Source organism: Rhizobium lentis, assembly GCF_014200175.1.
Taxonomy (GTDB): Bacteria; Pseudomonadota; Alphaproteobacteria; order Rhizobiales; family Rhizobiaceae; genus Rhizobium; species Rhizobium mulingense.
The window spans coordinates 1-53,924 of record NZ_JACHBD010000016.1 but is presented as its reverse complement, the minus strand read 5'-3'; the positions used below and the strand labels follow the sequence as shown (position 1 = coordinate 53,924).

The following is a 53,924-nucleotide window of genomic DNA, read 5'->3' as shown; positions in this document are numbered from 1 at the left end:
GGGTAAAGCCTCAGCCAGCGCCGCGCCGGCTCATCGCCTGTCGCGGCTTTTTTCTTCCCCTGACATCGTCTCCAACTGCGCTGGAAGCTGCCCATAAGCCACCAGGATCGATCGGATCAGCCCCGGGAAGCGTGCGTCGAGCTCCGCGCAACGGGTCTGGTTGCGCATCTCCACACCCTGGCGCTCGCTGCGGATCAGGCCGGATTCGCGCAGCACCTTGAAATGGTTGGAGAGCGACGATTTTGGAATGATGCGGTCGCCAAGGTCGGCAAGGGCCGAGCACGTGCCGCCGCAGCCGGCGGTGGCAAGCTTTGCGAAGATGGCAACGCGCTCGGGATCGGACAGCGCATAAAGGATCGCCTCCGGGCGTATATCCTCCAAGGCTGGGTGAAAGAGCGGTCTCATGAATTTTATATAGCGCCCCTTGACATCGAGATCAACAGTTCCGAATTTCTGAACTATGGAACAAGCTGCCAATCCCGGCAGCAGTCCGGATCAGAAGGAATTCAAAATGGCGAAGCTCACCGGAAAGGTCGCAGTGGTCACGGGGGCCTCCAAAGGCATCGGCGCGGCGATTGCCAAGGCGCTGGCGGCCGAAGGGGCAAAGGTGGTGGTGAATTACGCCTCGAGCAAGGCGGGAGCCGACGCCGTGGTCGAGGCGATCGGCGCCGCCGGCGGCAAGGCCATCGCGGTTCAGGGCGATGTTTCCAAGGCCGACCAGGCGCAGGGGCTGGTCGATGCCGCCGTCAAGGAATTCGGCAAGCTCGACGTCTTGGTCAACAACTCAGGCGTCTACGAATTCGCCCCGATCGAGGAAGTGACCGAGGACCATTATCGCCGCATCTTCGACGTCAACGTGCTCGGCGTTCTCCTGACCACCCAGGCGGCGGTCAAGCACCTCGGTGAGGGCGGCAGTGTCATCAACATCTCCTCGGTGGTCACCAGCATGGCGCCGCCGGCCTCTGCCGTCTACACCGGCACCAAGGGCGCCGTGGAGGGCATCAACAGCGTGCTCGCCAAGGAACTCGGCCCGCGCAAGATCCGCGTCAACGCCATCCTGCCGGGCATGGTCGAGACCGAGGGGACGCACACGGCCGGAGTCATCGGCTCGGATCTCGAGCAGACCGTCGTCGCCCAGACGCCGCTTGCCCGCATCGGCCAGCCGGACGATATAGCCGGCGTCGCCGTCTTCCTTGCGTCCGACGACGCCCGCTGGATGACCGGCGAACGGCTGGCCGCCAGCGGCGGCTTCCGTTGAGGGCATTTCCGCTCTCTTCGGATCACGGAGGTGGGTGTTTAGGCCGGGGCCGGCCTGAAATCTCGATCCTGATCTGAATAAAAGAGTAAGAGCATGATGCCGTCAGAAAGCGGCTCGCTTATCGGCATCATGCTCTCGCAGTGCTCGCGATTGTGCCCGTCCCGGCCATGACGATCGCATTGACGAGGCTTATAAAGTCAATGCCGGAGCTCGTCCATGCGCCGGCAAAGCGCGGCATCACCTGCCGATATAGGCGGCGAGTTCATCAGGCGTCCCGTTAGGGAACGCCTGTTTCAAAAAGTCCAGGAACGCCGACACGCGCGCGCTCAGCAGCCGCCGAGAGGGGTAGAGCGTCCAGAGAGCGATCTCCGGCCCGTCGATGTCCCCCCAACTGACCAATGTGCCATCCGCCAGGTCGTGGCTCACCAGCGATATGGGAAGACGTCCCGCACCGACGCCGGCGCGCACCGCATCCCGGATCGTGATGAGCGTTGACAAAGTGAGCACGGGTTCGATCCTGATCGTCGACTGGCCGCCGGCGGTCTTCACCCGCCATATTTGCGCTTCGCCTGCGCCACGCGCAACGCCGGGAGCCGCACGTCCGCCGGTCGGGCGGGGAAGGTTGGGGCTTGCCACCACCACCAGCCGGTCGCGCAGAAAGGCCCGTCCGACCAGGCTTTCGTCGGGATCGGGATTGACCCGGATGACCAGGTCGTAGCCTTCCTCGATCATATCGACGGACCGGTCCTCACTCGTCACCTCGAGCCTGACCTCCGGATATTCGAGGGCAAAGCCCGCGGCGATCCTGCCCATGGCGGTCTGGGAAAAGTGCAAGGGTGCGCTGATGCGCAATCTGCCCTTGGGTCTTTGACCGCCTGAGGCAATCGCTGCAGCCGTTTCGTCCAGTTCGGCAAGCAGCGCCCCCGTCCGCTCGAACAGCGCCCGCCCTTCCTCGGTGAGCTTCAGATTGCGCGCACCCCGTTCAAACAGTCGCAGAGTGAGGGCGCTTTCCAGCTCGGCGACCCGGCGCGACAATGTTGCCTTCGGTCGGCCCGTCGCCCGTGCCGCTTTGCCGAAGCCGCCATGGCGGGCGACAAGATTGAAATCGGCAAGCGCAAGAAGATCCATGTCCGTTCCATCAGCGAGACGGTTTGTCTAGAATTGCCGTCTATCGGACTGCCAGTGAACCACACATATTCGAGGTGTCAAGCAACCCAACGCGGAGAAAGACCATGACCATTCTCGTTACCGGCGCCACAGGCAATGTTGGCCGCCAAATCGTCGAACACCTCGTCAAGCGCGGCGTCGATGTCCGTGCCCTTGTCCGCGAACCGTCGAAAGCCCAATTCCCGGCGGAGGTCAGCGTCGTGAAGGGCGACTTCCTCAACGTCGACTCGCTGCGCAATGCCATGTCAGGCGTGTCGACCCTGTTCCTGCTTAGCGCCGTGGTGCCGGATGAATTCACCCAGGCTTTGATTGCGCTGAACGTCGCCCGATCGGCCGGCATCGAGCGGATCGTCTATCTCTCGGTGATCCACGCCGATGTCTATGTCAACGTGCCGCATTTCGCCGGCAAGTTCGGTGTCGAGCGAATGATCGAGCAGATGGGTTTCAACGCGACGATCCTGCGCCCGGCATATTTCATCCAGAACGATCTGATGGTCAAAGACGTGATCACCGGCTACGGCGCCTACCCGATGCCGATCGGCGCCAAGGGTCTCGCAATGATCGATATTCGTGACATCGCCGAGATCGCCACCCTTGAGCTGCTGCGCCGCGAACAGGCTGCAGAGCCGCTGGCGCTGGAGAGGATCAACCTGGTCGGTCCGCAGACGCTGACCGGAACCGATATCGCCGCCATCTGGTCGGCCGTGCTCGCCCGCCCGATCGCCTACGGCGGCGACAATACCGAGGGCTTCGAGCAGAATCTCAAGCAGTTCATGCCCGCCTGGATGGCCTACGACATGCGGTTGATGGGCGAACGCTTCCTGACCGACGGGATGCTGCCCGAGGCGGGCGACGTCGAGCGTCTGACGGCCCTGCTCGGACGCCCGCTCCGCTCATATCGCGCCTTCGCCTTGGAAACCGCTGCCTCCGCCTGAGGCAGCAACAGCGATCTGACCAAAAAGAGTATCATCATGATCTATTCCACAGCCACAGTTCCGGTGAACCCGGAAGGCGAAACCCCGCTGACACGCGCCGAGGCCTGGCTAGGGCTTGAACGCAAGGCACGCGACGCCCGGCTCTTTCTTCCCGCCGGTCTCTGCACCCGCTGCGATGTCGTGGAGGAAAACCCGGACTATTTCGTGCGCGAGGCGACGATTGCCGGGCTGGATTTGCGCGAGATCATCACCCTGGAACCGCAAAGCAAGGTCACCTTTTTTCAGGCGACGGGGCCCCGCGAGGGAGCGATCGTCAACGAGCTCTTCGAGGATGAAGACGGCCAGCTGCAGCTGCGCTTCTACTGCTATCTCGGCCTGCGCGGCCAACGGCCCAACGGCCCGGAAGAGCAGGCCGAGCAGGCACAGTTCGATAGCGAAACAGGCTACAAGGCCGCCCTGCTGTCGACGCTGAAGCGGACCCGCCAACTGCTGTCAGAGGGAAAGCTCTGAGTATCGCCGCGATCTAACAAAGAGCGGCCGACCGTGGGTTATAGCCGACCAGCTGCCTGAGATATCAGGGGATCCCTCAAGGGGAAGCGTTCGAAACGCTTCTGCGGGGCGGGGCCAGGGCGTCGGGTTTGTCCCGGCGCCCTCGGCTTCACCGCCAGGACTGTTGATCAGGCGGCCTTTGCCGCCGCGACGGCGCCGATCAGAATGCCGGCAGTCTCCACCGATGAACCGGGGTTCTGCCCGGTGATCAGCAGGCCGTCCTGGATGGCATAGGACGACCAGTCGTCGCCGCTGGAATAGACGCCACCATTCTCCCTCAACATGTCCTCGACCAGGAACGGCACCACCTGGGTGAGACCGACCCCATCTTCCTCGGAGTTCTTGAAGCCGGTGACTTGTCTGTCCTGAACCAGCGGCGTGCCGTCGGCAGCCTTGACGTGGCGCAGCACACCCGGTGCGTGGCAGACAAAGGCAACGGGCTTGCCGGCCTGATAGAGCGATTGGATAAGGGCGATCGAATCGCTGTCTTCCGCCAGATCCCAAAGCGGGCCATGGCCGCCCGGATAAAACACGGCGTCGTAATCGTCAGCGGAGACCGAGGCGAGTTTTACAGTCGAGGCGAGCACCGCCTGCGCAACCGGATCGGCATGGAAGCGGCGGGTCTGGTCGGTCTGGAAGCCGGGTTCGTCGCTCTTCGGGTCGAGGGGCGGCTGTCCGCCCTTCGGCGAGGCGACGGTGATCTCGGCGCCGGCCTCGAGGAAGGCGTAATAGGGGGCGGCGAACTCTTCGAGCCAGAAGCCGGTCTTCCGGCCGGTACTGCCCAGTTGGTCGTGCGAGGTGAGAACCATGAGGATTTTCATCTGGAGATCCTTTCGAGACAGATGTGATCGGTCGCTTTCGATGACGGGATCATGCCTCGCCGCTTCCTATTCCTGAAATTTATTTCTTTGATTTCAGATATGTGTTCAGCAATATATCTGGATGAAACATGATCTCAACCTCCTGCCTGTCTTCGTGGCGCTGATGGAAGAGCGCAATGTCACGCGCGCAGCCGAACGACTGGGCATGACGCAGCCGTCCGTCTCCAATGCCCTGAAACGCCTTCGCGAGACGTTGCGCGATCCGCTGTTCATCCGCGAGCGCTACGGCATGAAGCCGACGGAGATGGCGGAGGCACTTGCTCCGGTGATCCGCACCGCATTGGCGAGCCTCGATGACGCCATTCTCGGCCAGCAGGCGTTCGATCCGGCGCGGGCGACACGACAGTTCACCATCGCCCCCAATAGTTACGTCGAGTTCGTTCTGATGCCGGTGATCGTGGCACGGCTGCGGGAATGCGCGCCCGGGATCAGGCTGCGCCTGACGCCCTTCGGCAATGATCTGGCCGAGACCGGCGCGATATCAGGGGCGACGGAAATGGTGCTCGGCAGGATCGTCGAGCCTCCTGATAACATGGTCGTGCAGCATCTCATGGATGATGGGCTGGCCTGTGTCGTTCGCAAAGATCATCCCGAGATCACCGAAAGCATCTCCGAGGAACAGTATCAGCGGATGCGGCATGTCAACGTGCTTCCGCCCGGCCGGATGCGCGTCGGCCTGTTCCAGATGCTCCAGCAGGCCGGTCTCAGGCGCGATGTCTCGGTCTCCGTCACCCATTTCCTGGCAGTCCCGGAAATGGTGGCCGTGACCGACTACTGCGCCACACTGCCCCGGCTGATCTGTCAGCGCCTTGCCCGCGACCCGCGCCTTAAAATCCTCCCCGCGCCGGTCGATCTCGGCAGCTTCCCAGTCGAGCTGGCATGGCATGTCCGCTACCGAAACGATTCCGCCCATCGTTGGCTGAGATCATTGATCGCCGAGGTGGCAAAGGAAGTCTCCGACGCTGCGGCGGCAGAAGCCATGGCTGGAAATTGAGAGCGCGTGTTTGCCCTCGACGGTTGCGCGCGTGCCAGATCGGTTGCATATTCTGTTTCAGGATGAGGAGAATTCTATGCCAAAGGCCGTTGGAATCGGCGGTGTGTTCTTTAGGGCGGCGAACCCGGCCGGCCTGGCGGAATGGTATCAAAAGCATCTCGGTATTGACGACCTGCACAAGTCGGTATGGCAGCAGGAGGCCGGGATGACGATATTTGGCCCGTTTTCGAAGGACACCGATTATTTCGGTCGTGCGGAACAACAATGGATGGTCAATTTCCGCGTTGATGATCTCGATGGGCTGATGGCCAGCCTAACGGCAAGTGGGATCGCGGTGGAAACCCGGGATGAGTGGAACTCGGAGGTAGGCCGCTTTGCCCGCATTCACGATCCCGAGGGCAATCCGGTCGAGCTGTGGGAGCCGGCGCAGCGTTGACGGCGAATGGGTCGCTGCTCGTTGCCCGATCTCGATCGATTCACGCGCCTTCAGACTGAGAACGGGTTTCGCCACACATCCAGTTCTTCAAGCCGTCCGTAAATAAGCCGGAACTCGGCGGCGGTTGCATAAGGAAGTGCAGCGGCCTCCGTCATCCTCAGGCTTGACCCGAGGACCCACGCCGGCTCCTCGACAGCGGCCATGGATTCCAGGCTCAGGGCCTGGAATGACGGAGGTTGTGGAGGGCCATCGGCAGGAGGCCCAACGGAGGTTGCGGACGGCGACCTGCAAGAGGCGCAACGCTGCTGTTATTGCCTCTGTCGCGGAGCTCACCCCACCCTCCGTCGTCCTCGGGCTTGATCCGAGGACCCACGCCGGCCGCTCGGCTGTGGTCATGGATTCCAGGCTCAAGGCCTGGAATGACGGAGGTTGGGGAGGGCCATCAGCAGGAGGCCCAACGGAGGTTGCGGACGGCGACCTGCAAGAGGCGCAACGCTGCTGTTATTGCCTCACCATTTTGTCGCGGAGCTCACCCCACCCTCCGTCGTCCTCGGGCTTGACCCGAGGACCCATGCCGGCCCCTCGGCTGCGGCTATGGGTTCCAGGCTCAGGGCCTGGAATGACGGAGGTTGTGGAGGGCCATCGGCAAGAGGCGCAACGCTGCTGCTATTGCCTCACCATCGCTGGATTTGCCACGGAGCCCACCCCACCCTCCGTCGTCCTCGGGCTTGACCCGAGGACCCACGCCGGCCGCTCGGCTGTGGTCATGGATTCCAGGCTCAAGGCCTGGAATGACGGAGGTTGGGGAGGGCCATCGGCAGGAGGCCCAACGGAGGTTGCGGACGGCGACCTGCAAGAGGCGCAACGCCGCTGCTATTTCCTCACCACCGCTGGATTTGCCACGGAGCCCACCCCACCCTCCGTCGTCCTCGGGCTTGACCCGAGGACCCATGCTGGCCCCTCGGCGGTGGCCATGGATTCCAGGCCCAAGGTCTGGAATGACGAAGGTTGGGGAGGGCGATCTGCAAGTGGCGCAACCCGCTGCTATTCGCTCAACCACCGCTGGATTTGCCACGGAGCCCACCCAACCCTCCGTCATTCTCAGGCTTGACCCGAGGACCCACGCCGGCTCCTCGGCTGCGGCCATGGATTCCAGGCTCAAGGCCTGGGACGGAGGTTGTGGAGGGCCATCGGCAGGAGGCCCAACGGAGGTTGCGGACGGCGACCTGCAAGAGGCGCAACGCTGCTGTTATTGCCTCACCATCCCTGGATTTGTCGCGGAGCTCACCCCACTCCGTCGTCCTCGGGCTTGACCCGAGGACCCACGCCGGCCGCTCGGCTGTGGTCATGGATTCCAGGCTCAAGGCCTGGAATGACGGAGGTTGGGGAGGGTCATCGGCAGGAGGCCCAACGGAGGTTGCGGACGGCGACCTGCAAGAGGCGCAACGCTGCTGTTATTGCCTCACCATCCCTGGATTTGTCGCGGAGTTCACCCCACCCTCCGTCGTCCTCGGGCTTGACCCGAGGACCCACGCCGGCCCCTCGGCAGCGGCTATGGATTCCAGGCTCAGGGCCTGGAATGACGGAGGTTGTGGAGGGCCATCGGCAAGAGGCGCAAGGCTGCTGCTGCCTCACCATCGCTGGATTTGCCACGGAGTTCACCACACTTCCGTCGTCCTCGGGCTTGACCCGAGGACCCATGCTGGCCCCTCGGCGGTGGCCATGGATTCCAGGCTCGAGGCATGTAGTGACGGAGGTTAGAGAGCTGCGATTTCGCCGAACGCGCGGCCAGAGACGCGCATGGCGCAAGAGAGCTCATCCGTCTTGGCGCGCCCTTTCTCCGCTCTAACTCTGCAGCAGGCATGGAGGAAGACGAATGAAAATCCGGAAATCACCAAAGCCGACGTCGCGTTGGAGCGTTCCCCCCGGCAGGAGGCCGACATCTTCGTCGGCAATCTCATCGACGAGCGGCATGGCGGGCCGATCACCATCGGTTACGGGCGCTACGCCCGCGGCCAGAGCCTGACCGAAGCGATGGCGGTCGACGACGTCATGATCGTTCTGGAAGAGCGGCTTTCGGTTTCGACGGAGGCCGGGACGGTGAGTGCCGGGCCGGGTGAGATCGTCTACATGCCGAAGGGCGAGACCGTGACGATCCGCTCGCATGAGGAAGGCGCATTCACCGCCTATGTCACTTATCCCCCTGAACGGCCGGCCCATTTGTAAGACGCAGGGTGACGTGATGCTTCCCTCGGCTGGCCTGGTGGGTTTGACGTTGCGGGATTGACCGCACGGCGGATGGTTGCAAAGATCTTTGTCTGTCGGCAATGAGGGGTTGGCATGTCTATCGCGAGCTTACCTGCACCACCCTATTACGTCGTCTGCTTCTCATCGCATCGAACCGAGGTCGAACATGGCTATGGTGACGTCGGCGCTGCGATGGTGGAGCTGGCAAAACAGCAGCCCGGATTTCTGGGTTTCGAAAGCGCCCGCCGTGCCGACGGATTCGGCATCATCAACTCTTATTGGCGGGACGAGGAAAGCATCCGGGCATGGAAAGCGGTTGTCGATCACGTCGAAGCGCAACGCCGGGGCCGGGCCGACTGGTATACGCGTTATGAAATCCGTGTCGCGCTCGTTCAACGAGCTTACGGATTCGAAGCGGAACCCGTCGCACTGCGATGATCCTCGCCCTCGGATCGCGTTCCGTGCCGGATTCAAGGCCCGTTTGCTTTCACCGCTTCCACAAAACCGATCACGTCGCCGACCATGCCATCGTTGAAGATGTCGTTGTGACCGGCACGGTCATAGATCAACATCTGCTTGGGCTCGGGTGCGAGGTGGAACAAGGCCTGCCCTGAGGAAAGCGGGATGCTGTCATCGAGTCGGCCGTGGAGGAACAACTTCGGTTGTCTCACTTTGGCTATGTTGAGGTCCGAGCGGAAGGGATCCTTGAGGAGAAACTCGACCGGAAGGAACGGATAATGCATCTGCGCAACCGAGAGAACCGACAGGTACGGAGACACGAGAACGAGGCCCACGGCCGGCCTCTGCCCGGCCGTGTTCACCGCAACGCCGGTGCCAAGTGAGCGGCCGAGCACAACGATCCCGCTTTTGGTCTGTGCCGAAAGCCAGTCGAACGCGGCGATGCCGTCTGTCAGCAGCCCTTGCTCGCTGGGTGAGCCGGTCGATCCGGGATAGCCGCGATAGGAAATCGCCAGCAATCCAATCCCCCGCGCGGCCAGCGCCTGTGCGAGAAACGCGTAATTGTCAACGCGGTCACCGTTTCCGAAAAACAGCAGCACGCAGGGCTTGTCGCTGTCGCCCTGGCTGTAGAGTGCCTGCAGGATTTCCCCGTCGGGCGTCTTGATGTGGATCGTCTCGCCCCAGTTCGCGGGCTCCGGCAGAGGTGCGGCGCCGGCTCCGGGATAGAGCAGGGATCGCTGAGAAAAATAGATCAGGCCCACGAGCGCCATGTAGGCGATGACCGCCATCAGCGGCAAGATCAGCAGGTACCTTGTAGCGCTCACGACAGACTATCCCCGCTGGTTGGCAACGCCCAGAACGCTTTGCAGCAAACCCAACCCCGCGTGATGTGCTCAGCGTAGCGGCAATATAGGCATGTGCGTTCCTATTTGAAGAGGGTCGAGACGCGACAATCGTCCTCACGAGAGATCGGCCCTCCCCATACAAGGCGATGCCGTCCTGTTGATCGTCAGCACGGCCTGTGCGCCGCAGCTCAACCAGTCGGCGGCGAAGCGGTACCATCAGCTTCTCAAGCTGGGAAAGGGTTTCGCCACGCATCCAGTTCTTCAAGCCGTTCGTACCAGGTTCGGATATGCCGAAACTCGGCGAGTGGAATCTCGGCAGCGGCTGCATAAGGAAGTGCGGCGGCCAGTGCGAAGTCCGCCACGGTCAGTGTCTCCCCGACGGCGACGCTGTTGGTGGCCAGATGACCGTCGAGCACGCGAGCGTGGAGCCGAAAAGCCGCCTTTGCCTCTTCGATAACCGCCGCGTCCGGCTTCCCGCCGAACAATGGCTTGATCAGGGTTTCAAACCACAGCGTTGCCCCGTGCCGGGTAAAATAACTGGCATCCCAGCTCAACCAGCGCAGCACGTCGATCTGCCGGCGGTCATGCGGCCAGAAATCCGATGCGACGCTGTCGGACAGCCTGCACATGATGGCATTCGCTTCCCACAAGGTTCCGGCATCATCCTGCAGCACCGGGACTTTGCCGTTCGGGTTAAGCGCCAGGAATTCTGCGGTGCGTTGTTCACCGCTTGCCAGGTCAACCCGGAAGAACTCGACGTCTGCCTTCAGAAAGCGAGCCGCGGCGCAGGCCTTCCGGGGATTGAGCGTCTCGCAATAGTAAAGCTTCATCGCCGCCTTATGCATGGTTCGTCCCCTTGGATTCGGTTCGAAGAAAAAGGCTCAACCGCTCGAAGCTTTGCGACCAGCCGGCTTCATGTCCCTCAAGCGACGATGCGCTCTCAAACCCACTTTGGCGAAAGGTCATTTCCGTGCCGCCGTCACTTTCCCTGAAGGTGATGGTGACGATCGTTTCGGGACTGGTCTCACCGGTTCCGCGCTCCCAGGCATGGGTGAAGACAAGCCTGTGCGGCGGCTCGACCTCCAGATATTTTCCACCCACCCAATGCTCCTCTCCATCCGGCGCGATCAGGCAGGCGCGGTGTCTGCCGCCGGGCCAAGCTTCAAGTCTGTCGCCCACCGCCTTAAAACCGTGAGGACCGCACCATTGGGCCATGGCTTCCGGGTCGGTCCATGCCCTGAAAACGAGATCGCATGGGGCATCAAACCTCCGGACAATAACCAGGTCGCGGGTGTGGTCGGGGTCGGTCTCCGGATTAGTCATTTTCGTATCCTTGTACCTTGGACAGATAGTCATCGAGACGATCGAAGCTTTGGTCCCAGAAGCGTCTGTAATCGGCGATCCAATCCGCGATCGTCTTCAGCGCGGCCGGCTCGAGGACGCGCGGACGCGCATTCGCTTCCCGGCCGGAGCGGATCAACCCGGCCTGTTCCAGAACCTTGAGATGCTTTGAAATAGCGGGCTGAGACAACTCGAAGGGATCAGCGAGTTCGGCCACGGTCGCCTTGCCCGTCGCAAGCCGCGCAAGAATGGCTCGCCTCGTGGGGTCGGCGAGTGCGGAAAAAATGGCATCGAGCTTGTCATCCATATATCACCATTTGGCTATATAGCTATATGGATATATTCATCCCTGAGAAATGTCAAAGGCAATTTCCGCAGGGTAGCAACAGGCCCGCCCGCTTTGTCGCGGGCGCTGCCCGAGCCTCACATCGGCGGCATCTTTTCGAATTTCGCCACATCAGGGTCGAGCCGGTCCCAAGCCTGGCCGCGCATGGTGTAGGTCGCCATGTCAGGCCGGTAGCGCTCGGGCTCGTCGAGACTGGCGGCGTGGATGGTGAAGAAATCCGGCATATAGGAGAAGGTTAGATAGACAGGCGCGCCGCAGGCGGGGCAGAAGCCGCGTGTCTTGACGTTGCCGTTGTCGGCGACCATCTGCCAGTGGCTGGCCTCGCCTTCGAGCTTCACCGCCTGCCGGCTTGGAAAGGTCAGATAGGATCCGTGGCCGGTGCCGCTCGTCCGCTGGCAATCGCGGCACTGGCAGTCGTTCATCGCAATCGGCTCGGCCGAGATCTCGTAATGGATGGCGCCGCAGGCGCAGCCACCGGTATAGGGCTCGCTCATTGCTTTCTCCTGATGTTGTTGGGGAATACGGCTTTCAAGCCGGCTCAGTCCTCGCCGCTGGCGAGGGCGCCGATATTCTTCACGACCTTTTTCCAGCCTTCGCCCATCTTCTGGAAGGCGGTTTCGTTTTTCGGCAGCACGAAGCCGGAATGGACGAGGCGCAGCCGGGTGCCGTTTTCGGCTCTGGAAAGGATGAAAGTGACGACGGTATCGAGCGGCGAGCCGTAGCCGGTATTGTCCGCATGCCCGCCTTTCCAGGCATAGGAGAGACGCTCGTTCGGCTTCACCTCCAGCACCTCACAGTGAATGGTGCCATCCCAGCCGCCGGCCGGCGTCGTCTGATAGGTGAAGCGCTTGCCCTCGATCGGCTCGAATCCTTCAGGCATCATCAGCCAGCGGCCCATCAGCTCGGCCGTGGTTAGCGTTTTCCAGATCGTTTCCGGCTGATGCGGGAAAACCTCGTCGACGACGATCTCGTGCGTGTCGGGCTTCAATGCTGCGTCGTTCATGGATCGATTTCCTTCAGCAATGTTCTGAGATTGGTAAAGCGGTCGCGCCAGAAGAGGCCGTAATGGCTCATCCAATCGACAAGCGGCGCAAGTCCCTCGGGCTCGGCGCGGTAATAGACCTTGCGCCCTTCAGGGCGCTCCGTAACCAGGCCCGCCTGCTTCAGCGCCTTGAGATGCTGCGAGACGGCGCCCTGCGTCACGTGGCTCGCCCGCGTCAACTCGACGACGGTGATCTCATCGGAGTTGACGATCTGCTCGAACACGGCCCGCCGGGTGGGGTCGGCAAGGGCGCGCATGACGGCGTCGATGGAAGCGGTCTGGATCATGAGAAAATCAATAGCCTGCACTAATTGATGAGTCAAGACTAATTTGTATCTGTCTCCGGGGTTGAGTGAAAAGCGATGCCCGGTGTTTGAACAGCCCTATGACGGCACCTTGCGTCTGCGCTCGCCACCGCAGCTCGGTGCACCTTGCACGACGGCGACCACCGCCTGTTGCCGCTTTCCTTGTCCTCCGACGGATATCCGCGAATTCGCCGGCGGAGCCGACACCATGCCATCGCACAGATTTCGAGCCGGGCCGGAACCTCGTCAGACCTGCGAAGTTTGCGAAACGAGGAGAATTCCACATGCATTTGATACAGTTGTTTATTCCGGCAGCGCCGCGGGCGGCGGTCGACTTCGCAGACATTATCGCGACAATTCAGCGCGAGATGACGGAGCGCCATGGCGGAGTGACGGCATATCTGAATTCCCCCGCAAAGGGGCTTTGGTCCAATGATGAGGGCACCGAAGAAGATACCGTCATCGTGATCGAAGTGATGGTGAACAGTCTCGACCGGGCCTGGTGGCGCCAATACCGGCGCAAACTCGAAGAGTTGCTCCGGCAGGATGAACTGCTCGTGCGGGCACTTCCGGTCGAAACGCTCTGACCGCTGGAAGCCCCCATGGACACGCAATTCCGGCATCTTGAAATCTACCGCAGAGAGGGTGAGTTCGCAGCCTGGCCGGCAAATTATGGTCTCTGGTCCTGGGCTGACGAAATGGTCGTCGTCTTCGCGCGCGGCAAACTCGGAGCCAAGGGGGAGTTGCACGAACTGGACCGTGATTATCCATTCGTCCCCTGGCAGGCACGCAGCCTGGACGGCGGACTGACATGGATGGGCGAGCCGTTCTGCGGCCGCGTGCCGGGTGGGCTCTCGCTTTCGGCCGACGAGCACCTGAACGCCGATCTCAAGATTCGTCCCCATCTGTCGGTCCGTGATGACCTCTGCGTTCTGGATGAACCCATAGACTTTCTCGATCCCGGGACGATCGTGATGTGCGCCAGAACCGATGTACAGGGCGATGCTGTCAGCTGGTTCTATGTCAGCCGGGATCGATGCCTGACATGGCAAGGTCCATATCGTTTCATCGGCTTGCATCTTCCGATCTCGGCGCGCACCGATATCGTTCCTCTTGGCAGAGACCATGCGCTCTTCATGCTCAGCACCTCCAAAGAGGACGGTGCGGAAGGCAGAGTGTTCTGTGCGCGCACCGCGGACGGCGGGCGCAGCTTCGTCCTTCAAGGCTTTGTCGGCCCAGAACCTGAGGGCTATTCGATCATGCCGGCCTCGACGGCACTTTCCGGTGGCGCCGTGCTGACCTTGACGCGCTGCATGGGGAGGGGCGGTGGCAAGGGTTGGATAGAAGCCTTCACCTCCCACGACGAAGGGAAGACCTGGACGCGGAAAGGCTGCGTCGTCGACGACACGGGCAGCAATGGCAATCCGCCAGCGCTCGGACGGATCGAAGGCATGCTTCTCGTCGTCTACGGCTACCGTGATCCGCCATTTGGTATGAGGATGCGCGTGAGTTTCGATGACGGCCAGACATGGGGCGCCGAGAAGGTCATCCGGAGCGACGCCGGCACGGCTGATCTCGGTTATCCCAGAATCGCAAAACGCGGCGATGGATCCCTGCTCGCTGTCTACTACTTCAACGATGGCGACAGGGAGGAGCGTTACGTCGCAGCGTCTATTGTCACGCCTGCCAAAGATCAACAAGGAGCCGAGGCGCAGTTGTGAGCCCCCATCATCTCATCATGGGCCGAAGAGGAACGTTCGAAGCGCGTTCGGGGAACAAAGCCGGGAACCTGTGGTTCGGGGCCGCGGCAGTCGCTGCCACGACATGGGAGGTTAGACATGCAAAACGATTTCACAGATCCGGCAGGAAGAAGCGCATCGGCGCAGACACCGTCCTCATCCCCTGGTTTGGGTTCTTCGCCGGGGACGCGCACGTCCATTTCCGATCTGGAAGCGAAGGTGAGCGAAGATGTTTCCGCCGCCAAGGAAACAATCAAGGAAGGCGCCGACACTGCCGTCGAGAAGGTCAAGGAGGTCATTTCCGAACGCACCAGCTTCGCTGCTCGCCAGGTCGGCGGCGTTGCAACGGCACTTGAGAAAGCGGGCGCCGAAATGGAAAGCTCCGGCCAGGCGGAGGTCGGGCGATACGCCAGGCAAATCGGGCGGAGCGTGCAGACCGTCGCTCGGCGGATGGAAGGCAAGGACATCGGCGAAATCGCGACCATGGCCGAGGATTTCGGGCGCAGGCAACCGCTCGCCTTTCTCGGGATAGCCGCACTTGCAGGCCTGGCCGCGAGCCGCTTCCTGACAGCCTCCGCGAAAAGGCAAACAGCTGCCGCGCCGCGCGAACCATCGATTGGCCTTCGCCCCGGCATCGCAACGACCGGAGGCGAAAACTATGGCTAAATCTTCAGAGAACACACCCCTCTCCGAGCTCGTCAGTGGCCTCGTTGGTGACGTCACGGGCCTGCTCCGCAAGGAAATCGATCTTGCCAAGGCGGAGGCTTCGGAAAAACTTTCGCAGGCGCTCAGCGGCGTGGAAATTCTCCTAGTTGGAGTGGTTCTGGCGATCGGGGCGGTCGGCGTCTTGCTGAGTGCCCTTGTCGGCGGTCTCGCGGCCTTCCTCGTGACACAGGGTTTTACCCAAACCACTGCCAGTGCGCTCGCCTCTCTGATCGTCGGCATCATCATTGCCGGCATCGCCTGGGCATTGGTCTCCCGGGGCCTCGCCGCGCTTCGCGCCAATAACATGACACTGGATCGTACTGCGACCTCGCTTCGCCGCGACGTTGATGTTGTGAAGGACAAAATCTGATGGAAAGTTCAATGGAAAAAACATCGGCCGAGCTTCAGCGGGAGATCGACCAGGACCGCCGCCGCATAGGAGACCGGATTGACGCGATTCAGGAACGGATGTCGCCGGGCCAGCTCATCGATGAGGTCATCGCATACGCCAAGGGAAGCGGCGGCGCAGAGTATGTCAGCAATCTTGGCCGCGCCCTCAAGGCGAACCCTCTGCCGGTCGCGCTGATGGGCGTGAGCCTCGCCTGGCTCATGGCAAAGGGCAGTCCGTCATCAGGTGACACGGCGACCTGGAGGGAGGATCCTGAATACCCGCTTTATCCGGCGACCGGCCGGGTTCGCAGGATTGGTCCGCCGGCAATGGAAAACGGAGCGCGTTATAGCCATTTTGCCGACGAATCCGGCAAGCGGTTGAAGGCGTTGACGGACGAAACAGGAGCTCGCGCCGGCCATTTCATGGACGAGGCGGGCAAGACCTATCGCGGCTTTGCCGACGCCAGCGGAAAACAGATCAATCAGATCGCCGACGAAACTGGTGCAATGCTCGACGCGGCAACCGGCTGGGCGGCGGAGAAATGGGAGCAGGCGAAAAGCGCCGCGAGCGACCTAACCGCCCGTGCGTCCGGCGCGGCGAGCTCGCTGTCGAGCCGATCCTCTTCGGCGGCGACCAGTCTTCAGGAGCAAACGAGCAAGCTCAACGAGGCGATCCTCACCCATTTCCGCGACCAGCCGCTGGTCGGCGGTGCTCTGGCTTTCGCGGTCGGTGCCGCGATCGGCGCGGCGCTGCCCCATACCGACACCGAGGATGAGTTGGTCGGCGAAGCCGCAGATAGCACTAGAGATAGCCTCAGCCGCCAGGCCCAGGACGTCGTCGCGCAGGGTAAAGAGGTAGCGTCGGAGGTCTATCACACGGCCGTGGACGTTGCCTCCGATACTCATGATGCCATCAAGGAACGCGTGGTGGATGAAGCCGAAGCTTTCATAGATCGCAAGGATGGCCTAGGCGGAAGCGATCGGCGGTAGAGGATCCATCCCGGTCGGCCAGGAAAAGGTTCCACGCGGAAAGAGGCGCTGTTTGACTGATCCGCTTCGCGGAAGTCTCAGATGGCCGTCTGCATGAGGTATGACGATTTTTCGACGGGAACGCGCGCGACGATTTTCATCACGAGCGTGGGAGCGACATGGGGAACAGAGCTTACTCGTCCGTCTTTGTAGAGCACCCGCAAGAGGCAGGTTTGGCTGTCGTAATCAAGCTCGGCGATCGTCTTTGAATGGACCGGAAATTGCATCTTCAGCTGCCCCCTGCTGCAGCATGATCAAGACCAAACAGCCGACCGCCGCCCACCATGGGATGCTTGATCGGCCCGAGAACTCCTCACCATTGCGGCGGCCGGCGGTGCTGGCCAAAATCCTGCTGGCGAAATCTCAGCAGAATCTAATCAGAGCCGCCATAGAAATCGCGTGAAATCGGCGTGACACACGTTCCGCGGCTATGGGGCGCGAGGACACTAGAATAAGATGTAGGTGGCCGTACAGCAATCCAGGGAATCCGGGCCATCATGCGAGCGAATGGCCTGCGGCACGGAAATCGGATGCCGGCCGAAAGTTCGCCGTACCCTCGAGAATGTCCGTCGACGACGTATTAAATCACATGTTATCAGTCGCTTGCCCTATCGGCGCCGGAACTTTTGCTGGCCTGCCGGGTTTGCTGCCCATGTTGAAGAAGCAGCTCATCCAGCCGAGACTCGGGACGATCAGCGTCATCGACGACCAACAGGTTCATGTCCTTGAAAGCGGCTCAACAAATGGAAGCCCAGTTGTTGTTCTTCATGGCTGCGGCAGTCTGGCGCAAGAGGTGCTGCTTCCTATCGAAAACAGCAAACACCGACTGATCGCCGTCGATCGTCCCGGCTACGGATTGAGTTCCCCGCTGCCGCCACCGGAGCGGGGTCCGCTCGGGCAGTCTTTCTGGCTTGAGCGTTTCATCGAGACCGCGGGGGTCGGCCCTGTAACGATCGTCGCCCATTCGATCGGCAGTGCCTCAGCCCTTCATCTGGCCGCCCGCAGACCTGAGCTCTTGAAAGCGCTCTTGTTGCTCTCGCCTTGCTGCAGCCCGGTTCCCCCGGAACCCTTGATCCTGCTGCGCGCCGCGGTTGCGCCCTTGATAGGGCCGGCGATCCGCCGCCACATCATGCCTCGCTGGGCTTCCTTCTTTCTCCGGCACGGACTTCGCTCATCATCATTCCCCAATGCTCTTCCCTCCCATCTGAGCATGTTGCCTGCCGGCCATATGATCCGGGCAAGCGCGATCGAGACGATGGCCGACGAGTTGCGAGCCTTCAACCGGGACATGGTTTTGCTGGCAGGTCTGCCCGAGCAGCTTCCCGTTCATGTGCTCTTCGGGTCGCAAGACCTAGTCGTCGATCCGGACCGGCACATCGGTTGGCTTCGGCAAAGACATCCCGGCCTCCTTGTGAAATGCCTCGAAGGCGTCGGCCATTTGCCACATCATATCGCCCCGACCGTGGTGTTGCGGATGCTGAACGCGATCATCGAAGAGCGTTCCTCCTTACCGGAGGCCGAGCCTGCGACATTGACAGATGTCGCGTAGTGGTGGCCGGGCTTGAAAGCGATTGCTTCGCCCGGATCGTCGCCGAATTCCTTGCCAGCTGGCAGGGTGCGCAAGGCCTGGTTGGAGAAGCGTCGGTTCTGGTGGACGGCGGCGTCGATCTGCAGCTTCGCGTCGCCTGGCTGGAGCAGCATGTGCGGCTCCAGAACTGAATGGCCGGGCCGCGGAGGTGACCGGAGGCTTTCGCTCCTGCCCCGGCTTCTCCTGCTCACGGAACAATATCCCAATAGCGATGTTGGTATGGCAATAAGCCTAAGACCATGGGAGGAAACCATGCATAAGTCTCTTCAGTTCATATTGTGCGGCCTGGCCGCCATGAGCGGGCTGACCATCGCCCCGACGCTCGCCGCTGCGCAGGATTTGGAATTGCGCCTCGGCCCCGGTGGGGTCGGCGTTTACGACCGGGACCGGGACCGAGACCGCGACCGTTACGACCGCTACGGCCGTCGCGGGCCGCGTGGCTGCGATCCCGATGACGCGCTCGACATTGCCCGCAGCGAAGGCCTTCGCCGCGCCCAGATCGTCCGCATGTCGCCGCGCAGCATTGTCGTCCAGGGAATGACGCGCCGCGGGCCGGAACGCATGGTCTTCGCCAACCGGCGTGGCTGCCCGGAAATATGACCGTACGAAAATGAAACCGGCTGTCCGGACGCTTTAGCGCGACATTGCTTTTTTGCAACGTCGGCTGGCCGAGCGGACCGAAGCGGTTTTCCCGTCGAATTGCAGACAACAGATGGAGCGGTTCGCCTGAACCGTACTGACAATCACCGGAGGAATGCATCATGATGAGTGGTCAATTGAAGGCGCTTCTCGCCGTTCTTGCCGTTGCCGGCTACCAGAACAGGGAGAAAATCGGCGAGCTCCTGCGCGGCCTGCAGAACCCGCAGCCATCCGGCGCGGGAGGCCAGCAGCAGGGCGGGCTCGGCGGTATTCTCGGCAGGCTCGGTTCCGGCGGTGGCTTGGGCGGCCTTCTCGGCGGCCTGACCTCCGGCGGCATCGTCAGCGGCGGTCTCGGCGACCTCCTGAAGACGTTCCAGCAGAACGGCCACGCCGACAAGATGGAATCCTGGGTGCGCCCCGGCCAGAACGCCGACATCAAGGACGGCGAGCTCGCCGAAGCCCTCGGCCCCGATGTTCTGAACGAGATCGCCAGGAATACCGGCCTGTCGCATGAGGAGATTCTCGGGCGCTTGAGCCGCGATCTTCCGAAAGCCGTCGATGAGCTGACGCCGGAGGGAAGGCTGCCGACCGCCGAGGAAGATGTCTTGTCTCCGGCAGGCCAGGCGACCACATCCGGGCGGCCGAGCGGCGTCTAGGCACTTTCGTTCGGCCGTGCCGCGGGCATCGCTGAAACGCCCTTGCGAGATCGCCACGAGTCTCTCAGGTCCGAACCGCAGAGATCGCCTTGCACTCCGTCCACCTGGGGTTTGACCTGAGGACCCAAGCAGGTCTCCGGCCGCTGGCATGGATCCCAGGTTCAAGGTCCGGGATGACGGAGGGTGGGCGGCGTGGGTGCCTACTTTCCCAAGTGCTTGCGAAGAAACGTGTACACGCTGCGGATGGACTTTGCCGCGGCGTTGCGATCGTATTTTTCGATATGACCCAAAACCCGCTTTCCCACCGCGAATTCCGGGGCATCGAAACCGTGATAAGCGCCCTTGTAGATATTGAGTTCGACGGGCGCGGCATTGTCACTGAAACGGGCAAGCCTCTTCTGGCATCGTTCGGGCCGGCTCCAATTGTCACGTTCGCCAATCAAAATCAGGTTCGGCACCGTCGCATCGCCACGATCTGCGTCGCAGGCGGGATAAAAGGCAATCGCCGCGCGGAACTTGCGCTCCACGAGCTGCTCGTATCCTTCGATTTTCGTGGCGTCCAGCGTCGCGGTGCCGCCCGCCGAAAAGCCCATCAAGGCGACGCGCCGGGCATCGACGAAGCCTGATTTCGACAGGAATTCCAAAGCGCCATAGGCGTCGAAGACGCGGTCGGGGAGGTGGCTTCGACATGTGTCGGTGAGGCTGCGAGTGGTGAAGCTGTCGACAACAAGCACGACATAACCCCATGAGACCAGCCGTTGCGGCCAAAGCTCCCTGACGCTCGCACGCATGTGATCGCATCCATGCATGACGACGACGGCCGGGAAGGGGCCATCGCCTGGAGGCCGGGACAAATATCCGAGCAAGGGCGTGCCTTGCGGCTGCGGGAGAATTTCCCCCAGCTCCCGGGCTTTGCGGATACGAAACGGGCTGAGCTTCACGGGCACGCTTTCGAACCGCACCAGTTCGTCGGCCTTTGCCGGGCTTTCAGCCAGCGTGACGCCAAGAAAGGTGACGAAGGACAGAAAAAGTCTCGCGGTTTTCACAGGCTCCTCCACCCGTGTAATCGACGGCCTGCTGCTAATATAATCCTCGATGACCATGGATGGTATTGCTTGCCGTCCGAGGATCCATGTTGGTTTTGCTGGGTCGGGCATGGATCCCAGGCTCAAGGCCTGGGATGACGGAGGGTGGGGTGGCGTTTTGCCAAACCTGTCGGAGCAACGCGTGGAATCTGGCGTTCACCTTGGTCGAGAAGGCTCGATTTTACACTGGCGCGAGACCGACAATCAGCGCTTGGTCACCCCCTGAGAGATCATTTATCACTACCGCAAATCCAAGCTGCGAATGTTGAATCCAGAGGTGATATCGGCGATCAAGTCGGTATCGCTCTTCGATCTCATGCGTATTCGCCAAGACTTTCTGGCCAGCGCCATCATACACCAGTCGGTTTTGCCACAGAGTCCACTCCTTGCTCCGTCATCCCAAGGCTTGACCCTGGGATCCACCCCCGTCCCGATGGGGACCGCGCATGATCCCAGCCTCAAGGCTCCTCAACGCCTGGGATGACGGAGAGTGGGGTAGCGTTTCACCAAAGCCGCAGCCGGAGCGGCGTGACCTGCTGCCGGTTTCGTGGACACCGAGTTAAGGTGTTTCCAATGAAACTGGAACGCATGAATGCAACGAAGGAAGTTCAGCCGCGAGTATAAGCTTGAGGCAGTGAAGTTGGTGCGAGAGCGTGGGGTCAGCGTTGCGCAGGCATCCCGCGATCTGGATGTTCATGAAAATGTCCTGCGCAAGTGGGTAAGAGAATACGGCTCCGATCCTGCGCGCTCTCGGGCGCGTGGAGGGAAGGCTGACCGGCATCGAGGAAAACGTCGCGCTGCTGCGCCAGAAGATGAGCGACGAAAAAGCCAATGCTTATGATGGAAGGGCGGTGATCCACAAGCGCCTCGACGAGCAGACAAGGCAGATCGCCCATGTCGATACGAAAGCAGCGATCAGCGGCGGCGCCGATGCACGGATCCGCGCCGAGATCGGCATGCTCAAGGAAACCGTCGAGAAGAACCAGGAGACGCCCCGGCGCTCGCGGAGTGGAAACGGATGAAATCGATCGGCTACGGGATTTCAGGCCTGATCGCCTTCGCCGGGCTGACGACTGGCGGCATCGTCGCCTATGCCAGCGACGGCGCCGTGGCGGCGCTCAGGCACTGGTTGAAGATCAGTTGAGGTGGGGGCGTTGATCGACAGCAATCCAGCGAAACTGCGCCTGATACATTGGTGTCATTAAGGGCGAGATAAAGGTTCCTAAATTTTAGACTTTGCTAACGAACCAAACCGGCGCCTGTTTGTTATTCCTTTCAGGAGGAAACAGACATGAAAAGCATGAACAATCGCCAAGTCCGTATTCCCGGTCCGCGGGAGCATGATGTTGCTGAGCATTGCCGCAAGTTTGGAATTGGGCCGGCGGAGGAGAAGAAGCTGAAAAAGCTGCTCGGCTCTCGCGCGCCGTTGCATGAGATCCAGGCCAATGCGCCGCCACGCCAGCCGAAATGGCGGTGAATGCATGCAGCCGAGCTGTCTGTATTTCCGAACGCGGAAGCACAAATGCCGGCATCGATAGATTGTGCGGCGAAGTTTTACCCGGGAGGCGCGACTATCGGTAACGGAATATTTCCGCCTCGAGAAATAAGTTAGGAAATACTCCGCTGTTCAAGTATCTCCGCAGGGAACTTCCGGCACGAGCCGGTGTTTTCATCGATGGGCCGCGTGGCACGGTTTTCGTCTCCTGTATCCCCTGCTACCCCTGCAGGCGCTGCGCGGCCCACTGAGGCAGGTCATTCCTGGCTGACGGTGGCGTGCGGGTGCCTGCGCGCCTCCGTTTAATGCTGCAGCTCACGCGACAGCATCAGAATGTAATCATCGGCGATATCGGCGACCACCATGGCCGCTTCCGCCGGGGGAAAGCCCCAGCCGACGGCCTCGGCGACAATCTTCATCACATGCGGTTCAAGCGCCTCGCGGCAGTCGGACAGAGTTTCGACATGCGGGCATTTGGCACGAAATTCCACGACATTGCTCATGGCATACCCTCCGTTTGATGTTGCTACGCCCTTGATGCATGGAGCCGGTCTTTCCTGGGAAAGGTGGGCTGTGGGTCCGGTGAGCCATCCCGGACATTGTAATCGTGAAAAGACGATGGCATAGGGCGGCACGCATTCAAGCGGATGCTGATATTAAGGTAAGCCGGTAGGGTTAATTCGTCCGGCGGCAGCCGGTCAGTTTCTGCCCGCCTGTCAGGCGATGGCGCAACCTCTTGTTTCCCTGTCGCTTTCCGGCACGAAAAACTACCGTTCTCGTCGGATTTTTGCGGGAAATACCGGAATTTACCATGCGCGGCGAGAGGAATGGCCCGGAGGCCGCAGCCTTGTGCCGGGGCGGGACGAAGACAAGGAAAAGCCCGTCTTCACGGGCTTTCCATCTGCAATTTTGAATGTCGAAACATGCAGCCGCCTCAGGCCGCGGAAAAGGGCACGGCGACGAAGGTTTTATGACCGTCGCGCTCGACGAGCAGCAGCACCGATTTGCGGCCGGCCTTGCCGGCTTCGGCGATCGCAGCCTTGACATCGCGGGCATTGTGCACCGGCCGGTCGTTGACCGAGACGATGACGTCGCCCGACTGGATGCCGGCCGCGGCCGCCGACTTGTCCGGCTTGACGCTGGCGACCACGGCGCCGCTGACCGAGCGGGGCAGGTCGAGCTGCTGGCGTACATCGGGCGTCAGGTCGGCAAGGCCGATGCCGAGGCTCGGCTGGCCGGAGGCCTGGCCCTGCGTTTCCGGGCTTGTCGTCGCGGCCTGCTTCTGGCTGTCGGCATTGGCGCCGACGGTCACGTTGAGATCGATCGTCTTGCCGTCGCGCCAGACTGCGAGCGATTCCCGCGTGCCCGGCGAAAGATCGGCGACGAGCCGCGACAGGTCCTTCGGCGTCTTGACGGCCTCGCCGCCGACCGAGGTGACGATATCACCGGGTTTCAGGCCGGCTTGGGCGGCCGGCGTATCGGCGGAAACGGCGGCCACCAGCGCGCCGCCGGTTTTGTCGAGGCCGACGGCATCGGCGACGTCCTTGGTGACCGGCTGGATCTGCACGCCGAGATAGCCGTGATCGATCGAGCCGTTCTTCTGAAGCTTGGCGACGATCGCCTTGGCCTCATCGGAGGGAATGGCGAAGCCGACTCCGACGCTGCCGCCGTTCGGCGAATAGATGGCGGTATTGATGCCGACCACCTTGCCTTCGCGGTCGACGAGCGGGCCGCCTGAGTTGCCGTGGTTGATCGGCGCATCGATCTGGATGAAATCGTCATAGGGTCCGCTATGCAGGTCGCGGCCGCGCGCCGAGACGATGCCCGCCGTCACCGTGGTGCCGATGCCGAAGGGATTACCGATCGCCAGGATCTGGTCGCCGAGCTTCAATTTGTCGGAATCGCCCCAGGCGATGGTCTGCAGCGGCTTGCCCGCCGCTATCTTCAGGACGGCGACATCGGATTTGGGATCGGTGCCGATCAGCTTGGCCGGCAGTTCGGTGCCGTCGTCGAGCGTCACCTTGATATCGAGAGCATTGTCGATGACATGGTTGTTGGTGACGATGACGCCGTCGGGGCTGATGATGAAGCCGGAACCGAGCGCCATCGCATGCTGCGAGGGCTGATTGTGCGGCGCCTGCCGGGGCAGGGGGATGCCCTGATCCTCGAAGAACTGGCGAAACTGCTCGTCCATTGGCGATTGCTGATCGGCGCTGACATCGGTCGTCCTCATCGTCGTGGTGATGGTGACGACGGCCGGCTTGTCGGCATCGACGATTGAGGCGAACGAGCCGCTTGCGGCAAGGATGCCGCCGGTATCCGAAGGCGCGGCAAAAGCCTTGGACGTGTTGATCGCAAAAGGCAGACAGGCCGCGCCGGCGATGATCGCGGCTCCGACGAGCGCTGCGGTGCGGTGTTGGCGGAGGATGTGTGACATGGCGGTAATCCCTTGGGCACTCGCCCTTTGGAAGAAGATTGGCTTTTGATGGCGTCGTGGTTCCATGTCATGGGACCTGGCGTCGAATGGCGTATGGCGCCAATTCTCTCGGGGGCACGCGCAGTCGTCGCGGGCGGCGGCCGGGCGAATGGAAGAATTCGCGCTTGCCGATTCATATGATCGCGCCGGACCGATTTACAAATTAAATATCCATCATGTTTATATTGCCGATTTGTAAGGTTTCACTTGGGTTTAACCATGCTTTCGAGAGGGCTGCGGCGCCGGCAGCTTCCGTTCGGCATCATGGCTCCCTTTCCATCGAAATTAAGCGGGCCTATGCCGGCGATCGGCGGTCCGCCGTCCGCGCCCGAAATTGCCGAATGATGATCCTGAGCCTGCCGGAACATGTCGAGACGATCAGATGTTAGTAGACTCTAAAATATTTCTTCTTCAGAAAATAATGAGGGAGAATCGGCGGTGGTCGAGTCCCATGACGGCAGACGGGGGACGATGAGCAAGTCGGTGGAGTGGGGGAGGAAGTCCAGGCGCGACGCGCCTGTGAAGCTGAGCGATGTGGCCAAGAAGGTGGGCGTCAGCCCGATCACCATCTCGCGCGCGCTGCGCAATCCAGAAATCGTCTCCGAGGATCTGCGCGAGGAGATCCTGCGCATCGTTGAGGAGATGGGCTATATTCCCAATCTCGCCGCCCGGGCGCTGGCCGGCCGCCACAACGGCATCGTCGCCGTCATCACGCCCGCCTTGCACCAATACGGCTTTACCAGCCTGATGATCGGCATCGAGGATCGTTTCCGCAACACCGATCTCACCGTGCAATATTCCAATACGCTGCACCATGCCGAGGGCGAGGCCGGCCTGTTGAAATCCTTCCTGACGCAGAAGCCGGCCGGCGTCATCATTGCCGGCGCCGAATCCTATCGCGATCTTCTGCCGCTGATCGACAATGCCGCTTGTCCCATCGCCCATGTCACCGATCTGAGCCAGGAGCCGCAGAAGCTGGTCGTCGGCCTCGATCATTATATGGCAGGCGCCGAACCCACCCGCTTCCTGTTGTCGAGGGGCTACAAGAGGATCGCCTTCTTCGGCCGCGGCGCCGATGTCCGCTCGCGCCGGCGGATAGAGGGCTACGAGGCGGTGATGCGGGGCGCGGGACGTTTCGATCCCGATCTCATTATCGGCGGGGATGCGCCAAGCCGCACCGGCCTCGGCCGGGATCTGTTTGCCCGCCTGATCGAGCGCGTGCCCGATGTCGATGCCGTCTTTGCCCAGAGCGACGAACTGGCGCTCGGCGTCCTTATCGAATGCAAGGCGCGCGGCATCCGCGTGCCGGAGGAGCTCGGCATCTGCGGCTTCAACGATCTGGAATTCTCCGCCTTCATCGAGCCGTCGCTGACGACGGTGTACATTCCGCGCCAGGACATCGGCTACCGCGTCGCCGACATGCTGCTGCGCGCCATCCGCGACGAACCGCCTGACGAAGACAGGGTCGATTGCGGTTTTTCGATCATCCCGCGCGGTTCGACACGCTAATCCGCTCCGACACCGCAACAATAGACGTGGAGCCGAGCCTTGCTGAAGCAGCCGCTAGGCATCATTGGCATTATTCCCTATATGGACGATATGACGATCACTTTGCTGAAAAATGGATAAGGTAGGCTTGTCGTTTGACAGAATGCGCACCTTTGTTCGGGTCGCCGAGCGCGCCAACCTGTCGATGGTCGCAAGGGAGCTGGGCGTCGGCCAATCCACCGTGACGCGGCACCTCAATGAACTGGAGGAGGCAGTCGGCGTGGCCCTCCTCAGCCGCACCACGCGCCGCGTCACCCTGACGGAGGAAGGCAGTCGCTATTATACCAACTGCCTTCAGATATTGCGGCTGGTCGAACAGGCTGCGGAAGAAGCCAGAGATGCCCGTCAGGCCCCCGCCGGCGCAGTTCGCCTTTCGTGTACGGCAGCGCTTGGCGTCATGCATGTCACGCGCATGATCTTTGACTTCCAGGACAGGCATCCTGATATCCGCGTCGACCTCAACCTGACGGACGAGCGTATCGACCTGGTTCGCGAAGGCGTTGACGTGGCACTGCGTCTTGGACCTCTCGCCGACAGCTCGATGAAACTTCATGCGATCGGAGAGAGCCAGCGGCTGCTGGTCGGCGCTCCAGCTTATCTGTCCGCCCGGGGACGCCCGGAGCGCCCGGCCGATCTGTCACGCTACGAAACCGTGGTGATGTCCAACGTCGCAGGCAGCAATCAGCTCCTTCTTTCCTCTCCCGATGGCACCAGCCTGGTGATCCCGGTCAGCGGCCGGCTGCGTGTCGACCACGGGCTTGCGGCGCGCGAAGCCCTTGCCGCCGGACGCGGCATCGGCCCGACCCATCTCTGGCTGGTTCACGATCTTCTGGACGATGGCCGGCTCGAGGTGGTGCTTGGAGACTATCGGCCTTCGTCGGTTCCGGTGAGCTTGCTGATAGTGCCGGAGCGTGCAGCCATCGCCCGCGTTCGGCTCCTCGTCGACTTTCTTGCCGCCGAGATTGCCAGGCTGCCGGGAATCCGGCCGACGTAGGTCTTCGCAATACCGCTGCCGTGCTTTTGCGAGACAGGCTTCAACCTGCGAAAGACCGCTTGTCGCCGCGCCACCCCGACGTCCGCAGAAACTGCTCCCAGTTGAGCGTCTCGGGGACCAGGCGCCGGCTCCATTCGAGATCGTGCTCCTTGCCGAAATAGCCATACTCGACAGCATATTCGACCATCCCGAGAATCTCTCGAACGAGAAATTCGTTGGTGGCAAACTCCGGAAAGTAGGTCAGTAGCCCGTCCCTGGTGAAAGCATTCCGATACTCGGCCTTGATGCCGGTCACGCGTTGAAAGGTTTCGACCATCTCACGCGGCGAAATGATATCGCCGACGATCGGCAGCGTCGTGCCGTTAAAGCGCTCGGGGTGCGAGACGATCTCGAGGACAACAGGCCCGGTCGCCGTCAGCGGATCGACAAAAGGTGCCCGGAAATCTTCAGGAAGATAAATCGGCAAGAGCAGAGTGTCGCCATCCATGCGCGGCGCATAATATTCGAGAAGATTGGTGTAGAAGAATGCCGGCATGATGAAGGAATGCGAGACCGGCAGGCCGCGAATGTAATCGGCAACGCGGGCTTTGTCGGTGAAATGCGGCGCATATTTCGTCCCGCCGGTGATCGTGTCGACATTCTCCAGCGTGCTGAAAACAATGTGCTTAACGCCGGCCTCCACGGCGGCATCCGCCAGTTGCTGCCCGAGAGGCGCCTCGCTTGTCTCCGGCGGGGCGATCGGCGGCGTCATCAGAAAGGCACCGTCCGCGCCCCTGAACGCAGCAACGAGATCCTTCTGCCGGCCGAGCTCGAGAGGCGCGGGGACGATCTCGGCGCCGAGCTTCGCCAGACGCAAAGCTTCCGGCGAATCCTTTCTGCGCGTGAAAGCACGGACGCGGAAGCGCTGGCTTGCAAGAAGGGTCGCAACGACGCTGCGGCCCTGTTTGCTCGTTGCACCGGTAATCGCAATCAGTGGCTTGTTGTCTGTAGACATGGCTTTCATCTTTCCCTGTCATTGGCTGCCGGCTGGAGAGCCGGGCCTCTTTCTGCCGGGAGGGCGGTGGCCGATGCCGATGGCCCACCCGATGGCAAGGCAGCTTTAGCTCAACAGGGATTACGGCTGTAGATAGCTATAATGCATAATATAGTGCTGTTTTCTGGATAAATGGCAGGAACGGGATGGCCGGAAGCGCCGGCGAAGCAAAGGCTCTGCCGGCGCCTCTTGCTCAGGGTATCAGCAGGATACTGCCCGCCGAGCGTCCGGATTCCATTTCTTCGTGCGCCTTGGCAACATCGGCCAAACGGTATTCGGCCGCGATCTGCGAAACGATTCCCATTTCCATCGCCCCGACTGCAGCGAGTGCTGCTTCGCGATACTGTCCGATGTCAGCACACCAGGCCATGATGCTCGGATGGGAGAGGGCCTTGCCCGGGCGAAGCTCCTCGACAGGCACGGGCGGAATGGCACCGGCGGCCTGACCGATGGTGACAGCCATGCCGAATGGCCGGACAGAGCGTATGGTTTTGAGGAGCATGTCGCCGCCGATGCCGTCATAGGCAACGTCTACGCCGAGCCCGTTGGTGAACCGCTTCACTTCCGAGACGATATCGGCGTCTCGTCCGACGATAAGGTGATCGGCGCCACAGGACGCGGCGAGCGCAGCCTTTTCGGCAGAACCGACCGTCCCGATCACCGTGGCATCGAGCGATTTGGCCCAGCGAACGAGGATGCTGCCGAGCCCGCCCGCGGCGGCATGGATCAGAACCTGCGTTCCCCCACGCACGTCATAAGTCTTTTTCAACAGCATGTAGGCCGTCATGCCCTTGAGGAGCGAACTAGCTGCCGTTTTTGCCGAAACGGCATCCGGCAGCTTGATCGCCCTTTCAGCGGCTATATTCCGCGCGGAGCGATAGGCGCCAACCGGAGGCCCGGCATAGGCGACGCGGTCACCCCTTCGCAACATCGAGACGCCCGCGCCGACATCCTCGACGATGCCCGCCGCCTCGGCGCCGATCACCGCGGGGTAGGCCGGCATCGGATAGAGGCCCTTGCGATGATAGACATCGAGAAAGTTGGTTCCGATCGCCTCATGGCGAATTTTGATCTCGCCGTCACCGGGAGGCTTGCAATCATGCTGCTCGACATGGAACTGGGTGACGTCGCCGGGGGCGTTCAGCCATATGATTTGGTCGGTCATCGCTCGTGCTCTCCTTTATGTCGGGAGATTAAGCGCTGGCGTGATGTGTGAAAATTCCCTATTGTTTCACAATGATTGGGAGAGAATTCACAAATATCGACTGGGACGATCTTCGGCATTTCTTGGCGCTTGCCCAGTCGGGAACGCTGCTTGGCGCCGCAAAGCAGCTCGGCGTCGAACACGCCACTGTAAGCCGGCGCATTTCGTCGCTTGAAGCCAGCCTGGGTCGCAAGCTCGTCGACCGGCGCGGACGGCGCATCAGTTTGACCCAGGACGGGGAGCAGGTTGCCAGGCACGCAGCTATCGTCGCGGTCCAGACAGCGGCCATCGAGCAGCTTGGTCGCAGCAGCACCACGGAATTGCGCGGTCACGTCAGGATCAGCGCGCCCCCCGCACTCTCGAGCGTGCTGCTGGCACAGCCGATCGCGGTCGTCAGGCGCGACCATCCCGGCGTCGAGATCACGCTTGTCGGAGAAAAGCGCCTCGCCTCGCTGAACAGGCGAGAGGCCGACATCGCCGTGCGGATGTCGCGTCCCGAGGATGGCGACTACTCGATCGTCAAGCTCGGCGAGACAAGCTTTCACCTTTACGCAACAAAGACCTATCTTGAAACCGTTCCACCGCAGGACTGGACCTTCATCGGCTACGACGAAACCATGAATGCCTCACCGCAACAGTTGCGGCTGATCGAGCTGGCCGCCGGCCGGCCGATCGCCGTGAGGTCGTCCGTTCTGGAGTTTCAGGCCGCAACCGCAAGTTTTGGCGCAGGCGTCGTCATGCTGCCCGAATTCGCCGTCACCGAGTCCAGCGGTCTGCAGCGCATTGAGACGGAACGTCCTTTGACGAGAGAGGTCTGGCTGGTTGTCCATTCGGATATCAAAGACATCCCCTCCATTCGCGTCGTCATCGATGCGCTGAAAAACGTTCTGGGGGAGTAACGCGCAGGCACCTGCTGCGGCTGATCGGAAACACCGCACGCTAGGCGAGGATGGCGGCGCTCTGGAGCCGAATCACTTCTCGCAAAGCCGTCGGCCGCCGGAATAGGGCTGATAGGTACAATCGGATGGCCGGAAGGAGCGGTAACTGCGCGAGCAGGCGGTGATGTTGCAGGACTGCGGCGCGCCTTGCCCATCGACGACCGCTTCGGTCGATCGCACGCCGTTCAGCGTCCGTTCGCTCGCCGCCTCGCGCATGAAGTCCCGCCAAATATGCGCTGGCAGGCTGCCGCCCGTCACCCCCTTCATCGGCGCGTCATCGTCATTGCCGACCCAGACACCGACGACGAGCGCGTCCGTGAAGCCGACGAACCAGGCGTCACGATTGTCCTGGCTCGTGCCGGTCTTGCCGGCCGCAAAAGTGCCGGGATCTGCGCCGCGTCCAGTGCCGCGCTCAACCACCATCTGCAGCAGCCCGAGGAGATCCGACTGATAGGGCGAAAGATCGACATCCGGCTTCGATTGTTGGCCAACCCGAAACGTCTGCGGCTGCCCGGCAGCCTGGAAGTCGATGATGCCCCATGGCTTGACAGGGGCCTTGCCGAGTTGGACGGACGCATAGGCGCTGGTGAGGTTGAGCAGATTGACTTCGGATGTGCCAAGCGCCAAGGACGGGGTATCGGCCAGTGGCGCATCGATGCCGAGTTCGCGGGCTGCGGCGATCACATTGTCCAGACCGACCTCTTCGGCAAGCGCCACGGACGCGGCGTTGAGCGATCGCGCGAAGGCTTCGGCAAGCGTTACCCAGCCGCGATAGTCGCCACCGGAATTTTCCGGCGACCAGCCGTCAATGTCTATCGGCGCGTCCAGAACCTGGTCGGACAAGGTGAACCCAGCCTTCAACGCCGCGTAATAGACGAACAGCTTGAAGGTGGAACCCGGCTGACGCATCGCAGTGACGGCGCGGTTGAACTGGCTCGCCTTGTAGTCGCGCCCGCCAACCATTGCGACGACCGCGCCGTCGGGCGTCATGGCAACCAAGGCGGCCTGCGATGCTCCGACCGTCTTTCCTTCACCGTCCAGGGCTTTTTTGACGACCCGTTCGGCGATCTGCTGCAACTGCGGCACCAGCGTGGTGCGCACCGTGGTCGAACCTGGCGAGGCGCCGGCGATTTCGCTTGCCTGCGGCGAAATCCAGTCGGCAAACCAGCTTCCGGAGCGCGGCGTCGGCGTCGTCGGGTGCAGTTTGGCAAAGCTCGTCTTGGCCTCCGCCGCCTGTGGCGCGGTGATCTTGCCATTGGCCGCCATCGCGTCGAGAACGACCATGGTGCGCTGCCGGGCGCCTTCGAAATTGTCAATGGGATTCCATTGGCTCGGCGCCCGCAGCAATCCCGCCAGCATCGCCGACTCCGGCAGGGTGAGGGCGCCGATGTCCTTGTTGAAATAGATGCGCGCGGCGGCAGGCATGCCGGTGGCGCCGGCGCCGAGATAAACGCTGTTGAGATAGCGCGTCAGGATTTCCGCCTTGCCGAGCTTCCACTCCAGCCAGAAGGCGATGACGACTTCCTGGATCTTTCGTTTTATGGTTCGGTCGCTGTCGAGATATTGCAGCTTGATGAGTTGTTGGGTGATGGTGCTGCCGCCTTCTACCACCGAGCCGGCCTGCAAATTCCGCAGAAGCGCCCGCCCGATGCCCCTGGGATCGATGCCGAAATGATCCATGAACCGGCGATCCTCGATCGAAAGGACGGCATCGATCAGATGGGGCGGAAACTGGTCGTATCGGGCATAGGGTCCTTGATAAGGTCCCTGTCTTACCAGCGGCGCCCCATCGGCGGTTTCCAGCACCACGACCGGCTTTAGCGTTCCATCGCGGATTTCGCCCCAGGGCACGTCTTTCAGTGCCCACACTAGCACGCTTCCGACAAGGAGGCAGGCAAGCAGGGCGAACCCCATAGCGAACTTCCGCCAGCCCGCCAGGAGCGACGCGCCCCGTCGACTTTCACGCGGCTTTGAGCGCCGATCGCGAATACGGCGCCCCGCTCTGGCCAAAGCAGTCGTCATCCATGTCAGGGGAGCCGACCCTATTCCAGGTCGCGTCGACCTCCTGAGCTTCGTCCCCCGGAGCATTGCGGCGGTTTTGATCTTTGCCAAGGCAGAACTTGCCTGCACATCATGGCGTATCGCACGCAACAGAGTTCCGGCGGCCTGCCTGGTCTGGTCGAAGGATCCATTCGGCGGCTTCGCGTCGCCGACTTGGGTGGTTTCCGGCGAATCCGAGGCGGCCGCTTGCGCTGCGGAATCCAGGTTCTGATTGCGACTCGAGCTCGAACTGCTAATGCTTTCACCTGAGGATTCGGGAGAATTGGGCATCGGTTACCGCTAAAAAGGCCAACGCAGCATAAGTTTTATAGCCGGGTGATGCCGCGTGTTCTACCGCAAAAGGCCTCGACGGACTGCTTCTATGACATTGACACCTCAAAGCGCGACTTGGGAAGCGACCGATATCAATTCCTGGGAATTCGGTGCCTTGTATGTCTGCAGCCCAGGCTCCAGAACTTCAGTGGAGCTCCAGCGCACTATGCCCTCCCGGTCGATCAGGAACTGACCGACGAGCTGCCCATGGTCGGCGGTCATCATCTGCTGATCGGCTTCCGTCATTCGATAGCCTTCCTTCTCGTTGAGAAATTCGTCCATTGCCCTCACGCCCATAGGCTCGGGCAACTCGCCCGGAAGATCGATCCGTATCGCCATGAGCGCGTCGATCCCGATCTCGCGTAAGCCGAAGGCTTGGTGCGAAGCCCGTACCGGGTCGGAAGCGGCGTGAAGATCGGGTATCGGATGGTAACGGAAATAGAGCCGCGCGCGTTCGACCGGGGTATTTACAACAGCCAGGGATTGGACGCCTTTCTCACGCAGCGTCGGGTTGAGATAGGCCATCGCCGCGATGTGACGCCGGCAGAACGGGCAATGCAGGCCTCGAAACAAACCGATCAACAATGGGCTGCGGCCGCGAAAGTCGTCAAGTGCGATCTTCCCCTCACGCGAGATCGCATCAAGCACAACGTTCGGGACCCGGTCGCCCGGTTGCAGCGGATGGTCGACAGAGCGCGTGGACATGGACAACCTCCTCGCTCGGGGTCAGTCGAGAAAAGGCGCCACGTTAAGTCGAGGTCGCGATTGAACGCTGCAAGGCCTGACCTCTCGCTTACCGCACCGCCAGGATCCGATCTAAGAATGGTCCCACATTGGCCCGCGGGCAAGCGTAAACAGCGAATTGTGAATTGAAAAACTCCGTTTTTGCAAAACTCTGATTTTTTTAGCGGCCGGAAGGTCACCCAGCTCAATCTTCGTTGTTGGTCTGGCGGCGTCCCGCAGCGCGCGCCTGTGACGCCGAACCTGTGTTCAGCGTAGTGGGCCGATTGCAGGGACGACGAACGGAGTGACGGCCTTACTTTACCGTGATGGCAATACCGCTGAGATCGGCGTTGACTTGCAGGCCTACCTGCTTGCCTGAGAGTTCGAGTTGGGCGCCCTTTTCATTGGTCATGACGATCACCTGGGCCCCTTTGCCGACCGCGCCGCCACCGCCCGCCGCACCGTAGACCCCCGTCACATCTCTAGCGCGGCGAATATTGCGAACGGTACCGTGAAAATTGGTCTTGGAAGCCCCGAAGGCGAGGCCGCCCGAGATGCCGCCGACAGTGATGGGATAGCGGCGGCCATGGAAGGTCAGCGTACCCTCGCCCCCGGAACCACCCACAAAGAAGGCAGCCTTGTAGACTGAGAAGCTGATCGTGCCGCTGTCGGCATGCGCGGAGCCGGCAAAGCTGATTCCCGCTGCAGCGATAACCGCAGCCGCGACTGAACGAATTGTGGACAAATTCTTCATGATGCAAGTCTCCTCAAAATCGAGGCTTACACAGCCAGGAGGGCACGTCAGCGTCATGCCAAAGTCACAGCTGAAACAGTACAGCTGAAACCGTCTCGCCTGTCATTGGTTCCAAGCAAGCGGCCAGAATCCGGCTGGGAGACTTAGCCACGAAACGAGGCTGATGGAAGGTGATCTAAACCGGGGAAATTGTCGTTTTCATCCGGATACAATTTGCGCTGCCGTGCAGGAGCCGCGGCCTCAAGCGACGGACCATCCACCGTCCACCAGCAGGTTCGCGCCGGTGATCAGGCTCGCAGCCGGTGATGCCAGGAAGACGACGGCACCCACGACATCATCGGTTTCACCGATCCGGCCGAGGGGAATGTGATCGAGCGTCGCTTTGCGATTGGCGGCATCGGATAGAAAAGGTGCTGTCCCATCGGTATGGATGAACGTCGGCGATACGGTGTTCACGGTGACATTATAGCGTGCCCATTCGGCTGCCAGGCAGCGCGTCAGGTGATTGATCGCCGCCTTGCTCATGCAATAGATTGCCTCGCCGCGCAGCGCCACGGTGCCGGCCTGGGAGCTGATGTTGATGATCCGGCCCCCGTTGTGCTTGATCATGTGACGCCCGACTGCCTGCGTCATCAGAAAGGTGCCCTTGATGTTGACATCGAGGATCTCGTCAAGATCCTTCTCCTCAACGAGTTCCGCGAGATCGCCGGGAGCCACGCCAACGTTGTTGATGAGGACGTCGATCCGGCCGAATGTCGTCAGCGCCGCGTCGACGGCTTGTGCGATATGGGCTTTGTTGGGAAGGTCCAGTTCGACAGGGAGGGCTTTTCTTCCCGTCCCCTCGAGTTCGGCAACCAGTCCTGCCGACGCTGCGACATCGCGGACTCCCAAAACAATATCGGAGCCTGCTGCGGCGCAGGCAAGCGCGCAAGCTCGACCGATGCCACGGCTCGCTCCTGTCACCAAAGTCACCTTGCCCTCAAGGCTGAAGTCCGGCGCATTCTTCTGCATCATGGTGCCTCCCTCGATGAAACCAATTTATGGCAGGGTCGGCGGGCGGATGCCAGATGTCAGGCCTGCTTTGCTTTGGGGCCGGATGGCCCTGCAAGCAGCCATGCCATTTTCGCGTGTGCTGGTTGCGGCGCGTCGATGGAGGGCTGCAGCTTAAAGGCCGACCGCCCGGGATACGAGACTCGCCAATTGCCTGTCCTGTATGGAATGTCCGCTTCGGGCCGATAGCTGCCCCATGCCCGCGAGATTACGATGCCAAGGCAAGCCACTCGTTCGGAGTGGCGAATTCAACAGCAAACGCAGCACCTTCCAACAATGCGAGCGCCTCACTTTCGGAACTGGAAAATGCCGTGTCAAATGCCGCAGCCTGATTGGCTAGTTCGCGTTGAACAACTGGCATAGCCCTGATCTCGGCTTCGGCAAAGGATTCGCCGTTTTGCGCTCTCCATAGGATCAGCGCAATTTGATCTGCGGCGTCGTAGGCCTTCATTAAAGCCCAATGCGCTTCCTTCTTCTCACCATTTATTTGACAACGGAGTGCGTAGGCGAGCGACAAAAGGCAGTTCTCCGCGATGATAACGTCGATGCTGTTGTCGGTGTCCTCTGGTGGCAGCGAATCCATAACGCGTTGGAGGGTCATTTCGCAGAAGGCGATATCTTGGCGTGCTGCCGCATCCCAAACGTCAGCAAGTAGCCCTAAAATCTCGATTCCGGCCTGCTCACCGATTGGCAATCGCGCGTAGTTCTTGGACTGCCTGGTTGCCGCCGCCAATGCGACCCAGACGCATTTGTTGATCGAGAGACGATCTAACGAGGCTTCGGAGTAACCATCAGCATAGACCACTATCTCGTCCCCAATTTCTCATCGCTCTTTTAGATGAGTAGATGGGAGGAAACAACCACAAGTCCGCTTCGGGCCGAAAGCCGTCGTGCAACGTCCGAGGGTCCGATCGATGTCATCATTGAAATTTGCGACAGCACCCTTCGCGAGGAATCCGCCAGCCAGCGTCGGCGGATTCGACCTCGCATAAGAGGCCAGTCTTGCAGGCCCCTTATCTCCTGTCAGATATCGCTTGCAGCGCTCGACCAGAGGTCGGCCGCTTCGGCCGCCGTCATGCGGCGCACTTCGGCCTCGTGGCTGCGGCTGGCGAAGAGTTCGCTGGCCATGATTTGCTCGGCAAGATCGGCCGGAAGCGAGAGGATGACGCGGGCGTCGCCGGTGTGCAGACCGCCGAGTTCGCTGCGCTTGCCGGTCACCATGCCGCCGGCGACCGTATTGTTGGTCTCCGGATCGATCAGGATGAAAGAGCCGGACTGGCGGTTCTGCTCGTACGGATCGAAGATCGCCGCTTCGTCGAAGGACAGGCGCACCTTGCCGATCGCGTTCATGTAAAGCCGCTGGGCGGCGTTCCAGGTGCCGGTCTTCAATTCCAGTTGGCTTAACGGCTGCACCTGGACGCGCTGGCGGCGCGAACCGCTCTTCAGCCAGTAGCGTTTGCCGGGCTCGATGCCCTCGGGCTGCAGCGCGACGATCTGTGCGTCGAAGGCAAGGCCGACCTGCGGCTGGGCGTCGATCGAGACGATCATGTCGCCGCGCGCCACATCGACCTGGCGGTCGAGCACCAGGGTGATCGCATCGCCGGCGACGGCGGCATTGCGCACGAGATCGAAGGTGACGATCTTGGAAACATTGGCGACCATGCCGGACGGCAGGATCATGACGCTGTCGCCCGGCTTCACCGAGCCGCCGGCGACCGTGCCCTGATAGCCGCGGAAGCTTTCGCCCGGGCGCGACACGCGCTGCACCGACAGACGGAAACCGACCGTCTGCGACGAGCGCACGGTGGCAAGCTCCAGCGTCTCCACCAGCGTCGGGCCGGCATACCAGGGCATGGCGGCCTGGCCGGAATAGACGACATTTTCGCCCTTCAGCGCCGACATCGGAATGGCGGTGATCTGCTTGACGCCAAGCGACAGCGCGAATTCCCGGAATTCGTGGCTGATCTTGTCGAAGCCGGCTCGGTCATAGCCCGTCAGGTCGATCTTGTTGACGGCAAGCACGAACTGCTTGATGCCGAGCAGCGAGGCGATCGTCGCGTGGCGGCGCGTCTGTTCCAGAATGCCGAAGCGGGCATCGACCAGCAGGATGGCGAGATCGGCGGTCGAGGCGCCGGTCGCCATGTTGCGCGTATATTGCTCGTGGCCGGGCGTGTCTGCGACGATGAAGGACCGCTTGTCGGTCGAGAAATAGCGATAGGCGACATCGATGGTGATGCCCTGTTCGCGCTCGGCCTGCAGGCCGTCGAGCAAGAGCGCGAAGTCGGGCAGGCCGAGATCGTTCTGCTTGCCGGTGGAATCGCGCTGCAGCGTAGCGGCCTGGTCTTCCTTGACCGCCTTGGTGTCCCAAAGCAGGCGGCCGATCAGCGTCGACTTGCCGTCATCGACGCTACCGCAGGTGATGAGACGCAGCGGGCGGGAATCGCGCTGGGCCTTCTGCGGCTCGGCCGCGGGCAGGCTGACGGCGGTTGCGGCCGAGACGGCGGTATTGGCTGCGGTCATCTCAGAAATATCCTTCACGCTTCTTCTTTTCCATGGAGCCGGACTGGTCGCGGTCGATGGCGCGGCCCTGGCGTTCGGACACCGTTGCGATTTCGAGTTCGGCGATCACCTCTTCGAGCGTGGTCGCCTGTGAGCGGATGGCGCCGGTCAGCGGGAAGTCGCCGAGCGTGCGGAAACGTATCATGCCTTCCTGGCGCACTTCGCCGGGCAAAAGTTCGAGCCGCGGGTCCTCGGCCAGGATCATCATGCCGTCACGCTCCACGAACTTGCGCTTCTTGGCATAATAAAGCGGCACCAGCGGAATGTCCTCGGCCTGGATGTAGCGCCAGATATCGACTTCCGTCCAGTTCGACAGCGGGAAGGCGCGCACGCTCTCGCCCTTGCGGATCATGCCGTTATAGATGTTCCAGAGTTCCGGCCGCTGGTTGCGCGGATCCCAGCGGTGATCGGGCGTGCGGAAGGAATAGATGCGCTCCTTGGCGCGGCTAGCCTCCTCGTCGCGCCGTGCGCCGCCGAAAGCGGCGTCGAACTGGCCGGCATCGAGCGCCTGGCGCAGGCTCTCGGTCTTCATGATGTCGGTAAAGGCGGCCGAACCATGCGTGAACGGCGTGATGTTTTCGGCCGCACCGCGCGGATTGACGTGCTCGATCAGGTCGAGATCGTATTTCCTGGCGGTCTCGTCGCGGAAGGCGATCATCTCGCGGAACTTCCAGCCGGTGTTCACATGCAGCAGCGGGAAAGGCACGCGGCCGGGATAGAAGGCCTTGCGCGCCAGGTGCAGCAGCACCGAGGAATCCTTGCCGATCGAATAGAGCATCACTGGACGCTCGAATTCGGCCGCCACCTCGCGGAAAATATGGATGGATTCGTTTTCCAGCGCCTTCAGATGCGGGTCGAGCGGCGCCTTGGCGCTCTGCGGGTTGCTGAGTTCCGTATCCGGACGGCTATCGGGCATGTCTTACTCCAGGCTGTCGGTCGTTTGCGGCTACCCGCAAACAATTCTTTGATGTTGGCTTCCCCAAAGGCTGCGGCGGTCGCCGCGCCCTGATCGGGAAAGCCGTGAGGGTTGATTATCGTGCGGCGAGCGCTGAGGCCTCTTCGGCGACATGCAGGCCGCATTCGCGCGTCTCGTCCTGCTCCCACCACCAGCGGCCGGCGCGCTCCGGCTCGCCGGGCTTGATCGCCCGGGTGCAGGGCTCGCAGCCGATGGAGGGATAGCCGCGCGAATGCAGCGGATTGACCGGCACGCCGTTTTCCGAAACGAAGGCCTTGATCGCCTCCAGGTCCCAGTCGGCGAGCGGATTGACCTTCAGGAGGTGCCGTTCGGCGTCGTATTCGGCAAAGGGCGTTTCGGCGCGGTTGGCCGATTGCCCGCGGCGCAGGCCGGTGATCCAGATCGTCGCCCCTTCGAGCGCACGCGCAAGCGGCTTCAGCTTGCGCACGCCGCAGCAGGCATGTCTTGCCTCGACGCTTTCGTAGAAGCCGTTGAGGCCGTATTTCGCTGCATAGGCTTCGATATCGGCCTTTTCGGGAGTGAAGCGCTGGATATGGATGTCATATTGGGCTTCCGTCTCCTCGATCAGCGCCAGCGTCTCGGCAAACAGCCGGCCCGTTTCGAGCGTGGCGATGTCGATCGGCAGGCGGTGCGTGCCGATTTCGGCGGTGATCACCTGGTCCTCGATGCCGAGCGAGGTGGTGAACACCACGCGCCCGCCAAGGCCCGCCACCAGCGACAAACGTCCGGCAAGGTCGAGGCCTGCCAGCTTGTCGTTCAGCGCCTCGGCTTCTGCATTCGCATTGATAACAGCCATGAGAATCCTGTCCTTAGTTGACGGGAGTATCGCAGTTCAAGCCCGGATCGGACAGAAAAAGGGATTTCGAAAGCTGCGGCCGGAAGAGCAAATATCTCTCCGAACCTGCCGCAATGCAGAAAAGCAGCCGCCGGCCGATGGAAATCCGCGTTGCAGCCTGAATGTCTATAAATTTAGTAGAGTTACACGCAGCCTGTCAATTGGAAATCTGAATTGATGCCGAAAAAGGTGCGGGACGCGCTGTTTTAGCATAGATTGCTTAAGCTTTGCCAAGAATGAAAAACAAGGCCGAAGTGCTTGTCTCTCAAGTCTTTCCCCCGCGCGTTCAAATTCCGTTCATGCTGGCTGTGCAATAGAGGCGAAAGTAATGTTGAAGCGGTGCGAAGATTCGCGCTGCCTGTGTGTGTCGACGGTCCGAGATGATTACGCAAAAGGCGAAATATGCGCTGCGGGCGCTGACGGTTCTGGCGGATGCCGATGCCGACGAACCGGTGATGATTTCTGACATTGCCGCGCAGCAGAAGATCCCGAAGAAGTTCCTCGAACAGATCCTGCTCGACCTGAAACATCACGGCATCGTCGTCAGCCGCCGCGGCAAGCAGGGCGGTTATCTCCTGCTCAAGCCCGCCCACACCATCACCTTCGGCGAAATCCTGCGCATCATCGACGGCCCGATCGCGCCGCTGCCGTGCCTGTCGATCACCGCCTACCGAAAATGCGACGATTGCGACGGCGAACAGACCTGTGAAATCCGCCACGTCTTCGCCAAGGTCGCCGACGCCACCCGCAAGGTGCTGTTCTCGACCACGATCGCTGATGCCGCCGGCCCGCGGCAAGGCGCCGAAGTCACCCGTCTGCTCGCCTGATCGGCTATCGGCCGGCTTTCTCCCGCGCTGCCGCGCGTCTTTTGCGCGGAAGCGACACAGGTATCTCCCCTACGGGCGGAGACCTCCAATCGTATAGCCGCCATCGACGGTGATTTCTTGCCCAGTGACGAAGTCGGCATCATGGGAGAGCAACCAAGCGACGGTACCTGCGATATCCTCTGACGTTCCATTTCGCCGAAGCGGTGTGTGGGCGGCCAGCCTTGCGGCAAAATTCGGATCGATTACATCATCCGCCATCGGTGTGAAAATAATCCCGGGATTGATGGCATTGATCCGGATGTTGCGAGCGCCTTGCTCCACTGCCAAGGTTCGCATCATCGCAAGCAACGCCCCCTTTGTGCTGGCATAGGCCCCTGCGCCCGGCATTACCCCGGCGGCTGTCCACGAAGCATTAATGAGAATGCTTCCGCCTTTCATAACGGGCAGGCAGTGTTTGATCGTGTAGAAGGTGCCCTTGAGATTGGTGTCGATCAGCGCGTCGAAATCGTTTGCATCAGTCACTGCCAATGGTTTGAATTCGCCGAGAATTCCGGCATTGGCGAAGACCCCATCCAGCCGTCCGAAGCGTTCGATTGTCTTATCGGCAATCGCCGCGACTGCTTCATTGTCGGCGATATCCCCGGCAATTGCGATGGCCGCACCGCCCGATGCCTCGAGCTCCGACAGCAGTCGATTGATCGGCTCGGGGCGGCGTCCGACGAGAACGAGTTGGGCTCCTTCCGCTGCCAGGCGAATGGCAGCAGCCCGCCCCATCCCCGTTCCAGCACCTGTAATGAGAACCGTTTTGCCGATGAACCGGGTTTGCAGCATGTCTTGCTCCTTGAATGATTGCGTCGAGGCGGTTGTAATTCGAGCACCGCCTCATGATAATTGGAGAAAATCCGCAATCATTTAAAAGCAGAACTATCGAATGGGTCTCTTTCGCTCAATGCAGGTGTTTGTAACAACGGTGCAGGAAGGCTCGATGAGCGCAGCATCAGGCAAGCTCGGCATATCGCCGGCAATGGTCGGGCAACACGTGGCCGCATTGGAGGAACGGCTCGGTACCCGCCTCCTCAACAGAACCACGCGCCGGCAGAGCCTGACGGATTTCGGCAAGAGCTACCTCGAGCAGTGCCGGGACATTCTGGAGCGAGTGGCTATTGCGGATCAGGACGCCGAGGCATCACAGACGAAGCCGCGTGGCCTCTTGAAGGTCACCGCGCCGACGACTTTCGGGGCGGAGGTGCTGATGCCCGCTTTGCCGCGCTATCGAGAGATCGCGCCTGAAGTGATGCTGGATATCACCTTGACCGACCGCAACGTCGATATCGTCGACGAAGGTTTTGACATCGCGATCCGCATCGGAGACCTGCCCGACAGCCGCCTCATCGCGCGTCGGCTGGCTCCCTATCGAATGATGATTTGCGCGTCGCCGGATTACCTCGCTCGACATGGAAATCCTGCTCATCCAAGCGCACTTTCGGGCCACGAAACCATCGGCTTTACGCCGGCAGCACGCTCGCCGTGGAGGCTTTCGAAAGGCAAGGAGGAGGTTGAGGTCGTGCCCAGACTGCCGATCAGCGTCAACAGCGGCCAGGCCGTGCGCATGGCCGCTCGTGCCGGTTTGGGCATCGTTATGCAGCCAGCCATCCTGTTGGCTTCGGATATCCGGGCCGGCATTCTTGTCCAGCTCTTCCCCGATTGGCATTTGCGTGAGCGGCCTATGTCGCTCGTCTATCACCGGGATCGGCGTATGACTCCACGCGTGCGAAGCATCATCTCGTTCATCATTTCGGAGTTCGGAGCCCCAGAGAGCTCGGCAAATCGTCCTGCCGAGTGACCGCTATCGATGCGATCACGCCTCTGGTGGCACGATCAGCTTTCCAGCAGTTCCCTGGCGCGCCGGGCTCTGATCGCCGCGGCGATGAAAACGCGTGAGAGGCCGTGATAGAGCGGCTCGCGCGACAGGAGCCGCGAGGTGATGTAGCCGATCATCGACACCGCCATGATCGGGATGACGGCCTGGTGATCGCCGGTCATTTCCAGAATGATGACGAAGGCCGTCATCGGCGCCTGCACCACGCCGGAGAAATAGCCGGCCATGCCGAGGATCGCCGCAAGCGCAATGCCGCTGCCCATCAACTGGCCGACGGTGCTGCCGAAGCCGGCGCCGACAGCAAGCGAAGGCGCGAAGATGCCGCCCGGAATGACTGATATCATTGACAGGAAGCCGGCCACCAGCTTTTCCAGGAAGAAATGAGGGGAAGGGGGTTGGCCTCGACGGCGCCTTTCGCCTGGTCGTAACCGGTGCCGAAGGTCGTGCCGCCCGAGAGCATGCCGATGATGGCGACGGCAAGGCCGCAGACGGCCGCCAGCAGGACCATCCGCCGCAACGGCTGCGGCTGCGCGAAACGGCGGATATGCTGGCCGGCATGGAGCGCAAGGCCGCTGAAAGCAGCGCCAAGGGCGCCGCCGCCGATGCCGCAGACGAGCACCAGTTCCCAGTCGCGCAGCGATGCCGGCGCAACGGATGTCGAGCCGAAATAATTATAGCTGCCGGCAAGTCCGAGCGCGGCAAGGCCCGACAGGATGACGGCGGTCAGGACAAGACCGTTGGCGCGCGACTCATAGGTCCGGCTCATTTCCTCGATGGCAAAGACGATGCCGGCAAGCGGCGTGTTGAAGGCGGCGGCAATGCCGGCCGCCGAACCGGCGAGGATCAGGCCGCGGGCTTGCGCCATGCCGCCGAAGCGGGCGACCGCCAGCATGATCGATGCGCCCACCTGCACGGTCGGTCCTTCGCGGCCGATCGACGCGCCGCTGAGGAGGCCCAGCACCGTCAGCACGATCTTGCCGAAGAGGAGCCGCAGCGACAGCAGGCGGGTGCGGTCTTCGGGATCGCGCAGATGCCGGGCGGCGATCGCCTGGGGAATGCCGCTGCCCTGCACGTTCGGGAAAAACCGCGCCGCGAGATAGGCCGACAGCATGAAGCCGAGCGGCGTGATGACAAGCGGCAGCAGGAAGCCCCATTCGCCCGATGTGGTCAGGCCGGCAAAGGCGCGCTGGGCGAGATCGGCAAGCCCGGCAAAGCCGACGCTGATGATGCCGATCGCAAAAGCGCCGCACCAGAAGATCAGCCGCGGACGCCAGAGCGCTAGAGAACCCCAGAGAACACGGGAGCGGCGTAGAAGTCGGGACTTGCGATACAACACTGGCATGCCGGAACGAATGTTGGAAATGCTGTCTTCCTAACCCCGTTTGCGGGGCAAGGACCATCCCTTTCTTCAAGATTTGGTGAAATGGCTTTATTCGCTGATGCAGTGCTCCACCTCCCTGCCCATTCGGGTAGGGAGAAGATCCATGTTTGCACTTTCGATAAAGCATGTTCTGGCTGCCGTCGGCCTGTCGGCTGCCCTTGCCACAGGCGCTGCCGCCCATCACGGCTGGTCATGGGCGGAGGTGGACCAGATCGAGCTGCGCGGCACCATCGAGAAAATATCATGGGGCGGGCCGCATCCGACGCTCGATGTGGCGACCGCCGATGACGGCGTCTGGCGCGTCGAACTCGGCAATCCGCGCCAGACGGAGCGTTCCGGTTTCGTCGAGGGCGTTGCCAAGCCCGGCGACCAGGTGATCGCCCTCGGCAACCGTTCGCAGGATCGCAACGAGAAGCGGATGAAGGCCGTGCGCATCATCATCGGCGAGAAGCGCTACGATATCTATCCCGATCGCATCCGGACGAACTGATCCGTCGTGATCGCCGTTCTCGAATGGGTGTCGGCCACGATGCCCGCGGTTGCACTCCGGCGCTCCGCAACCCTCTACATGTTCGTCAATGCCGGCCATATCCTTGCGATCGGCCTTCTCGTCGGCGCCATCCTGCCGCTCGATCTGAGGCTCGCCGGCTGCTTCCGCAAAGTGCCGGCGGAGATCATCGCACCGTTTCTGTCGCGCGCGGCGGGCATCGGCCTTGCCGCCGCCGTCGTCACCGGCTTCTGTCTCTTCAGCGTGCGAGCGGTCGAATATGCCGCCAATCCCGCCTTCCTCGCCAAGCTCGCCCTGATCGGGTTCGGCCTTCTCAACCTCCTTGCTGTCCATCTCGGGCAAGGGTGGAAGACGCTCCTGACAACCGGCCTGATCCGCCCCCGCCTGCGCTTCTCCGCAGCCCTGTCGGCGGCAACTTGGACCGCCGCCTTATTGGCGGGGCGATGGATCGGATTTCTCTGACGATATGTTCGTGAAACGGCGTTATAGCCTCGGAAGCCCTTCGACTTGCGGACCATTCCTGGTCTGCCAGGCTCAGCCGAGTTCCTGGGCGAGTCCGATGAGAAGCCCTTCAGGGCCACGGATGTAGCAGAGCCGATACGCGTCCTTGTACCGAACGACTTCGCCGACGAGCTGTGCGCCGCGGGTGCGGAGCCTTTCGAGCGTCTCGTCGATATCGTCGACGGTGAACATGGCGCGGAGGTAGCCGAGGGCGTTGACCGGGGCATCGCGATGATCTGCGACGACATCAGGCCTGAGGAAGCGGGAGAGCTCGAGCCGGCTGTGCCCATCCGGTGTGCGCATCATGGCGATCTCGACATGCTGATCGCCCAGTCCGGTCACTCGTCCGGCCCATTCGCCTTCGATCGTCGCCCGCCCTTCGAATTCGAGGCCGAGTTCGCGAAAGAAATCGATCGCGCCTCCAAGATCTTCAACGACGATTCCGACATTGTCCATCCGCTTGAGCGCCATGTTTCCAGTCTCCCGAGTGTCGTTGCAACCTACAGGGTGTCGTCTGGTCTGACAACGGACGCTTGAGCAGACCCGCCATCACCGGTCGCTGACGGCCGCCCTTGGATTGACCCAGGGTTCCTGGTTCGAGCGCGCCAGCGGCTGTTTGCCGAGGATGTGGTCGGCGGCCTTCTCGCCGGTCATGATCGAGGGGCCGTTCAGATTGCCGTAGGTGACATGCGGGAAGATCGAGCTGTCGGCGACGCGCAAGGCCTCGACGCCGATCACCCGCGTCTGCGGATCGACCACCGCCATCGGATCGTCCTTGGCGCCCATCTTGCAGGTTCCGCAGGGGTGATAGGCGCTTTCCAGATGCTCGCGCAGGAAGGCATCGATCTCTTCGTCGCTTTGCACGCCTTCACCCGGCTGGATCTCCGGGCCGCGATAGGCGTCGAAGGCGGTCTGCCCGAAGATCTCGCGGGTCAGGCGGACGCAGTGGCGGAATTTTTCCCAATCCTCCGGATGGCTCATATAGTTGAAGCGCAGCACCGGCTCGGCCTTCGGGTCGGGCGAGCGCAGCGTCACGTTGCCGCGCGATTTCGACAGGTTATAGCCGACATGCACCTGGAAGCCATGGCTTTTCGCCGCCGCCTTGCCGTCATAGCTGATCGCAACGGGGAGGAAATGATACTGAATATCGGGCTGTTTCAGCCCGGGTGCCGAGCGTAGGAAGGCGCAGGCCTCGAACTGGTTGGAGGCGCCGAGCCCGCCCTTCGACAGCAGCCATTGCGCGCCCGCCACCCCCTGCCAGAACCACGGCAGCCAGGAATAGAGCGACACCGGCTTGGTGCTCACCTGCTGGAAGTAGAATTCCATATGGTCCTGCAGATTGGCGCCGACGCCCGGCCTATCGGCTTTCACCGCGATGCCCATCTCTTTCAGATGCGCAGCCGGGCCAATGCCCGACAGCATCAAAAGCTTCGGCGAATTGAAGGAGGAGGCCGAGACGATCACCTCGCGGTTCGCCTTGACGACCTCGATCCTGCCGCCGCGTTCGATTTCGACGCCGGTCGCCCGCCCGTCCTCGATGACGATCTTGCGCGCCAGGCCGTAGACGATCCCGACATTGTCCCGCTTCAGCGCCGGTTTCAGATAGGCATTGGCGGCAGACCAGCGGCGGCCGGCAAAGATGGTCTGCTCCATCAGTCCGAAGCCTTCCTGCTTGCTGCCGTTATAATCCTCGGTCGTCTCGAAGCCGGCTTGTTTGCCGGCTTCGATGAAGGCGCGAAACAGTGGATTGGTGAAGCCGCCGCGCTGGACATGCAGCGGCCCGTCGGTACCGCGCCAGCCTTCCTCGCCGCCATGCGAATGCTCCATCCGCTTGAAATAGGGCAGAACGTCGGCATAGGCCCAGCCGCTGGCGCCGAGCTCCTCCCAGCGGTTGAAGTCCTCCGCATGGCCGCGAACATAGACCATGCCGTTGATCGAGGAGGAGCCGCCGATCACCTTGCCGCGCGGCGCGGTGATGCGCCGGTTGTTGAGGTTGGGCTCCGGCTCGGAGAGATAGCCCCAATTGTAGCGCTTCATGCTCATAGGCCAGGCAAGGGCCGCCGGCATCTGGATGAACGGCCCGAAATCGCTGCCGCCCGCCTCGATGACGATGACGGAATTCTTGCCGTCTTCGGAGAGGCGATAGGCGAGGGCGGACCCCGCCGAGCCCGAGCCGATGATGACGAAATCTGCTTGTTGCATGACGTTCCCTTAGATTCTTTTGCAACGGTTCAAAGTCCCCGCCCCAAACCCCTCCCCACAAGGGGGAGGGCTTAACTTGCGGCACTGCCTCACTCCGAAATCAGCGCCGCAAACGGTGCGATCGAGGGAGAACAAAACCGATGCCGCGGGCTTGCCCCCCGCTTGTGGGGAGGGGTTGGGGAGGGGTCTTCTCCCACTCTCAATAAGGCGCCTGCACCGGCCCCATGCCGACGTAAACCGTCTTCAGTTCGGAATAATGCTCCAGCGCCGCCAGCGAATTCTCCCGGCCGAAGCCGGATTGTTTCGAGCCGCCGAAGGGGATTTCCACCGGGCAGAGATTATAGGTATTGATCCAGAGCGTGCCGGCCTCCAGCCGGTCGACGACGCGGTGGGCGCGGGTGAGGTCGGCGGTGAAGACGCCGCCGGAGAGGCCGAATTCGCTGGCATTGGCGCGGGTGATCACCTCGTCCTCCTCGTCGAAATCGAGCACCGACATCACAGGCCCGAAGATCTCCTCGCGGGCGATGGTCATCTCGTCGGTGACGTCGGCAAAGACGGTCGGCTGCACGTAGTAGCCTTCGCCGGAGACGTTGTTCGGAATGCCGCCGCCGGCAATCAGCGTGGCGCCCTCGGCCTTGCCCTTTTCGATATAGGCGATCACCTTCTCGCGCTGCGCCCAGGAAACCATTGGCCCGATCTGCGTCGCCTCGTCCATCGGGTCGCCGATCCGCATCGCCTCGGTGCGCGCCTTCAACCGCTTCAGGAACTCCACCTTGATACCCTTCTGTACGAAGACGCGCGTGCCGTTCGAGCAGACCTGGCCGGTCGAATAGAAATTGCCGAGCATGGCCCCGCCGACCGCCGAATCGAGATCGGCGTCATCGAAGACGATGAGCGGCGACTTGCCGCCGAGTTCCATCGTCACATGCTTGAGGTTGCCGGCGGCAGCCGCCGCCACCCGGCGCCCGGTGGGCACTGATCCGGTCAGTGACACCTTGGCGACGTCGGGATGGTTGACGAGCAGCGGCCCGGTGTCGCGGTCGCCCTGGATGACGTTGAAGAGCCCCTTCGGTAGCCCCGCCTCATGCAGGATTTCGGCGATCTTCAAGGCGCCGAGCGGGGTGTTTTCCGAGGGCTTGAAGACCATGGCATTGCCTGAGATCAGCGCCGGGGCAGCTTTCCAGCAGGCGATCTGCTGCGGATAGTTCCAGGCGCCGATGCCGACGCAGACGCCGAGCGGCACCCGCTTGGTATAGGCGAAATCCTGGCCGAGCGGGATATGGGAACCGTTAAGCCCGGCCGGCGCGACGCCGCCGAAGAATTCGAAGGCATCGGCGCCCGAGGTCGGATCGGCGACGATCGTCTCCTGGATCGGCTTGCCGGTGTCGAGCGTTTCCAGTTCGGAGAGCTCGCGGTTGCGCTCGCGCATGATCTCGGCGGCGCGCTTCAAGATGCGGCCGCGCGCCATAGGGCTCATCGCGGCCCATTCCGGCTGGGCGCGCTTGGCCGCGGCGATCGCCTTCTCGACGATCGCAGGCGTTGCGGCATGCAGCCGGGCGATCACTTCGCCGGTGGCGGGATAGAGGCTCTCGATGACGGCGCCGTCGCTATCCTCGACATATTCGCCATCGATGAAGTGCGAGGCTTTCGGCTGGGCTTTCATGTCATTTGTCCTTAGGGGGCGGGGGTGGATAGAAGCGCGTTCAAATAATCCTCCGTCAGCGCGATCGAGGCTGCGATGCCGATCGGCGCCGATTTCAGACTTTGCCTGATATAGAGCCCGTCGATCATCGCCGCAGCGCCTTCGGCGGCGCGTTCTGCGGCATCGGTCGGCAGCAGCGCCTTGAGATCGACAAGCAGGTTGGAGCGCAGGCGGCCGGCGTAGATCACCAGGAAGCGGCGCGTCTCTTCCGAGCGCTGCGCCTCGGCATAGAAAGCAAGCCATGCGGCGATCGTGTCGGGCGCGAACTGGTCGGCATGGAAGCTGACGCGGATGACGGCCGACAGCCGCTCGCGCGGCGTCCGCGCCGCCTTCAGGGCCGCCACCGTATCGCGGCGCAGTTGCCGCAACAGCGAGCGGATCGTCTCGATCAGCAACTGCTCCTTACTGCCGAAATAATGATGGGCAAGGGCCGGCGACACGCCGGCCTGGCGGGCGATGTCGGACATTGTGACGGCAAGCGAGCCGTGATCGCCGATCACCCGCAGCGCCGCGTCGAGAAGCGCCTTGCGGCGCACCGGCTCCATTCCAACTTTCGGCAAAATGCCAACTCCTAACGAATTTCCGATAAGGATATTTTTGATTGACTGATCAATCAACAAAAATCTTGGCCGAATTGTTCGCGCAGATCTTTTCGGAAGAAACGGGCGCAACATATTCGAAGTTGATCAGGAGGTGTGCTATGACCAGCGTCTTCAACGAAATGCCCGGATCCCCGTTGCGGTCGAAATGGGCATGGTTCCTCGGCCTCGGCGTTCTGCTTCTTATCTGCGGTCTCATCGCCCTCAGCAACTTGTTGATGGCCACCGTCGCCTCGGTCTTTTACGTCGGCATGCTCATGCTGGCGGGCGGCGTCATCTATCTCGTCCACGCTTTTCAGGTGCGCCGTTGGGATCAAGTGCTCTTCTGGGCTCTGAGCGGCGTGCTTTACGTGCTTGCCGGCATCTGCGCCTTCATCAATCCCATCTTCACTTCGGCGGCCTTGACCCTGTTTCTAGCCATTGCGCTGCTGGTGGCCGGGGTCTTCCGTCTCTGGGTCGGGATGCGGATGCGACCGCTGAAGGGCTGGCGCTGGATCGCGGCCAGCGGCGTCATGACGGCGCTGGCCGGCTTTGTCATCGCGCTCGGCTGGCCGGTGAACAGCCTCTGGATTCTCGGTCTTTTCCTGGCCGTCGATCTCGTCATTCAGGGATGGACGATGATCGCCTTCGGTCTCGGCTTGCGCAGCTGAGCCATCCAAAACGACGTCGCCGGACTTTTCGGCGCACTTGTTTTGACAAGGACATGTCAGGGGATTAGACTGAACGGATTATGCGCCGACCGCCAACTGCGGGCGGCCCCGAGCGATCGCCGCAAATGGTCATGCGTCCCCCAAAGGCAGGTACTGCCAGAATAAAAAGGGAGGAAGTTCATGCCGATGGTCACCGTTTCCATCTCTCCGCAACAGGCAGCGGGCATCCGCGCCGCCGTCGATAATGGCGGCTACGCCTCGAGCAGCGAGGTCGTCCGCGAGGCGCTCCGCCTCTGGGATAGCGCCCGCAAGCTCGGCGAAATCAAGGCCGATCCCCTGGATGGCGAGAGCGTTGCCTCGGGCGGCAGATGCGTCGCCGACATGTTTGCCGATCATGAGGCGCAGCGCCGTCGCTCCGCCTGAACAAGCCTCTGATTGCATGGGGGAATTCGATTAAACGCCGAACGCGCAACAATGGTTCGCGTCTTTCACAAAACTTTCACATTGGCGAAAGGGTTCATTGATCCTTCTGCCGCATGGTCCTGGCTCAAGAAGAACAAATCACACCGGAGCTCGGCCGAGATGAAAACCGGCACATCCCTGGCTGCCCCCGTCGAGCCCGACGTCCTGCGCCGTTATGCCAGCGACCAGATCGTCACCCTTGCCAAGCTTGTGGTCGAGAATGCCTTCCAGCCGATCGTCGAGGCCGGCACCGGCACGGTATTCGGTTATGAATCGCTGATGCGCGGCCAGGAACGCATCGGCTTCGACACGCCGGCCGACATTCTCGACGAGGCCTATCAGGCCGGCCAGTTGCTGCAGCTCGAACAGATGCTTGCGAGCCGCGCGCTCGCCAAATTCGCGACGCTGTCGAATTTCTCCAGCGCCACGCTGTTCCTCAATCTCGATGTCCGGCTGATCCCGCATGGCGAGCGCCTCGTCGAGAACCTGCTGCAGCATCTAAGGACCGCGAATATCCCGCCGTCTTCCATCTGTTTCGAATTCTCCGAGCGCTTCGACAATACCAGCGTGCCGGAATTTACCGCCTTGGTATCGAAGCTGCGCAAGGCCGGCTTCAAGCTGGCGATCGACGATTTCGGCGTCGGTCACGGCGAAATGAAACTGTTGTGCGATCATGCGGTCGATTACCTCAAGATCGACCGCCATTTCGTTGCCGAGATCGACCGCAGCCCGCGCAAGCGCCATCTCTTGAAGAGCATTGCCAACATCGCCCATGTGCTCGGCACCCGCGTCATCGCCGAGGGCATCGAGACCGAGGCCGAATTCATCGCCTGCCGCGAATATGGCGTTGACCTCGTCCAGGGCTGGTTCATTTCGCGGCCAACGACGCACATGTCGGAGCTGGCGCCGTCCTTCCCGCATCTGCAGGAGCTCGGGAAAAACAAGCGGGGCAGCCAGTCCCTCGACGAGATCCTCATCCGCAAGCAGATCGAGCTCTTGCCCGCGGTCTATGAAAACGACACCATCGACAGCGTCTTCGAGCTTTTCCGCCGCAATCCGCGCCAGGCCTTCTTTCCCGTGCTCAATGCCAACTGCGAACCGCGCGGCATCATCCACGAGCATCACCTCAAGGAATATATCTATCAGCCCTTCGGCCGCGATCTCCTGAAGAACAAGATGTATGAGCGCAGCATTTCGCATTTCGTCGAGATGGCGCCGATCGTCGGCCTCGACAGCGATGCTGAGCATCTGATGGCGATCTTCGCCAATATGGAAGGCAGCAACTGCCTGATCCTGACCGACAATATGCGTTATGCCGGCGTCGTCTCCGCCGCCTCGCTGATCAAGGTCATCAACGAGAAGCAGCTGAAGACCGCCCAGGATCAGAACCCGCTGACCGGCCTGCCGGGCAATCGCGCCATCCGCGATTTCATGCGCCAGTCCGGCCGCGACGGCGATGAGGTCCGCCATTTCTGCTACTGCGATTTCGACAATTTCAAGCCGTTCAACGATGCCTACGGCTTCCATCTCGGCGACCATGCGATCTCGCTGTTTGCCGCGCTGATGCGCCGTTATTTCTTCGCCGAGCGGCATTTTCTCGGCCATGTCGGCGGCGACGACTTCTTCATCGGAGTCGTCGGCTGGACGCAGGACGAGCTGGCGGAAATTCTCGACCGGCTGATCAGCGATTTCCATGACGACGTGCTCGACCTCTATTCCGAAGAGCACCGCGCCGACGGCCGCATCCTCGGCCACGACCGCACCGGCGCCGAAGCCCTGTTTCCGCTGATGCGTTGCTCGATCGGCGTGCTCGAGCTGCCGGAAGGCCTCGTCATTGACGATATCAACCGCGTCAGCGCCGAAATCGCCGTCATCAAATCGGCCGCCAAGGAGAGCGAGGAGGGCCTCGCCTTCCACATCCTGGGCGAGGCGAATTGACGCCCTTGCCGCTTCCAACCTTTCCAAGCCGGCGGTGCTGATTTAATTCCCCTGTTTTGGATCAGGGAGGATCGCACCATGCCATTGCCTCAGGAAATGCGTTTCGTCGATCTCGGCTCCTTCGGCGGGCCGGAGGTGATGACGATCGGCAGGCGCCCGCTGCCGGTGCCCGAAGAGGGGCAGGTCCTGGTGCGCGCCGAGGCGATCGGCGTCAACCGCCCCGACATTGCCCAGCGCCAGGGCAGCTATCCCCCGCCGAAGGATGCGAGCCCGATCCTCGGCCTGGAACTATCCGGTGAAATCGTCGCCGTCGGCCCTGGTGTCACCGATCATGCCGTCGGCGACAAGGTCTGCGGGCTCGCCAATGGTGGCGCCTATGCCGAATATTGCCTGCTGCCGGCAGGCCAGATCCTGCCCTTTCCCAAGGGCTTTGGCGCGGTGAAGGCGGCGGCCCTGCCGGAAACCTTCTTCACCGTCTGGGCCAACCTCTTCCAGATGGCCGGGTTGACCGAGGGCGAGACGGTGCTGATCCATGGCGGCACCAGCGGCATCGGCACGACGGCGATCCAGCTCGCCCGTGCCTTCGGCGCCGAGGTCTATGCGACGGCGGGCTCACGCGAAAAATGCGAGGCCTGTGAAAGGCTCGGCGCCAAACGCGCAATCAATTACCGCAGCGAGGATTTTGCCGCGGTGATCAAGGCCGAGACCGGCCAGGGCGTCGACATCATCCTCGACATGATCGGCGCTGCCTATTTCGAGCGCAACCTCGCCTCGCTCGCCAAGGACGGCTGCCTGTCGATCATCGCCTTCCTCGGCGGCGCCGTTGCCGAAAAGGTCAATCTCTCGCCGATCATGGTCAAGCGCCTCACGGTCACCGGCTCGACCATGCGCCCGCGCACCGCCGAGGAAAAACGCGCCATCCGCGACGACCTGCTCGCCGAAGTCTGGCCGTTGCTGGAGGCCGGCGCCGTCGCTCCCGTGATCCACAAGGTCTTCGCCTTCGAGGATATCGTCGCGGCACACCGGCTGATGGAGGAGGGCAGCCATATCGGCAAGGTCGTGCTCACCGTCTGAGGTCAGCTTCGGACCAGCATTGGTGCGCAAACGATCATTTCAGTCAATTCCTGTGATGATTGTCTGCTTCAGATCTGCGCTGTCAAACTGGAGAGCCAGAAATCGATTTGCCCCAAGGGAAGAACGCTTCCGAGGAAACCGGTCAGAACTGACGCAATCGACATCAAAGCCAACCCCAGAAGCGCTCCGAGGATGATTCCAACGCTTGTCCTTTTGGGCCAGCGCGCCAACCAGCACGCCAAACCGAGAGAGACGAGCGTGAAAAAGACCCACAATTGAGCGTGAAAAAGACCCACAATATCGACGCTGAAATGGATAGACCTGAATGCAAAACACTTCCTTCGAATGTGATTTTGGTTGCAGGATAGCGTCGCTACCCGTCCAACCAAGGCTTGCTTTCACTCGGGGTGGACCGCGCGACCCGAGCAGCCTTCATCAATACGGCTTCCTCCGCCCGGCATTGCGGTTCTGCTCCAGAAGCCATCCCACGCTCCGTCATGCTCGGCCTTGAGCCACTGCTGTCCGGTTTAAATTTTGTCACCATTGGAGGCTCATCTGGCCGGGATTGCCGGGGGGACGTTGGCTTGGTTTTAGCAGCCGGTCGATC

The 53,924-nt window shown here is 61.7% G+C and carries 58 protein-coding genes and 4 pseudogenes; 31 read left to right on the top strand and 31 right to left on the bottom strand.

Annotation, left to right across the window (positions count from 1 at the left end; all coding sequences use genetic code 11):
* Nucleotides 1-30 precede the first annotated feature (30 nt).
* Nucleotides 31-405, bottom strand: a complete 375-nt coding sequence (locus GGI60_RS28025) for an ArsR/SmtB family transcription factor (RefSeq protein WP_183919436.1) — start codon at nucleotides 403-405, stop codon at nucleotides 31-33.
* A 106-nt stretch (nucleotides 406-511) separates the two neighbouring features.
* Here GGI60_RS28025 and GGI60_RS28020 point away from each other — a divergent pair, with 106 nt between their 5' ends.
* Nucleotides 512-1,258 (top strand): glucose 1-dehydrogenase, encoded by a 747-nt coding sequence (locus tag GGI60_RS28020; protein WP_183919434.1) that lies wholly within the window; start codon nucleotides 512-514, stop codon nucleotides 1,256-1,258.
* 237 nt (nucleotides 1,259-1,495) lie between these two features.
* Here GGI60_RS28020 and GGI60_RS28015 read toward each other — a convergent pair whose 3' ends face one another.
* Complete coding sequence (locus GGI60_RS28015; protein WP_183919432.1) at nucleotides 1,496-2,386, bottom strand: LysR family transcriptional regulator; 891 nt, start codon at nucleotides 2,384-2,386, stop codon at nucleotides 1,496-1,498.
* 104 nt (nucleotides 2,387-2,490) lie between these two features.
* Here GGI60_RS28015 and GGI60_RS28010 point away from each other — a divergent pair, with 104 nt between their 5' ends.
* Nucleotides 2,491-3,360, top strand: coding sequence for an SDR family oxidoreductase (locus tag GGI60_RS28010; RefSeq protein ID WP_183919430.1), 870 nt, complete (start codon nucleotides 2,491-2,493; stop codon nucleotides 3,358-3,360).
* A 36-nt stretch (nucleotides 3,361-3,396) separates the two neighbouring features.
* A complete protein-coding gene (locus GGI60_RS28005) occupies nucleotides 3,397-3,870 on the top strand; it encodes an SRPBCC family protein (RefSeq protein ID WP_183919429.1) in 474 nt (157 codons plus the stop codon).
* 167 nt (nucleotides 3,871-4,037) lie between these two features.
* On the opposite strand, the gene GGI60_RS28000 is transcribed toward GGI60_RS28005, so the two are convergent.
* The gene (locus tag GGI60_RS28000; RefSeq protein ID WP_183919427.1) at nucleotides 4,038-4,730 is read right to left on the bottom strand and encodes a type 1 glutamine amidotransferase domain-containing protein; all 693 of its coding nucleotides are present in this window, start codon (nucleotides 4,728-4,730) and stop codon (nucleotides 4,038-4,040) included.
* Between the two features lie 121 nt (nucleotides 4,731-4,851).
* Here GGI60_RS28000 and GGI60_RS27995 point away from each other — a divergent pair, with 121 nt between their 5' ends.
* Both GGI60_RS27995 and GGI60_RS27990 read left to right on the top strand, forming a co-directional pair.
* Nucleotides 4,852-5,784: a LysR family transcriptional regulator gene (locus GGI60_RS27995; protein ID WP_183919425.1), complete on the top strand. Its 933-nt coding sequence runs from the start codon at nucleotides 4,852-4,854 to the stop codon at nucleotides 5,782-5,784.
* Between the two features lie 76 nt (nucleotides 5,785-5,860).
* Nucleotides 5,861-6,220 (top strand): VOC family protein, encoded by a 360-nt coding sequence (locus GGI60_RS27990; RefSeq protein WP_183919423.1) that lies wholly within the window; start codon nucleotides 5,861-5,863, stop codon nucleotides 6,218-6,220.
* Nucleotides 6,221-6,270: 50 nt separating this feature from the next.
* Here the strand turns inward: GGI60_RS27990 and GGI60_RS32260 are convergent.
* Nucleotides 6,271-6,366 (bottom strand): annotated as a pseudogene (locus GGI60_RS32260) (glutathione S-transferase family protein); the annotation flags it as partial.
* 1,654 nt (nucleotides 6,367-8,020) lie between these two features.
* Between GGI60_RS32260 and GGI60_RS27985 the strand changes: the two are divergent.
* Both GGI60_RS27985 and GGI60_RS27980 read left to right on the top strand, forming a co-directional pair.
* Nucleotides 8,021-8,446, top strand: a complete 426-nt coding sequence (locus GGI60_RS27985; protein ID WP_183919421.1) for an ethanolamine utilization protein — start codon at nucleotides 8,021-8,023, stop codon at nucleotides 8,444-8,446.
* Nucleotides 8,447-8,560: 114 nt separating this feature from the next.
* A complete protein-coding gene (locus tag GGI60_RS27980; protein WP_183919418.1) occupies nucleotides 8,561-8,905 on the top strand; it encodes an antibiotic biosynthesis monooxygenase in 345 nt (114 codons plus the stop codon).
* A gap of 32 nt (nucleotides 8,906-8,937) precedes the next feature.
* On the opposite strand, the gene GGI60_RS27975 is transcribed toward GGI60_RS27980, so the two are convergent.
* From GGI60_RS27975 to GGI60_RS27945, 7 genes are all read right to left on the bottom strand, one after another.
* A complete protein-coding gene (locus GGI60_RS27975; RefSeq protein WP_183919417.1) occupies nucleotides 8,938-9,750 on the bottom strand; it encodes an alpha/beta hydrolase in 813 nt (270 codons plus the stop codon).
* A gap of 245 nt (nucleotides 9,751-9,995) precedes the next feature.
* Nucleotides 9,996-10,616, bottom strand: coding sequence for a glutathione S-transferase family protein (locus GGI60_RS27970; RefSeq protein ID WP_183919415.1), 621 nt, complete (start codon nucleotides 10,614-10,616; stop codon nucleotides 9,996-9,998).
* Complete coding sequence (locus GGI60_RS27965; RefSeq protein WP_183919413.1) at nucleotides 10,609-11,094, bottom strand: SRPBCC domain-containing protein; 486 nt, start codon at nucleotides 11,092-11,094, stop codon at nucleotides 10,609-10,611. The genes GGI60_RS27970 and GGI60_RS27965 overlap by 8 nt, the downstream gene beginning before the upstream one ends.
* Complete coding sequence (locus tag GGI60_RS27960; RefSeq protein ID WP_183919411.1) at nucleotides 11,087-11,419, bottom strand: helix-turn-helix transcriptional regulator; 333 nt, start codon at nucleotides 11,417-11,419, stop codon at nucleotides 11,087-11,089. The genes GGI60_RS27965 and GGI60_RS27960 overlap by 8 nt, the downstream gene beginning before the upstream one ends.
* 116 nt (nucleotides 11,420-11,535) lie before the next feature.
* A complete protein-coding gene (locus tag GGI60_RS27955) occupies nucleotides 11,536-11,952 on the bottom strand; it encodes a GFA family protein (RefSeq protein ID WP_183919409.1) in 417 nt (138 codons plus the stop codon).
* A gap of 44 nt (nucleotides 11,953-11,996) precedes the next feature.
* Nucleotides 11,997-12,461 (bottom strand): SRPBCC family protein, encoded by a 465-nt coding sequence (locus tag GGI60_RS27950; RefSeq protein ID WP_183919407.1) that lies wholly within the window; start codon nucleotides 12,459-12,461, stop codon nucleotides 11,997-11,999.
* Nucleotides 12,458-12,787, bottom strand: coding sequence for an ArsR/SmtB family transcription factor (locus tag GGI60_RS27945; protein ID WP_138393692.1), 330 nt, complete (start codon nucleotides 12,785-12,787; stop codon nucleotides 12,458-12,460). Before GGI60_RS27945 ends, GGI60_RS27950 begins: the two co-directional genes overlap by 4 nt.
* A gap of 302 nt (nucleotides 12,788-13,089) precedes the next feature.
* Here GGI60_RS27945 and GGI60_RS27940 point away from each other — a divergent pair, with 302 nt between their 5' ends.
* The 5 genes from GGI60_RS27940 to GGI60_RS27920 all read left to right on the top strand — a co-directional run bounded on the left by GGI60_RS27940 (nucleotide 13,090) and on the right by GGI60_RS27920 (nucleotide 16,629).
* Entirely contained in the window at nucleotides 13,090-13,392 is a 303-nt protein-coding gene (locus GGI60_RS27940; RefSeq protein WP_183919406.1) for a hypothetical protein, read from the top strand.
* 15 nt (nucleotides 13,393-13,407) lie between these two features.
* Complete coding sequence (locus GGI60_RS27935) at nucleotides 13,408-14,526, top strand: sialidase family protein (RefSeq protein ID WP_183919403.1); 1,119 nt, start codon at nucleotides 13,408-13,410, stop codon at nucleotides 14,524-14,526.
* A 117-nt stretch (nucleotides 14,527-14,643) separates the two neighbouring features.
* On the top strand, nucleotides 14,644-15,210 hold the full coding sequence (locus tag GGI60_RS27930; RefSeq protein WP_183919401.1) for a nutrient deprivation-induced protein: 567 nt from the start codon (nucleotides 14,644-14,646) through the stop codon (nucleotides 15,208-15,210).
* Nucleotides 15,203-15,619: a phage holin family protein gene (locus GGI60_RS27925; protein ID WP_183919399.1), complete on the top strand. Its 417-nt coding sequence runs from the start codon at nucleotides 15,203-15,205 to the stop codon at nucleotides 15,617-15,619. The genes GGI60_RS27930 and GGI60_RS27925 overlap by 8 nt, the downstream gene beginning before the upstream one ends.
* On the top strand, nucleotides 15,619-16,629 hold the full coding sequence (locus tag GGI60_RS27920) for a DUF3618 domain-containing protein (RefSeq protein WP_183919397.1): 1,011 nt from the start codon (nucleotides 15,619-15,621) through the stop codon (nucleotides 16,627-16,629). Before GGI60_RS27925 ends, GGI60_RS27920 begins: the two co-directional genes overlap by 1 nt.
* Nucleotides 16,630-16,706: 77 nt before the next feature.
* On the opposite strand, the gene GGI60_RS27915 is transcribed toward GGI60_RS27920, so the two are convergent.
* Nucleotides 16,707-16,895 carry a hypothetical protein gene (locus tag GGI60_RS27915; RefSeq protein ID WP_183919394.1) on the bottom strand — a complete coding sequence of 63 codons (189 nt, stop codon included), beginning with the start codon at nucleotides 16,893-16,895 and terminating at the stop codon, nucleotides 16,707-16,709.
* 23 nt (nucleotides 16,896-16,918) lie between these two features.
* Between GGI60_RS27915 and GGI60_RS27910 the strand changes: the two genes are divergently transcribed.
* From GGI60_RS27910 to GGI60_RS27890, 5 genes are all read left to right on the top strand, one after another.
* Nucleotides 16,919-17,071: a hypothetical protein gene (locus tag GGI60_RS27910; RefSeq protein WP_183919392.1), complete on the top strand. Its 153-nt coding sequence runs from the start codon at nucleotides 16,919-16,921 to the stop codon at nucleotides 17,069-17,071.
* A 249-nt stretch (nucleotides 17,072-17,320) separates the two neighbouring features.
* Complete coding sequence (locus GGI60_RS27905; protein WP_183919485.1) at nucleotides 17,321-18,217, top strand: alpha/beta fold hydrolase; 897 nt, start codon at nucleotides 17,321-17,323, stop codon at nucleotides 18,215-18,217.
* Entirely contained in the window at nucleotides 18,217-18,387 is a 171-nt protein-coding gene (locus GGI60_RS27900) for a hypothetical protein (RefSeq protein ID WP_246720506.1), read from the top strand. Before GGI60_RS27905 ends, GGI60_RS27900 begins: the two co-directional genes overlap by 1 nt.
* A gap of 121 nt (nucleotides 18,388-18,508) precedes the next feature.
* Nucleotides 18,509-18,856 (top strand): hypothetical protein, encoded by a 348-nt coding sequence (locus GGI60_RS27895; RefSeq protein WP_183919390.1) that lies wholly within the window; start codon nucleotides 18,509-18,511, stop codon nucleotides 18,854-18,856.
* Between the two features lie 161 nt (nucleotides 18,857-19,017).
* Entirely contained in the window at nucleotides 19,018-19,551 is a 534-nt protein-coding gene (locus tag GGI60_RS27890; protein ID WP_183919388.1) for a YidB family protein, read from the top strand.
* Between the two features lie 200 nt (nucleotides 19,552-19,751).
* Here GGI60_RS27890 and GGI60_RS27885 read toward each other — a convergent pair whose 3' ends face one another.
* On the bottom strand, nucleotides 19,752-20,654 hold the full coding sequence (locus tag GGI60_RS27885; protein WP_183919386.1) for a dienelactone hydrolase family protein: 903 nt from the start codon (nucleotides 20,652-20,654) through the stop codon (nucleotides 19,752-19,754).
* Nucleotides 20,655-21,228: 574 nt separating this feature from the next.
* On the opposite strand from GGI60_RS27885, the pseudogene GGI60_RS27880 reads away from it, so the two are divergent.
* The 3 genes and pseudogenes from GGI60_RS27880 to GGI60_RS27870 form a co-directional block, all read left to right on the top strand.
* Nucleotides 21,229-21,387 (top strand): annotated as a pseudogene (locus GGI60_RS27880) (transposase); the annotation flags it as partial.
* Nucleotides 21,374-21,780 (top strand): annotated as a pseudogene (locus tag GGI60_RS27875) (DUF1515 domain-containing protein). The pseudogenes GGI60_RS27880 and GGI60_RS27875, both read left to right, overlap by 14 nt.
* 147 nt (nucleotides 21,781-21,927) lie before the next feature.
* Nucleotides 21,928-22,113, top strand: coding sequence for a hypothetical protein (locus GGI60_RS27870; protein ID WP_096770842.1), 186 nt, complete (start codon nucleotides 21,928-21,930; stop codon nucleotides 22,111-22,113).
* A 320-nt stretch (nucleotides 22,114-22,433) separates the two neighbouring features.
* Here GGI60_RS27870 and GGI60_RS27865 read toward each other — a convergent pair whose 3' ends face one another.
* Entirely contained in the window at nucleotides 22,434-22,634 is a 201-nt protein-coding gene (locus GGI60_RS27865) for a hypothetical protein (RefSeq protein ID WP_096770843.1), read from the bottom strand.
* 431 nt (nucleotides 22,635-23,065) lie between these two features.
* Complete coding sequence (locus GGI60_RS27860) at nucleotides 23,066-24,568, bottom strand: DegQ family serine endoprotease (RefSeq protein ID WP_183919384.1); 1,503 nt, start codon at nucleotides 24,566-24,568, stop codon at nucleotides 23,066-23,068.
* Nucleotides 24,569-25,078: 510 nt separating this feature from the next.
* On the opposite strand from GGI60_RS27860, the gene GGI60_RS27855 reads away from it, so the two are divergent.
* Together GGI60_RS27855 and GGI60_RS27850 are read left to right on the top strand one after the other, a co-directional pair.
* Nucleotides 25,079-26,116 (top strand): LacI family DNA-binding transcriptional regulator, encoded by a 1,038-nt coding sequence (locus GGI60_RS27855; RefSeq protein ID WP_183919483.1) that lies wholly within the window; start codon nucleotides 25,079-25,081, stop codon nucleotides 26,114-26,116.
* 112 nt (nucleotides 26,117-26,228) lie between these two features.
* Nucleotides 26,229-27,149 carry a LysR family transcriptional regulator gene (locus GGI60_RS27850; protein ID WP_183919382.1) on the top strand — a complete coding sequence of 307 codons (921 nt, stop codon included), beginning with the start codon at nucleotides 26,229-26,231 and terminating at the stop codon, nucleotides 27,147-27,149.
* Nucleotides 27,150-27,189: 40 nt separating this feature from the next.
* Here GGI60_RS27850 and GGI60_RS27845 read toward each other — a convergent pair whose 3' ends face one another.
* Complete coding sequence (locus GGI60_RS27845) at nucleotides 27,190-28,143, bottom strand: NmrA/HSCARG family protein (RefSeq protein WP_183919380.1); 954 nt, start codon at nucleotides 28,141-28,143, stop codon at nucleotides 27,190-27,192.
* Nucleotides 28,144-28,375: 232 nt separating this feature from the next.
* The gene (locus GGI60_RS27840; protein ID WP_183919378.1) at nucleotides 28,376-29,347 is read right to left on the bottom strand and encodes a quinone oxidoreductase; all 972 of its coding nucleotides are present in this window, start codon (nucleotides 29,345-29,347) and stop codon (nucleotides 28,376-28,378) included.
* Nucleotides 29,348-29,418: 71 nt separating this feature from the next.
* Here GGI60_RS27840 and GGI60_RS27835 point away from each other — a divergent pair, with 71 nt between their 5' ends.
* Nucleotides 29,419-30,285, top strand: coding sequence for a LysR family transcriptional regulator (locus GGI60_RS27835; RefSeq protein WP_183919376.1), 867 nt, complete (start codon nucleotides 29,419-29,421; stop codon nucleotides 30,283-30,285).
* 72 nt (nucleotides 30,286-30,357) lie between these two features.
* Here the strand turns inward: GGI60_RS27835 and GGI60_RS27830 are convergent, their stop codons facing one another.
* The 8 genes from GGI60_RS27830 to GGI60_RS27795 all read right to left on the bottom strand — a co-directional run bounded on the left by GGI60_RS27830 (nucleotide 30,358) and on the right by GGI60_RS27795 (nucleotide 39,555).
* Nucleotides 30,358-32,655, bottom strand: coding sequence for a PBP1A family penicillin-binding protein (locus tag GGI60_RS27830; RefSeq protein WP_183919374.1), 2,298 nt, complete (start codon nucleotides 32,653-32,655; stop codon nucleotides 30,358-30,360).
* Nucleotides 32,656-32,760: 105 nt separating this feature from the next.
* Nucleotides 32,761-33,402 (bottom strand): peroxiredoxin-like family protein, encoded by a 642-nt coding sequence (locus GGI60_RS27825; RefSeq protein ID WP_183919372.1) that lies wholly within the window; start codon nucleotides 33,400-33,402, stop codon nucleotides 32,761-32,763.
* 331 nt (nucleotides 33,403-33,733) lie between these two features.
* Nucleotides 33,734-34,174: a hypothetical protein gene (locus tag GGI60_RS27820; RefSeq protein WP_183919370.1), complete on the bottom strand. Its 441-nt coding sequence runs from the start codon at nucleotides 34,172-34,174 to the stop codon at nucleotides 33,734-33,736.
* 240 nt (nucleotides 34,175-34,414) lie between these two features.
* On the bottom strand, nucleotides 34,415-35,185 hold the full coding sequence (locus GGI60_RS27815; protein ID WP_183919481.1) for an SDR family NAD(P)-dependent oxidoreductase: 771 nt from the start codon (nucleotides 35,183-35,185) through the stop codon (nucleotides 34,415-34,417).
* 247 nt (nucleotides 35,186-35,432) lie between these two features.
* Nucleotides 35,433-36,029 (bottom strand): hypothetical protein, encoded by a 597-nt coding sequence (locus tag GGI60_RS27810; RefSeq protein WP_183919368.1) that lies wholly within the window; start codon nucleotides 36,027-36,029, stop codon nucleotides 35,433-35,435.
* A gap of 218 nt (nucleotides 36,030-36,247) precedes the next feature.
* Nucleotides 36,248-37,744, bottom strand: a complete 1,497-nt coding sequence (gene cysN / locus GGI60_RS27805; RefSeq protein ID WP_183919366.1) for a sulfate adenylyltransferase subunit CysN — start codon at nucleotides 37,742-37,744, stop codon at nucleotides 36,248-36,250.
* Nucleotide 37,745: 1 nt separating this feature from the next.
* Nucleotides 37,746-38,699: a sulfate adenylyltransferase subunit CysD gene (gene cysD / locus GGI60_RS27800; protein ID WP_183919364.1), complete on the bottom strand. Its 954-nt coding sequence runs from the start codon at nucleotides 38,697-38,699 to the stop codon at nucleotides 37,746-37,748.
* Nucleotides 38,700-38,814: 115 nt separating this feature from the next.
* Entirely contained in the window at nucleotides 38,815-39,555 is a 741-nt protein-coding gene (locus GGI60_RS27795; protein ID WP_183919362.1) for a phosphoadenylyl-sulfate reductase, read from the bottom strand.
* 419 nt (nucleotides 39,556-39,974) lie between these two features.
* Between GGI60_RS27795 and GGI60_RS27790 the strand changes: the two genes are divergently transcribed.
* Nucleotides 39,975-40,421, top strand: coding sequence for an Rrf2 family transcriptional regulator (locus GGI60_RS27790; RefSeq protein ID WP_183919360.1), 447 nt, complete (start codon nucleotides 39,975-39,977; stop codon nucleotides 40,419-40,421).
* A gap of 69 nt (nucleotides 40,422-40,490) precedes the next feature.
* Here GGI60_RS27790 and GGI60_RS27785 read toward each other — a convergent pair whose 3' ends face one another.
* Nucleotides 40,491-41,252, bottom strand: a complete 762-nt coding sequence (locus GGI60_RS27785; RefSeq protein WP_183919358.1) for an SDR family NAD(P)-dependent oxidoreductase — start codon at nucleotides 41,250-41,252, stop codon at nucleotides 40,491-40,493.
* A gap of 100 nt (nucleotides 41,253-41,352) precedes the next feature.
* On the opposite strand from GGI60_RS27785, the gene GGI60_RS27780 reads away from it, so the two are divergent.
* Complete coding sequence (locus tag GGI60_RS27780; protein WP_009997046.1) at nucleotides 41,353-42,264, top strand: LysR family transcriptional regulator; 912 nt, start codon at nucleotides 41,353-41,355, stop codon at nucleotides 42,262-42,264.
* Nucleotides 42,265-42,299: 35 nt separating this feature from the next.
* Here GGI60_RS27780 and GGI60_RS27775 read toward each other — a convergent pair.
* Nucleotides 42,300-43,642 (bottom strand): annotated as a pseudogene (locus tag GGI60_RS27775) (chloride channel protein).
* A 142-nt stretch (nucleotides 43,643-43,784) separates the two neighbouring features.
* Here GGI60_RS27775 and GGI60_RS27770 point away from each other — a divergent pair.
* Both GGI60_RS27770 and GGI60_RS27765 read left to right on the top strand, forming a co-directional pair.
* Nucleotides 43,785-44,171 (top strand): DUF6152 family protein, encoded by a 387-nt coding sequence (locus GGI60_RS27770; protein ID WP_183919356.1) that lies wholly within the window; start codon nucleotides 43,785-43,787, stop codon nucleotides 44,169-44,171.
* Nucleotides 44,172-44,177: 6 nt separating this feature from the next.
* Entirely contained in the window at nucleotides 44,178-44,651 is a 474-nt protein-coding gene (locus GGI60_RS27765; RefSeq protein ID WP_183919354.1) for a DUF6644 family protein, read from the top strand.
* Between the two features lie 72 nt (nucleotides 44,652-44,723).
* On the opposite strand, the gene GGI60_RS27760 is transcribed toward GGI60_RS27765, so the two are convergent.
* The 4 genes from GGI60_RS27760 to betI all read right to left on the bottom strand — a co-directional run bounded on the left by GGI60_RS27760 (nucleotide 44,724) and on the right by betI (nucleotide 49,154).
* Nucleotides 44,724-45,161, bottom strand: coding sequence for a VOC family protein (locus GGI60_RS27760; RefSeq protein ID WP_183919352.1), 438 nt, complete (start codon nucleotides 45,159-45,161; stop codon nucleotides 44,724-44,726).
* 78 nt (nucleotides 45,162-45,239) lie between these two features.
* Entirely contained in the window at nucleotides 45,240-46,892 is a 1,653-nt protein-coding gene (gene betA / locus GGI60_RS27755; protein WP_183919350.1) for a choline dehydrogenase, read from the bottom strand.
* A 199-nt stretch (nucleotides 46,893-47,091) separates the two neighbouring features.
* On the bottom strand, nucleotides 47,092-48,555 hold the full coding sequence (betB, locus tag GGI60_RS27750) for a betaine-aldehyde dehydrogenase (protein WP_183919341.1): 1,464 nt from the start codon (nucleotides 48,553-48,555) through the stop codon (nucleotides 47,092-47,094).
* A gap of 11 nt (nucleotides 48,556-48,566) precedes the next feature.
* Entirely contained in the window at nucleotides 48,567-49,154 is a 588-nt protein-coding gene (betI, locus tag GGI60_RS27745) for a transcriptional regulator BetI (RefSeq protein ID WP_183919339.1), read from the bottom strand.
* Between the two features lie 140 nt (nucleotides 49,155-49,294).
* On the opposite strand from betI, the gene GGI60_RS27740 reads away from it, so the two are divergent.
* The 4 genes from GGI60_RS27740 (at nucleotide 49,295) to GGI60_RS27725 (ending at nucleotide 53,317) form a co-directional block, all read left to right on the top strand.
* Nucleotides 49,295-49,843, top strand: a complete 549-nt coding sequence (locus GGI60_RS27740) for an HdeD family acid-resistance protein (RefSeq protein WP_183919337.1) — start codon at nucleotides 49,295-49,297, stop codon at nucleotides 49,841-49,843.
* Between the two features lie 180 nt (nucleotides 49,844-50,023).
* Nucleotides 50,024-50,266 carry a type II toxin-antitoxin system ParD family antitoxin gene (locus GGI60_RS27735; protein ID WP_183919335.1) on the top strand — a complete coding sequence of 81 codons (243 nt, stop codon included), beginning with the start codon at nucleotides 50,024-50,026 and terminating at the stop codon, nucleotides 50,264-50,266.
* A gap of 159 nt (nucleotides 50,267-50,425) precedes the next feature.
* Complete coding sequence (locus tag GGI60_RS27730; protein WP_246720505.1) at nucleotides 50,426-52,243, top strand: GGDEF domain-containing protein; 1,818 nt, start codon at nucleotides 50,426-50,428, stop codon at nucleotides 52,241-52,243.
* Nucleotides 52,244-52,321: 78 nt separating this feature from the next.
* Nucleotides 52,322-53,317, top strand: coding sequence for an NAD(P)H-quinone oxidoreductase (locus tag GGI60_RS27725; protein ID WP_183919333.1), 996 nt, complete (start codon nucleotides 52,322-52,324; stop codon nucleotides 53,315-53,317).
* Nucleotides 53,318-53,924: the final 607 nt, after the last annotated feature.

Excerpts from the sequence above, each read along its gene's own strand:
- GGI60_RS28025 (WP_183919436.1), bottom strand. The coding sequence starts at position 405 with ATGAGACCGCTCTTTCACCCAGCCTTGGAGGATATACGCCCGGAGGCG.
- GGI60_RS28020 (WP_183919434.1), top strand. The coding sequence starts at position 512 with ATGGCGAAGCTCACCGGAAAGGTCGCAGTGGTCACGGGGGCCTCCAAA.
- GGI60_RS28015 (WP_183919432.1), bottom strand. The coding sequence starts at position 2,386 with ATGGATCTTCTTGCGCTTGCCGATTTCAATCTTGTCGCCCGCCATGGC.
- GGI60_RS28010 (WP_183919430.1), top strand. The coding sequence starts at position 2,491 with ATGACCATTCTCGTTACCGGCGCCACAGGCAATGTTGGCCGCCAAATC.
- GGI60_RS28005 (WP_183919429.1), top strand. The coding sequence starts at position 3,397 with ATGATCTATTCCACAGCCACAGTTCCGGTGAACCCGGAAGGCGAAACC.
- GGI60_RS28000 (WP_183919427.1), bottom strand. The coding sequence starts at position 4,730 with ATGAAAATCCTCATGGTTCTCACCTCGCACGACCAACTGGGCAGTACC.
- GGI60_RS27995 (WP_183919425.1), top strand. The coding sequence starts at position 4,852 with ATGAAACATGATCTCAACCTCCTGCCTGTCTTCGTGGCGCTGATGGAA.
- GGI60_RS27990 (WP_183919423.1), top strand. The coding sequence starts at position 5,861 with ATGCCAAAGGCCGTTGGAATCGGCGGTGTGTTCTTTAGGGCGGCGAAC.
- GGI60_RS27985 (WP_183919421.1), top strand. The coding sequence starts at position 8,021 with ATGGCGCAAGAGAGCTCATCCGTCTTGGCGCGCCCTTTCTCCGCTCTA.
- GGI60_RS27980 (WP_183919418.1), top strand. The coding sequence starts at position 8,561 with ATGTCTATCGCGAGCTTACCTGCACCACCCTATTACGTCGTCTGCTTC.
- GGI60_RS27970 (WP_183919415.1), bottom strand. The coding sequence starts at position 10,616 with ATGCATAAGGCGGCGATGAAGCTTTACTATTGCGAGACGCTCAATCCC.
- GGI60_RS27965 (WP_183919413.1), bottom strand. The coding sequence starts at position 11,094 with ATGACTAATCCGGAGACCGACCCCGACCACACCCGCGACCTGGTTATT.
- GGI60_RS27960 (WP_183919411.1), bottom strand. The coding sequence starts at position 11,419 with ATGGATGACAAGCTCGATGCCATTTTTTCCGCACTCGCCGACCCCACG.
- GGI60_RS27955 (WP_183919409.1), bottom strand. The coding sequence starts at position 11,952 with ATGAGCGAGCCCTATACCGGTGGCTGCGCCTGCGGCGCCATCCATTAC.
- GGI60_RS27950 (WP_183919407.1), bottom strand. The coding sequence starts at position 12,461 with ATGAACGACGCAGCATTGAAGCCCGACACGCACGAGATCGTCGTCGAC.
- GGI60_RS27945 (WP_138393692.1), bottom strand. The coding sequence starts at position 12,787 with ATGATCCAGACCGCTTCCATCGACGCCGTCATGCGCGCCCTTGCCGAC.
- GGI60_RS27940 (WP_183919406.1), top strand. The coding sequence starts at position 13,090 with ATGCATTTGATACAGTTGTTTATTCCGGCAGCGCCGCGGGCGGCGGTC.
- GGI60_RS27935 (WP_183919403.1), top strand. The coding sequence starts at position 13,408 with ATGGACACGCAATTCCGGCATCTTGAAATCTACCGCAGAGAGGGTGAG.
- GGI60_RS27930 (WP_183919401.1), top strand. The coding sequence starts at position 14,644 with ATGCAAAACGATTTCACAGATCCGGCAGGAAGAAGCGCATCGGCGCAG.
- GGI60_RS27925 (WP_183919399.1), top strand. The coding sequence starts at position 15,203 with ATGGCTAAATCTTCAGAGAACACACCCCTCTCCGAGCTCGTCAGTGGC.
- GGI60_RS27920 (WP_183919397.1), top strand. The coding sequence starts at position 15,619 with ATGGAAAGTTCAATGGAAAAAACATCGGCCGAGCTTCAGCGGGAGATC.
- GGI60_RS27915 (WP_183919394.1), bottom strand. The coding sequence starts at position 16,895 with ATGCAATTTCCGGTCCATTCAAAGACGATCGCCGAGCTTGATTACGAC.
- GGI60_RS27910 (WP_183919392.1), top strand. The coding sequence starts at position 16,919 with ATGATCAAGACCAAACAGCCGACCGCCGCCCACCATGGGATGCTTGAT.
- GGI60_RS27905 (WP_183919485.1), top strand. The coding sequence starts at position 17,321 with ATGTTGAAGAAGCAGCTCATCCAGCCGAGACTCGGGACGATCAGCGTC.
- GGI60_RS27895 (WP_183919390.1), top strand. The coding sequence starts at position 18,509 with ATGCATAAGTCTCTTCAGTTCATATTGTGCGGCCTGGCCGCCATGAGC.
- GGI60_RS27890 (WP_183919388.1), top strand. The coding sequence starts at position 19,018 with ATGATGAGTGGTCAATTGAAGGCGCTTCTCGCCGTTCTTGCCGTTGCC.
- GGI60_RS27885 (WP_183919386.1), bottom strand. The coding sequence starts at position 20,654 with ATGGTCATCGAGGATTATATTAGCAGCAGGCCGTCGATTACACGGGTG.
- GGI60_RS27870 (WP_096770842.1), top strand. The coding sequence starts at position 21,928 with ATGAAAAGCATGAACAATCGCCAAGTCCGTATTCCCGGTCCGCGGGAG.
- GGI60_RS27865 (WP_096770843.1), bottom strand. The coding sequence starts at position 22,634 with ATGAGCAATGTCGTGGAATTTCGTGCCAAATGCCCGCATGTCGAAACT.
- GGI60_RS27860 (WP_183919384.1), bottom strand. The coding sequence starts at position 24,568 with ATGTCACACATCCTCCGCCAACACCGCACCGCAGCGCTCGTCGGAGCC.
- GGI60_RS27855 (WP_183919483.1), top strand. The coding sequence starts at position 25,079 with ATGAGCAAGTCGGTGGAGTGGGGGAGGAAGTCCAGGCGCGACGCGCCT.
- GGI60_RS27850 (WP_183919382.1), top strand. The coding sequence starts at position 26,229 with ATGGATAAGGTAGGCTTGTCGTTTGACAGAATGCGCACCTTTGTTCGG.
- GGI60_RS27845 (WP_183919380.1), bottom strand. The coding sequence starts at position 28,143 with ATGTCTACAGACAACAAGCCACTGATTGCGATTACCGGTGCAACGAGC.
- GGI60_RS27840 (WP_183919378.1), bottom strand. The coding sequence starts at position 29,347 with ATGACCGACCAAATCATATGGCTGAACGCCCCCGGCGACGTCACCCAG.
- GGI60_RS27835 (WP_183919376.1), top strand. The coding sequence starts at position 29,419 with ATGATTGGGAGAGAATTCACAAATATCGACTGGGACGATCTTCGGCAT.
- GGI60_RS27830 (WP_183919374.1), bottom strand. The coding sequence starts at position 32,655 with ATGCCCAATTCTCCCGAATCCTCAGGTGAAAGCATTAGCAGTTCGAGC.
- GGI60_RS27825 (WP_183919372.1), bottom strand. The coding sequence starts at position 33,402 with ATGTCCACGCGCTCTGTCGACCATCCGCTGCAACCGGGCGACCGGGTC.
- GGI60_RS27820 (WP_183919370.1), bottom strand. The coding sequence starts at position 34,174 with ATGAAGAATTTGTCCACAATTCGTTCAGTCGCGGCTGCGGTTATCGCT.
- GGI60_RS27815 (WP_183919481.1), bottom strand. The coding sequence starts at position 35,185 with ATGCAGAAGAATGCGCCGGACTTCAGCCTTGAGGGCAAGGTGACTTTG.
- cysN (WP_183919366.1), bottom strand. The coding sequence starts at position 37,744 with ATGACCGCAGCCAATACCGCCGTCTCGGCCGCAACCGCCGTCAGCCTG.
- cysD (WP_183919364.1), bottom strand. The coding sequence starts at position 38,699 with ATGCCCGATAGCCGTCCGGATACGGAACTCAGCAACCCGCAGAGCGCC.
- GGI60_RS27795 (WP_183919362.1), bottom strand. The coding sequence starts at position 39,555 with ATGGCTGTTATCAATGCGAATGCAGAAGCCGAGGCGCTGAACGACAAG.
- GGI60_RS27790 (WP_183919360.1), top strand. The coding sequence starts at position 39,975 with ATGATTACGCAAAAGGCGAAATATGCGCTGCGGGCGCTGACGGTTCTG.
- GGI60_RS27785 (WP_183919358.1), bottom strand. The coding sequence starts at position 41,252 with ATGCTGCAAACCCGGTTCATCGGCAAAACGGTTCTCATTACAGGTGCT.
- GGI60_RS27780 (WP_009997046.1), top strand. The coding sequence starts at position 41,353 with ATGGGTCTCTTTCGCTCAATGCAGGTGTTTGTAACAACGGTGCAGGAA.
- GGI60_RS27770 (WP_183919356.1), top strand. The coding sequence starts at position 43,785 with ATGTTTGCACTTTCGATAAAGCATGTTCTGGCTGCCGTCGGCCTGTCG.
- GGI60_RS27760 (WP_183919352.1), bottom strand. The coding sequence starts at position 45,161 with ATGGCGCTCAAGCGGATGGACAATGTCGGAATCGTCGTTGAAGATCTT.
- betA (WP_183919350.1), bottom strand. The coding sequence starts at position 46,892 with ATGCAACAAGCAGATTTCGTCATCATCGGCTCGGGCTCGGCGGGGTCC.
- betB (WP_183919341.1), bottom strand. The coding sequence starts at position 48,555 with ATGAAAGCCCAGCCGAAAGCCTCGCACTTCATCGATGGCGAATATGTC.
- GGI60_RS27740 (WP_183919337.1), top strand. The coding sequence starts at position 49,295 with ATGACCAGCGTCTTCAACGAAATGCCCGGATCCCCGTTGCGGTCGAAA.
- GGI60_RS27735 (WP_183919335.1), top strand. The coding sequence starts at position 50,024 with ATGCCGATGGTCACCGTTTCCATCTCTCCGCAACAGGCAGCGGGCATC.
- GGI60_RS27730 (WP_246720505.1), top strand. The coding sequence starts at position 50,426 with ATGAAAACCGGCACATCCCTGGCTGCCCCCGTCGAGCCCGACGTCCTG.
- GGI60_RS27725 (WP_183919333.1), top strand. The coding sequence starts at position 52,322 with ATGCCATTGCCTCAGGAAATGCGTTTCGTCGATCTCGGCTCCTTCGGC.